The organism is Mesorhizobium australicum (assembly GCF_900177325.1).
GTDB lineage: Bacteria > Pseudomonadota > Alphaproteobacteria > Rhizobiales > Rhizobiaceae > Mesorhizobium_A > Mesorhizobium_A australicum_A.
On record NZ_FXBL01000004.1, the window covers coordinates 444,189 to 500,833 of the forward strand.

The following is a 56,645-nucleotide window of genomic DNA, read 5'->3' on the forward strand; positions in this document are numbered from 1 at the left end:
AGCCGTTGGGCATAGGCGAGATTGTGGACCGTCGTGGCGCCGGTGGCCGAGACGTAGAGGATGCGGGCGTTCGGCAAAGCGTGCTGCAGCCTGAGCCCGGCGCGGCCCTGCTGTGAAGCGGCGACATCGCCGCGCTCGCCTTTGGCGCCAGCGGCATTCTGCATGGCATGGCTCTCGTCGAACACGATCACGCCGTCGAAATCGGCGCCCAACCAATCGACGATCTGCCGGACCCGCGAAACCTTGTCGCCGCGGTCGTCGGAGCGCAGCGTCGCATAGGTGGTGAATAGGACGCCTTCGGGCAGCGTGATCGGCTTGCTCTGCGGGAAGCGCGAGAGCGGCGTGACCAGCAGCCGCTCCAGCCCGAGGGCGGACCAGTCGCGCTGCGCATCCTCGATCAGCTTGTCGGACTTCGAAATCCAGACGGCCTTGTGACGGCCCTGCAGCCAATGATCGAGAATGATGGCCGCCGATTCACGGCCCTTGCCGACGCCGGTGCCGTCACCGATCATGAAGCCTTGCCGGAAGCGGACGGCATTGGCGGCATCCTCCGCCGCGGCGCTGACGACATCGAAGGTGTCGTCCACCGCCCAGGCGCCGGCGAGGAATTCCGAATGGGCTTCGCCGGCATAGATCACCGTCTCGAGTTGGGCGTCGGAGAGCAGGTCGAGGACGGTGTGCGGCAGGCGCGGCCGGTAGCTCGGCCGGGGCGGCGTGACGCTTGCCATGGCCGCCGACTGCACGAGCTGCGTCGGGTGCGCCTGAGAGCCGGGAATACGGATCGCCTGAAGTCCGTATGCCTCATAGATGGCATCGCTGATGCCGGCGTCTTCGATGGGCGGCACCTCGATGGTGTCATAGGCGAGGTCGACGCCCTCAGGCACGGCGAGCGCGGCTCGCGGCGCGGCCCGCGCGGCACGGGCGACATAGCCGCGGACCGTCCGCGGCGCGGCAGGAGTCGAGGTGTTGGCCGACAGGGCCGGGAGCGTGACGGGCAGGCGCGCTGGCACCTGGGCGCCGACCCAAGCCAGCAGCGTCGCCGCATCGGGGGCGACGCCAGGCGCAGCGGGGAAGACACTGGGATCGTCGGCCGGGAACTTGTCGATGACGGTCAGGCGCGTGGGAAATGTTGTGCCGTGCCTGGCATAGACGGCGCCATCGATCGCGGCCGAGAAGACGACGCGGCCGCGCTCCTGCAGGCGCGCAAAGGCCGGCGCCCAGGCCGGATTGTCGGGCGCAAAGCTGGCGCCCGTGATGGTCACCAGCCGCCCGCCCGGCGCCAGGCGTGCCAGCGCCGAGGCGACATGGCGGACCACCGCGTCGGCGACGCGGCCCTCGACATTGGCCATCACCGAGAACGGCGGATTCATCAGCACGACGCTTGGGACGGCGCCGGCGTCGAGATGGTCGTCGATCTGGGCGGCATCGAAGCGGGTGACGGGCACGGCCGGAAAGAGGGAGGAGAGAAGACCGGCGCGTGTTTCGGCGAGTTCGTTGAGCAGCAGCGTGCCGCCAGCGATCTCGGCCAGGATGGCGAGCAGGCCGGTGCCAGCCGAAGGCTCGAGCACGCGATCCACTGGCGTGATGGCGGCTGCGGTCGCCGCGGCAAGGCCGAGCGGGATCGGCGTCGAGAATTGCTGGAGGGCCTGCGACTCTTCGGAGCGCCGCGTATGCGTCGGCAGCAGCCCCGCAATCGTGGAAAGCGCGGAAAGCCCTAGAGCCGGAGTGGCGGCTTTGCGGAAAAGCGCCTTTCCGTATTTGCGCAGGAAGAGGACTGTGGCCGCCTCGCAGGCCTCGTAGGCCTGCTTCCAGTCCCAGGCACCGGCAGCATCGGAGGCGCCGAAGGCCGCCTCCATGCTGGCGCGCAGGATCGGCGCATCGATGCGCTCGCCGCGCTCGAGATGGGGAAGGAGAAGGGTCGCGGCAGCGAACACCGCGGCGGCGGTGTTGGGCCTGGCGAGCGGGAGCGGCGCGGCGGCGATTGCCGCCGCCGATGCGGAGGTCGGGGTCATGATGGGATCCTCGGAGAGCAACAGGACATCGAGCCGCGCGCGGCGCTCTCTCTGGACCGGAGCGGCTCGAACCCGTCCCGGCCAGTCTCTCCCTCTCGGCCACCCCCCATGACCTGACATGAAACAAGCGCCCGGCCGAAGCACGGGCGCCTAACGAGGGTCAGGGCGCGATGGCTATTTCCTATTCGGCGCGCCGGCCGCGGGCAGGAAGCCGTCCGGGTCGGCCGGATCGGGCGGCCCATAGGCGTCGAAGGGATTGCCTTCGGCCAGATGCCCGAAGGGTGTGAACGTGTAGTCCGTGCCGTCGCGACCGACGGCGCAGATCACGTAGCGCGGTTGCGCCGTTTCGGCGTCGAGGCACTCCATCAGGGCCAGATTGCCATCACCGGCGGCGCGGAGCAGCGTCTGGAAATTGGCGCGGGCAAAGTCGGGGATGCTCATGAGACGTCTCGTGCGCTGCCCGGTTCGTCCGGCCCGCGCGCACCGCCGAGAATGGCCTCGGCGAGTTCTACCGCCCATCTCGCCTTGCCGGTCCATTCGGGGGCCGTCGTGCGAGCCGCTTCGGAATCGGCGAGGAGGATCTTGAGCAGGCCGAGCAGGACTTCGAAGTGCCGCCCCTTGCGCTGCAACGTTTCCTCAAAGTGCGGGGGCGACTTGTATTGCGCGACCACGGTGAGCGGCATCGGCGCCTTGCCAGATGCCGGTGACGAAGGTCTCGCCCGAAGATTCGCAATCTTCCTTCTGTTGCGACCAGTCCTCGTCCTCGATGGCGAGACGGCAGGCCGCTTCGGGCGTCTCGGCGGTATAGGTGCGGTGCCGGTAGACCGGCAGGTGATACGTCGTTTCAACGGTGAATTCGGGCATGATCGGCCCCCGCAAAGCGAACTGCCCGGCGCTCGTTCGGGAGCCCGGGCAGTTTCGCCTCGTTCGTGGGGATGATTGAGAGTGGCGGTCGTTCCGCCGTGAAAGGCAGTGGGCTCGCCGGTGTCAGGCTGCGGCGCGTCCCTCGACGGCATCCGCGCTGATTTCGTCGGCGGTCACCTCATCGATGCGGGCCTGGTGATGGCGGTTTCGCGCCAGCCACAGCTCGGCCGCCTCGCGGCTTTCGGCGAGATGCAGCAGTTCTTCACCGTCGCCGACGGATTGCAGCACGCGGACCCGGCCGATGCGGGGACGTTCGATGACGCGGAACCGAAGCTCGCTGTCGATCCCATAGGTGCGCATCAGCGAGACGAGGATGATGCCATTCTGGCCGAACGTCCCCTCATGCAGGGTGAAGTAGGGCGGGCACGTGTATGTGGGGGCGCTCGCGCGCCGGCTCCCTGCGGACCAGCCGGCCGGTGCCGTTGCGGCGTTCCCAGGCCGCGAGCTTCTGGGGAAGCGCGCCGGTGGTCGAGGCGCACCGTCCGAATAGGCGACCAGCGCGCCGAGCGGGGCGATGTCGAGATCAAAGAGGCAGACATTGCAATCTCTCCTGAAATGGAATGGCCCGGCAGATCGCCGGGCCATGAGGGATGAAGTGAGGGTGGCCCCGGCCGTGGGGGCTGCTATTCAGCAGGGATCAACTGCACCGGCTCGTCGGCATCGGCCCCGACGGGATCTTCCTCGCCGGCGAGGAAGGCCGGCAGCGCCGCGACATCGCCGTCATCCTCGTCGGGCTGAACGATGCCATGCTCGTCACCGATGAGGCGCAGCGGCTCGGGCAGCCAGCCGCTATCGGCAAGCAGCCGCTCCGCCTCCTTGGCCATCTCGCCCTTCTTCAGATGGTCGATCAGTTGCGCCGCACGCTCGCCGGCGCCCTCGCGCACCGCTTCGAGGATGCGGGACTTGGTGACGCGGCCGAGATAGTTGGCAACGGTCGGCCGCCAGCCGGCGTCGACCATGTCCAACCCGGTCACCCGGGCCAGCCGGTCCGCCTCGCGCAGGCGTTGCTCGAGCCCCTGCTGGCTGACACCGGCGCCGTAGGGATTGATGCGCTCGTAAAGCGCGTTGATCCCGAAACTGACGCAGTGCGCCAAAAGTGCCAGCCGGCTGGCCTCGTCGAGGGCATCGAGCCAGGTCCACAACGCCTCGTCGTCGTCGAAGGGAATGTCGGCCTTCCAGGCCTCCTGCCGATCGGCGACAGCCCTGGCGTCCGAACTGTCCTTGAGGTCGGCGTCCTGCGCGGTGAAGTAGACGTGGCGGACCGAGGCTTCGAGACAGCCGATCGAAGAGCGCTGACCGAAGGTGTCGAGCACCAGCCGATGGAGCAGTGCCGTCATCGCGATGTGCGGGTTGCCGGCGACGGCATTGCGCAGGGCCAGCGTGCGACGCGCGGTGAGGTCGATGATCAGCCGCTCCGGCAGCGGCTTGATGGTGTCGCTCTCATCCTCCTCGTCGGGCTCCGACGCCTGTGCACCGATGGTGATCGTGGTCCGCCGGACCGCGGGGTCGGCACCATCGCCCTCGGGCACGTCATCCGGCTGACCGGCGTCGCCGCCGACCGTTGCGGGAACCTCGTCCTCGGGCCGGACATAGCCGCGATCAACGACCAGATCGCCGTCCCGATCGATGCTGACGAAGGCGCCGGCGTGGGCAATCTCGGCCGGCTCGTAGACCATCGGACGGTTCTCGAACTGCGCGAGCGCCTGCTCGATCTCACCGAGCCGCTGATCGACCTCGTCGGGCAGTTCGTCGGCCTCGCCATACTGAGCCTCGATCTCGTCGTATTCGCTGCGCAGCGCTGTTCTGCTGGCCTGCTCCTCGTCGGTGAGATCGGCGAAGGTGCCGGTCAGGGAGCGCATGCCCTGCTCATGGCCATAGGGCAGATCGACATCGACGACGATCCACTTCCAGCCCTCGGCGGCGATATCGTCGGCGCTGGCGCGCAGCTTCTCACCGACCAGACGATCAAGCAGCGCCGGGTCCTGCAGCCAGCCGCCATTGTCTGCCTCGAACAGGTCGCGCAGCACGATCCCTCCGGCGGCGACATAGGCGTCGACCCCGACGAACAGCGCCCGGCGGTCACTGGCCCGGATCGCCGTCTCGGTTAGCATGCGCCGGATCTGATGCGGCTCCTGCGACCAGGAATTCTGGAGCGTCGCCCAGACCTGTTCCTGGCGCGCATGATCATCGGTCACGGTGAAGGCCATGAGTTGGTCGAGCTTCATGCCGTCCTGCTCATAGATGTCGAGCAGCTTGGGCGAGACCTTGGCGAGACGCAGCCGCTGCTGCACGAAGCTGGCCGACACGAAGAAGCGCGCCGCGATCTCCTCGTGCGTGGCGCCCCGGTCATGGAGCGTCTGGAAGGCTCGGAACATGTCGAGAGGATGCAGGTCCTCGCGCTGGAAATTCTCGGCGAGCGAGTCTTCCTCGATTGGCACGACGCTGTTGGCATCCGAGACGACGCAGGGGACCGTTTCGGTCCTGGTCATGCGCTTCTGCTTGACCAGAAGTTCGAGCGCGCGATAGCGGCGGCCGCCGGCGGGCACCTCGAACATGCCGGTCTCATTGCGCTCGCCGTCGAGCACGGGGCGGACATTGAGGCTCTGGAGGAGCCCGCGCCGGGCAATGGAGGCGGCGAGATCCTCGATCGACTGCCCGTTCTTGATGCGCCGGACATTGGCCTGGCTGAGCATCAGCTTGTTGAAGGGGATATCGCGCGAGGCGTTGAGGGTGATCTTCTGCTTGGCGGTCGCCATGATCGTGTCTCCGCGACGGGCGGCCGGGAACTCCTCTCGACCTCCAACCCGTCACGAAGAGCGGCGCCGCCCTCTCACTCTGAGGACGGCGCCGCGCACCCGGTCTGCGAGGAAGCGCAAGGCCTGAAACACGGATTTGCGGAATCGAGGTAGGCCGAGCCTCAAGGCTCTTTCGTCAGGATGCGCCCGGCTGCGTGCGGGGCATGACAGCGACAATGCGTTCGGCCGCGCGAATGCTGCCGGCTTGCCGAGCCGCTTCGGCCCAGGCCGAGATGGGCAAATCCGTCTGGAAGAGGATGTCGCGTTCGATGCCCATGCCGAAGGGCAGTCGAACCGAGGTCAGGTCCTCGAGCGAAAAACTGCCGAGTTCGGGATAGCCAAGGTCGGCGAGACCGCACAGAGTATCGCCGTCGGCGTCGAGTTCGGTGGCCAGCCAGACGCCCTCGCCCAGCGGATTGAAGAACTTCACAACCGGTACGTGGTCGGCATCGCGATCATGCCCGTTGGCAAGCAGGCGGTCGCGCAGATCGTCGGTCAGGAGGATCATGCCGCCCTCCTGTCGATCGCGGGCTCGCCCAGTTCGCCGCCGTCAATTGCCACACCGACATCGGGCAGGAACGCGAGGAGCCAGTCCGCCGCCTTGCTGGCCTGCGAGGCGGCGCGGACGATGGCGCGGTTGTCCTCGCGCAGCACCTCGAGCCAGGAGCCGAGATAGTCGGCGTGGCGCACAGTCGGCACGATGCCGAGCGCGGCGCAGCAGAAGGCCGCGTTCATCTCGGCGACCAGTTCCTCGAAGGCGTATTTCCTGGTCCCGAACGAGCCGCCGAGATCGCGGCCGAGCCGCGAGGCATGGCCCGTGGCATGGCCGAGTTCGTGCAGCGCCGTGCGGTGCCAGTTGATCGGCTCGAAATAGGCGGCCGGCGGCGGCACCATGACATAGTCATGCGCCGGCGCGTAGAAGGCGCCGTCGCCCCCATGCGGAAGTCGATGCCGGTGGCCTTGATCAGCGCCTTGACGGTCGGCTCGATCATGCCCGGCGGAGGCGGCGGCGCCGCGACGGCGATGTCCTCCGGCAGGCCCTCGCACTGGGCCACGTTGAACACGGTGAAGCGTTTGAGGAACGGGATGGCCTGGGCGTCTTCCCCCGTGTCGCGGGCGCGCTGTTTCTCGTCCTCCGGCACGAAACGGTCGGCATAGACCACGGTCGTGCCGTGTTCGCCCTTGCGGACATTGCCGCCCAGCGAGAGCGCCTGCCGGAAGGTGAGCCAGCCCTGACCTGGAAAGCCGTGCTGGACCACGGCACCCCACAGGATCAGGATGTTGATGCCGGAATAGGCGCGGCCGGTGCTGGCATTCCTGGGCAGGCCGAGCGGCGCCACAGCGGCCGATGTGCCCCATGGCTGCACCCAGGGGAAGCGACCGGCTTCGAGCTCGGCGATGATCTGGCCGGTGATCTCGTCATAGAGGCTCGCCCGATCGGCGCCGGCGCGCGCATTGCGGTGCGGTCTGGACATCGCGGTTCTCCGCGACGGGCGCCGGAAGCTCTCCTCCGGCTTTCAACCCGTCACGGCAAACCCGTCCGCACTCTCACTCTCTGGGGGGCGTTGCGGGGTCTCCCCGCAGAAGGGGTCGGCCGAGACCCTGGCTCGGCCGCAGGGGAAGGCGTTCCCCTTGCAGCAGCGAAAGCGGTAAAGCGGCTTTCAGGAATTGCGCCATTGCGGATGTCCGGATGCCGGTAGCAGGCCGGAGTCTCGAAATTCCAACAATCCCAGGCTAAGGTGCGGGCATGTGCAATGCCTATGAACAGCATGTGAAATGGGTCGAGTATGTGCGGATGATGCAGGCCATCGAGCTTGGCATCCCGACACAGCAATCCGAACTTGACCTGCCGGAGGCTGACGACATCCGCATCAACGACTTGGCGCCTGTCATGCGCGCCACGGCGAACGACAACGAGGTCGAACTGACGCCGATGAATTTCGGGCTGCCGTCGGATCAGCCCAAGCGCGGTCCGGTATTCAACTATCGCTCCGACGGGCGGAACTTCTCAAACAGCAGGCGCTGCCTCATTCCGGCATCTGGCTTCTTCGAGTTCACCGGCACGAAATATCCCAAGGCAAAGCATCGCTTCACGCTCAACGGTGCGCCGTTCCTGGCGATCGCCGGCATCTGGCGCGAGGCCCAGGGCAACCATGCCGCCTCGTTCGCCATGCTGACGACCGAACCCGGTCTCGACATTAAGCCCTATCACGACCGGCAGGTCGTCGTGTTGCGGCCGGACGACTGGAAGGAGTGGCTCCATCTCACGAAGCCCGAGGCGGAACTGCTGCGGCCCCTGTCGGCAGGGTCGCTCGCCGTCGAGACGGTTCGAGCGGGAAAAGAATAACCAGTCGCGTTGGTGCGAACTGATCCTCTATGGGATGCGCCGACCGCGACGGCCGGCAATGATTGCCAGCATGTTCACCACGGACCACGTTCCTTCGGCGCAGAGGGCGGCCGTTCGAAAGTCGGCAAGACGTTTGTGCTGTAGCGCGAGGGCCAGCCGCACGGCGGCCTTCGCGTGGGCCCGGGCCTCTTCGTTGCTCGAACCCTTGAGTTCCTCTTCGAAGATAGCCTCGAGCATGCGCTTGGCGTCGGTGTCGCTGGGTGTCTTGTCATCGATCGGAGCGTGACGGGAAGGGTCATAGACCTCCTGGGCCACCGAGATGAGCACTTCGCGACAGAGCAAGCCCACGGCCTGGTATTGCTCCTCGGTGTCGGCGGCGTCGAGCCGCGCGCGCATTTCCTGAAGCTGGCGGTCCACCTTTTGCCAACCGGTAGGCTCCTCGAAAACTGCCACGCGACGAGCCGACTGCGCGATATAGACAGGTTTGCCAGAAATGAGCCTGCTCGGCACAATTTGCCAGCCATCGGCCGCCAGCGCGGTATTGTAGACATCAAGGAGCGCTTGCACCTCTTCTCCGTCAGGCCGCACGACTGGATGCAGGGTTTCGCAGAGGAACTGCAGCAGCCTGGCGTCGGGCGCGTGCAGGAGGTTGAAACGACGATCGTAGAAAACCCAGCCTGAATCCCAGTCGCTGTTTCTCACCGTGTGTTGGTAGATATCGCCTGCCGCGTCCCTGTAGCGATGATCGAACGACGGCATCTTGGTAAGGTCGTACAAGCGCGCGAGGAACTCATCATCCTGCAGCCGGCCGGCCCAGCTCACCTGGGCCACGGCAAAGTGATCGATGATCGCGCGCCGCGTGACTTCTGAAATGGCCGTCTCGGATTCTTCCTGAAGGGCGTTCATGATTCTCGCCGTTGCGCTTTATAGGCGCTGGAAGCGACCGGGTTGATTGCCGCGATTGGAGCACAAGAACGTGTTGCTTGTGCGTTCGCTGAAAAGGATGACCGAGCCACGACGCGGCTGTAGTTCCGCTCGAATGGCATTCTTGAACGATTGCCACGACATCCCTGCCGGGCGTTCGATTATGAGCGCCGTCTTGTGGGCGATCCGGTTGGCTTGCAGGCCGCTTCTGCGCAAGCCTCTCTGGGTGATATGGATGCTGTCGCCGCGAGGCCGGTTGAATTCAGCAAAGTATCGCACTTACTCATCCTCTTCGTTGTCGGCCGCGAAAGAAATCTGGACGGAGGCGAGCCCATTGTTCGCGCTAAAGGCGATCAGGACACCCTCGCGCGTCAGCGCGCGCCTGATCGCGCGCAGTGTGTCGGACCTTGAATCGCGGCCTCGCTCCACATTTGAAATGGTGCCTGCCGAGAGACCGGCGGAGTGTGCGAGGGTTGCTTGATCGAGCCCTGCCATCATCCTGGCGGCCGCATAGGTTCGGCCCCGAGCTTCGGCGTTGGACAGATTGAGTGGCACCCGAACCTCCGTGTTGGTATTTGTGTGGCTTTAATTAGGGCGTAATTATGGCATAATGTGCCGGCGCGTTGAGGCAACCGCTTGGGTGAAGTAGGGGCGCTTGGGCGGGCCGCATTGGCGCAAGCTGTCAGGGGGAAAATTTGGAACTGCTTCTCAACGGGATCAACGGAAGTTACCTCCGCAACATCCTGCTCAACGCGGCAGATCACACCGAACGCGTCGATGCTGCAGTTGCGTATGTCACCGAGAACGATCTGCTCTTCGACTGGTGCTGGGACAACGAGATACCTTTGCGCTTCTGGGGGCGGTTCGATGAGCAGGTTCCCGTCGCGATCCCTGTCCTGCAACAGTTTCTCGCTCACCGGTCGGGTCGCTATGTCTGCAAGCTGGTCCGGAAGTTTCACCCCAAGGTCATTTGGTGGCGGGGCTATGGCGCCTACATCGGTTCGGCCAACATCACCCAGAGCGCTTGGTGGAACAATGTCGAGGCAGGCCTTTTCCTGACCGAGGCGGAACTCGTGGACGGTGGTCAGGATCTCGAGCTTGAGCACTTGTTTCGAGAAATCGACAAACACGCAGCTCCGCTGACGCAGGAACTCTTCGATTTGCTTGCCGCACGAAACGCGGAACTGACGCGCCGGAAGCATGCGAACAAGGACGCGGACAAGGCCTTCCTCGACACCCATCTCGTGCCGGGGTGGGAAGGTCTGGCGCGGATCAACCGGAAGTCTGCCAGCGACCAAAGACGACAGGACTTCCTGAAGGAGTGGAACGATACGCTTCAGACCATCAGGGATATCGCCGCCAAAATCTCGACGGACGAGAACCGGCCCTCTTGGGTCGGACCCACTGCGCCACTGGGAGCGCAAGCCGACCAGTTCCTGCATGCGCACTACTACAAGAACACATTCGACGGACGGCGGGCTGACTTCGAAACTCATTTTGCCAAGCACCACAAAGACCCGGACGCGGCTCTCGAAGAGGTCATCCGATGGTGGCGGAAATTACCGTTGTCGCCCAACGAGCATACCATGCTCAACAAGACGGCCCCGGCGCTGCGCCAGGCATTTGCCGAAGATATGCTCCCCAAGTTGACAGAGGATCAGTTCGTGGAGGCACTCGGCGGCATCCATGCAACGCGAGAGTATGCCCGCCGGGCGCCGAACCGGCTCATCGGCCTAGCCGCCGGCCGCACGTATGACATTCCCGAAAAGGTGGATGCGCTTGCCAGGCACATCTTTCGTGCCCCGGACCGAGGCGGTGTGTCCGTGATCGAGACGCTGCAGTTCGTGCTGTATGGCGGGAGAGCCGACGACCTTCCGCAGCGTCTTTGGGAAGCAATCGCGGACCGCAAGCGAAAGGTAGATCTGCTCGGTGTAAGCGCGATGGGGGAGATCGTCGGATGGGCGCACCCTGATCTGTTCCCTCCGAGGAACGGACGAACAAGCAAGGCCCTGCGCTCGCTGGGATATGACGTGACTGTTCACGTCGAATGAAAGCGGCGCCTAGCGAAAATCGCGTGTCTTCACCCTGATTGGATCGACCTTCAATGTGGGATCGACCATGTCGCGCGGCCGGAACCCTTTCGGCAGGCTGCGAGGATCTGCGCCCGGACCGCCATGGTGTGCCTCGTCGCCGCGCCCATGCGGCAGCGGAAACGGCGTATCGCGGTTGCCGACGCTGGCGAGGTCACCGGACAGGTCGGTGAGCTGGTTGGCGACGAGATGCACGACCTCGCCCTCGCGCTGAATCCTGCCACGAACCGCAAGCATCGAGGATGAGAGGAGCACGCGGCGGAATTTCTCGAAGACCTTGACCCAGACCACGACATTGGCGGCGCCGGTCTCGTCTTCCATGGTGAGGAACATGACGCCCTTGGCCGAACCGGGGCGCTGGCGCACCAGCACCAGACCTGCGGCCTCCAGCCAGCGCCCGTCGCGGGCCTGCATCGCCTCGCGGCAGGTCACGATGCGGCGCCGGACAAGGTCGGCGCGCAGGAACGACAGCGGATGACTGCGCAGGGTGAGCCCGACATGCCCATAATCCTCGACCACTTCCCGTCCGGCCGTCATCGCGCGCAGGGGCACGGCCGGTTCGTGAATCTCGGAGACGGTCTGCCGCTCACGTGCCGACGCGGCGGCAAAGAGCGGCAAGGGTTCGTCTCGCAGCCCCTTGAGGGCCCAGAGCGCCTCGCGACGCGCCAGGCCGAGATCGGTGCGGAAGGCGTCGGCTTCGGCGAGTTGCACGAGCGAGGCGGCGGGAACGCCTGCGCGATGCCAGAGGTCGTCGATGGAGGCGAAGGGGTCATCCGCCCTTGCGGCGACAATCGCGGCAGCGTCGGCATTGGCGAGGCCCTTCACCAGGCGGAGACCCAGACGGACGGCGAACCGGCCATCCTCTCCGTCCGGTTCCAGCGTGCAGTCCCAGCGGCTGGCATTGATGCAGACGGGTCGGATATCGACACCATGATCGCGAGCATCGCGCACGATCTGGGCCGGCAGATAGAAGCCCATCGGCTGGGCGTTGAGCAGCGCGCAGCAGAAGACGTCGGGATGGTGGCACTTCATCCAGGATGAGGCGTAGGCGATGAGCGCGAAGCTGGCGGCATGGCTTTCGGGGAAGCCGTAGCTGCCGAAGCCTTCCAACTGCTTGAACGTGTTGGCCGCGAAATCCGGCGTATAGCCGTTGGCGATCATGCCGCCGATCAGCTTGTCCTTGAACTTGCTGACGCCGCCGGTGTGCTTGAACGTCGCCATGGCACGGCGCAACTGGTCGGCCTCGCCGGCGGAAAAGCCGGCGCAGACCATGGCGACCTGCATGGCCTGCTCCTGGAATAGCGGTACACCCAGCGTCTTGCCGAGCACGCGCTCCAGTTCGGGCGTCGGGAATTCGACCGGCTCCTTGCCCTCGCGGCGGCGAAGATAGGGATGGACCATGTCGCCCTGGATGGGACCGGGACGAACGATGGCGACCTCGACGACCAGATCATAGAAGGTGCGGGGCTTGATGCGCGGCAGCATCGACATCTGGGCCCGGCTTTCGATCTGGAAGACGCCGATCGTGTCGGCCTTGCGGATCATCGCATAGGTCGCCGGGTCCTCGGCCGGGATAGTCGCAAGGTCGAGGGTGACACCCTTGTGCTCGGCCAGGAGGTCGAAGGAGCGCTTCATGCAGGTGAGCATACCGAGGGCGAGAACGTCGACCTTCATGAATTTGAGGATGTCGATATCGTCCTTGTCCCATTCGATGACCTGGCGGTCGACCATGCGGGCCGGCTCGATCGGCGCCAGGTCGTCGAGCCTGTCATTGGTCAGAACGAAACCGCCCGGATGCTGCGACAGGTGCCGGGGCGTGCCCTCCAGTTGCTGCGCCAGTTCCAGCGTCAGCCGCAGCCGGCGATCGGCGACGTTGAGATTGAGCTCTCGGGCGCGCGTCTCGTCGATGCCCTCGCCGTGACCCCAGACCTGCGAGGAGAGCAGCTTGGTGACGTCCTCGGGCAGGCCGAGCGCCTTGCCGATGTCGCGGACGGCGCCCTTGGTGTGATAGCGCACGACGGTCGAGCAGAGCGCGCTGTGGTCGCGGCCATAAGTCTCGTAGACCCACTGCATGACGATCTCGCGCCGCTCGTGCTCGAAATCGACGTCGATGTCGGGCGGCTCCTTGCGCTCCTGACTGACGAAGCGCTCGAACAGCAGATTGTTGCGCTCGGGATCAATGCTGGTGATGCCCAGCACGTAGCAGACGGCCGAATTGGCGGCCGAGCCTCTGCCCTGGCACAGGATGTCCCGGCTGCGCGCGAACTGCACGATGGCGTTTACGGTCAGGAAGTAGGGAGCATATTGCAGCGTCTCGATCAGCCGCAATTCATGTTTGATGAGGGCGATGACCTTGTCCGGGACGCCTTCGGGATAGCGCCGGTCGGCGCCTTCCCAGGTGAGTTTCTCAAGCGCCTGCTGCGCCGTCAGTCCGGGCATCATCTTCTCTTCCGGATATTGATAGGCCAGTTCGTCGAGCGAGAAGCGGCACTGGCGGGCAATCTCGTGCGTGCGCGCCAGAGCTTCGGGATAGCGCGAGAACAGCCGGGCCATTTCCTCGGGTGGCTTGAGATAGCGGTCGGCATGGCGCTCGCGCCTGAAGCCCAACTGGTCGATCGTGATGTTGTGGCGAATGGCCGTCACCGCATCCTGCAGGATGCGCCGGCCGGGCTCGTGGAACAGAACGTCGTTCGTCACCACCGTCGGCACCCGCATCTGGGTGGCGAGGTTGGACAATTCGTGGAGGCGAAGCTGATCGTTGGGCCGGCGCCGCAGGGTCAGGGCGAGAAAGGCGCGGTCCTTGAAGGCTTCGCGCAGGCGCCGGAGTTGCATCGCGCAGGTCTCATCCGCCTGATCGGGGACGAGGACCGCGATGAGACCCTCGGCGTAGGTGGCGACGTCGTCCCACTCGAGGTGGCACTTTGCCTTGCCGCCGCGCTTCTTTCCCAGGGTGAGTAGCCGGCACAGCCGGGAATAGGCGGCGCGATCGGTCGGATAGACCAGCACCGACATGCCATCGACCAGATCGAGGCGGCAGCCGACGATGAGCCGGATGCCGGTGTCCTTGGCGGCCTGATGGGCACGCACAATGCCGGCCAGCGAATTGCGGTCGACAACCGCCAGGGCCTCGATACCGAGCGCGGCGGCCTGGGCGAAAAGCTCGTCGCAACTGCTCGCACCGCGCAGAAACGAGAAGTGGCTGGTGACCTGCAATTCGGCATAGCGCGGCCCACTCATGCGAAGACCCCATGCAGAAACCACTTGTGTGAGCCGGTCTCGGGATCCTCGCCGTCGCCGGCGCGGTAGATCCAGAAGCGCTCCCCGGACGCGTCCTCCACCTGGAAATAGTCGCGAACCGCGATCAGTTCGGCATCGCGCTGCCACCATTCGCCGAACACCCGCTCCGGGCCGTCTGCCCGGGCGACGCGATGCCGGATGCCGCGCCAACTGAACCAGACCGGCGGATGGTCGGGCAGCAGCGCCATGGTCTCGATGGGTTCGGGATGCGCCAGCAGACGCGGCGGGCGCGGCCAGTCGCCTGGCCAACTCGTCCCGTCATCGGGCGCGGTCGGCGCAACGCGCTGGATCGAGCGTTCCGGCACGTCGCTCTCGACCGGGGCAAAGCGATAGAGCCGCTGTTCGCCGATGCGGTTGCTGAGCGTGTCGATGAGATCGGTGATGTCGGGCTCCGGTTCCTCGACCAGCGACGAGATGGTCTGTTTGGCTCCGAAGGGCTCGGCGAGGGTTGCGGCCAGCGTCATGACCTCGATGCCGAAGCCGGGGTCTACGGTTTCGATCAGGTCGGTGAGGAGCCGGGTCAGCCGCTTGACGTCGCGCACGGGCACGGCGGTCCCGGCGCGGATGGCTTCGATCCGGTTGTCGACGCGGTGAAAGACGAGGTCGAGCCGGCGGGCGCCGAGCCCCCTGGCCTCAAGCGCGTCGCAGAGCGCCGTGACGAGCTTGCCCATGTAGCGGGCGATGGTCTCGGCGGCGCTGATCGGTTCGCCGAAAGCGCGGCGGACTTCGATGATTTCGGGCGAGCGGACGGGCTCGAACGGCTCGCCACGCCGGCCCAGGGCCTGGTCGAGGCGGCGGCCGAGCTCGGGCCCGAAGCGTAGGGTCAGAGAGGCGCGCGGCGCCGCTTCGAGGTCGTCCACGCGCTCGAAGCCGAGCGTGAGCAGGCCGGAGACGATCTCGTGGGGAAGCCGCAAGGCGCCAATCGGAAGGCCGCGCACGATCGCCGGAGCTTGCCCCGTGGGGGCGATGAAGGTCGGGCGGGCGAGGAAGCGCGCGCAGGCATGGGCGGCGCCCCAGGTGTCCGCCACTGCGACCCGAGCGTCGATCCCGGAGGCCGCCATGCGCGACACCAGCCCCTCGAGCATCGCCGCTTCCCCGCCATGCAGATGATCGGCGCCCGTGGTGTCGATGATGAGGCCATCGGGCGGATCTGCGGCGACGATCGGCGCGTAGCGCAGGCACCAGAGCGCCATTCTATCGAGCGCCGCGGCATCGCCCGCCGCGTCGAGGTCGAAGCTCTGGAGGTTGGGCACCAGAACCTGGGCCTTGCTCGCCGGCATGCCGACGCGCAGGCCGGCTGCGCGCGCCGCCGCATCGGCGGCCAGCACCAGCCGCCGGTTTCCCTGCCGGCCGAGCATGACGATCGGGGTTTCAGCCGAGGGCGCGGATGCGCCCATCGCGCGCCGCAGGCGATCGGTCGGCCAGGTCGGAAAATAGAGCGAGACGACCCTTGTCATCGCAGGCTTCCACTTCAAAATCGGCACTTTCCCCCGCCCGCACCCGGATGAGTTCGAGCAGCCAGCGAGCACGACCGACGCCGGGGACCGGCAAGGGGCGGGAAGGAAGCGCGGAGACGCGCCAGCGGGTGACCGCGGCGGTCGGTTGTCCAAAATCGGTCGCCTCGGTTTGTCGACGCCAGCGGCGGATGGCGATACCGATGGCGCCGGAGGTTTCGGCGGCCAGTTGCAGGCGACGGGAGGCGGTCATGGAGAGCCGGGCCAACTCGGCAACGACGGCGCCTAGCCCGCCATGGCGAAGCCCTTCCTCGAAGCAAGCGAGCACCGAGGCTTCGTCACCGGCCTCGACATAGACGACGCGGCCGGGAAGTAGGCCCGCCTGCGCCAAGGCGGGGGCGAAAAGATCCTGCCGGCTGACACACCAGAGAACTTTGCCTTTGGTACGCGATGCAATGCCGGCGGCAAAGAGGGCTGCCGCGGCACCATCAATCGCGCCATTGCGACCGCCAGCGACCTCATGCAGCGCCCCGAGTGCCAGCCCCCCTCCCGGCAGAACCTTGTCGATAGCGGCGACGCCGAATGGCAGTGTCGCGCGGTTGCGCGCCGCTCCGCCTTCGAGGCGCGCGATCCGCTCGCGGAGCGCAGCGATAGCAGGGCTGGCGGCCGGCTGACCCATGAGCGAAACACTCTCAAACTGTCTTCCCAATGGATTTCGGGGTTGATATGTTCCTTATTTGTTCTCTTTGGTGTCCGAGAGTCAATCGGACTCGTTGCGCTGCTCCAAAGTTGATCCCAGACTGCCCTTGATCAAGATGCGGTCTATCTTTGTATGCGCTGGTGTGGAGGCAGGACGGCGAAGTGGACGAGCGACGCGACAGGGACGAGGAAGGTGAGGCGCCGAGGGAAGGCACGGCCATGCTTCGCAAGATCATCCATGTCGACATGGATGCCTTCTTCGCCTCGGTCGAACAGCGCGACAATCCGGATCTGCGGGGCAAGCCGGTGGCGGTCGGCGGCTCGGCCGCGCGCGGCGTAGTGGCCGCTGCGAGCTACGAAGCGAGGAAATTCGGGGTGCGATCGGCCATGCCGTCGATCACGGCCAAGCGCAAATGCCCCGAACTCATCTTCGTACCCCCGCGCTTTGAAGCCTACCGCGCCGTTTCCCAGCAGATCCACGCAATCTTTGCCGAGCATACGCCACTTATCGAACCGCTTTCGCTCGACGAGGCCTATCTCGATGTCACTGACAATCTGCAGGGCATTCCGGTCGCCACGGCAATCGCCGAAATGATCCGCGCAAAGATCAAGGCCGAAACCGGCCTGACCGCTTCGGCTGGCGTCAGCTACAACAAGTTTCTGGCCAAGCTCGCCTCCGGCCAGAACAAGCCGGACGGACTATTTGTTATTACCCCAAAGCTGGGTCCGGCCTTTGTCGAGGGTCTGCCGGTGCGGAAATTCCACGGTGTCGGTCCAGCGACCGCCGACAAGATGGCGCGGCTGGGGATCGAGACCGGTGCCGACCTGCGGGAGCAGAGCCTGGCGTTCCTCGAGGAGAAGTTCGGGAAGGCGGGCCCCTACTACTACTGGATCGCTCGCGGCATCGACGAACGCCCAGTGCGCGCCAATCGCGAACGCAAGTCGGTGGGAGCTGAGGACACCTTCGCGAGCGACCTGTTCAACCTGGAAAGTGCTCTAAAGGAACTGGCGCCGCTGGTCGGCAAGGTCTGGAGCTATTGCGAGGAGCGATCGATCCAATGCCGTACCGTGACACTCAAGGTTAAGTTCGCCGACTTTCAGCAGATCACACGTAGCCGCACGATCGGTGGCGTCATCGAGGCGCAGACGGACCTCGCAACCCTGGCCGGCACGCTGCTCGAACAGGTATTTCCCGTCAGCAAGGGAATACGCCTGCTCGGCGTGACACTTTCAAATCTGAGTGGAAGGGCCGCCGAGGCAGACCGCCAGATGTCGCTAACAATCTAGGGAATGCGCTATCGGATCGCTTTGCGAATTCTCTCCGTCAGAACCTGCTCGACGTCGAAATAGCCCTTCCATGGATCCGGCTCTTGGGCGCGCGCGGCAGCGGCAAAGACGTCGAACGCGTTCGCGCTTTTGAAAGTCGGCAACTCGTCCCAAGCGACTGGCACCGCGCACGATGCGCCCGAGCGGGCCCGGGTTGACCATGGGCATATCGCTGTGGCGCCCTGACCGTTGCGGAGGTAGTCGAGGAACATGCGGCCCTTTCGCTTCGCCTTGCTCATGTTCGCGATGAAGCGGGACGGGTCGGTGCGAGCGAGCAGTTCGGCCAAGTCCTGGCAGAAGCTCTTGGCCGCTTCCCAGTCGGCCTCGGGGACGAGTGGGACGATCACGTGAACGCCCTTGCCTCCGGACAGGAGTGGCCAGGATTGAAGGCCCAGCGCCTCCAGCACACCCCGTATGTCGAGAGCCGCCTGCTTGACGTCGTCGAAACCCAGACCCTCGTCCGGGTCGATGTCGAAGACTATCCGGTGCGGCAGGTCCGGCTGCTGGCGGAGGCTACCCCAGACATGGAATTCGAGGACGTTCATTTGGACGCCCGCGATGAGGCCCGCCAGGTCATCGACCCACAGAACGCGGCTTTCCTTGCCGGACATTTTCTCCAGCCGGCCGTCATGGATGGCCTTGGGCATGCCTGGCAGCTTGTGCTTTTGAAAGAAGGTCTTTTGCAGGTCCCCGTCGGTGTCGCGCACTAGGGAGAGAGGCCGGTCTTCGATATGAGGCAGCATCTTCTCGGCGACAGCAACGTAGTATGCGGCGAGCGTTGCCTTGGTCACCCTGGTGTCCGGATACATGACCTTGTCGGGATGCGTGAGGGTCACGCCGACGGCGCCTGCGATCTCCTTGCCCATGCCAGGATCGAGATTGGCCGTAGCGGGCATTGCCGGCGCTTTGGCGACCTCCATCACCACCTGGTCGGCTCGCTTGTCTTCACGCATCCCCTCAAAACTGGGGTGACGCAGGCTGCCGTCGGGAGTCACCTCCGAATATGTCACTTCGGCCACGAGCTCGGGCTTTACCCAGCGGGCGCGGCGGGCAATGTCGCGCGGCACGGACGCGAAGGCGGGTTTGTCGAGGCGCCTTCTCTCGAGCTGCGCCAGTATTTTATTCCGCATTGCCTCGGTGAACCCGGTGCCCACGCGGCCCCTGTAGATCAGCTTTCCATTCTCATAAGTGCCGAGGATCAGAGAGGCCATGCCGCCGCCAGTTTCGCTGGGCCGATAGCCCCCGACCACGAATTCCTGCCGCTTCGTGCATTTGATCTTGAGCCAAGCCGGAGTCCGGTCACCGACGTACCGGCTGTCGGCGCGCTTGGCGATGACTCCCTCGTGGCCGCCTGCGCACATCGTATCGAAGATCGTTTTGCCATTGTCGGCGATATGGCTGGAGAACTGCAGGACATCGTCCGGATCCCTATCACCCAACAGTTCAGCGAGCCGTTCCTTGCGCTCGATCAACGGCCGGCTGGACAGATCCAGGCCGTTCAACTCAAGGAGGTCGAAGGCGTAGAACTTGAGTGGCAGGCCGGCGGCGATGCCGGTCTTCAGCATGGAGAAGTTGGTGCGGCCTTGACTGTCGATGGCGACAATCTCGCCGTCGATGAGGGCCGACCCCTTCGTCAGCGATCGCAATGTCGGCAGGATCACCTTGAACTGGCGGGTCCAGTCATGGCCGTTTCGAGTGTAAACTACAACATCAGAACCGGAGATTGCGGTTTGTGCCCGATAGCCATCGAACTTCATTTCGAAGAGCCAGTTTGCGCCCACGGGAAGGTCTTCCGTCAGCGTGCAAAGCTGAAACGGTCGAAAGTTCGGGAGTGCGTAACCGGAGATAGATTCTGAGTCCCTGCGCCGTGTGCGCTTTTTGCTGAGAGCGGCCTCTATGGCCGGCATAGGGAACTCGGATACATGGCCAGATTCAATACTCTGCCCTGGGACTTTGTTCCACAAGATGCGTCCAAGGATTGAACCCAAAGAGTCCGACGACGTTGTTGGGTACCGGAAAGCAATCTTGGAGGAACGAAGATGGCTACTACTCAAACAACCCGTGGGCGCAGCCAGGACCGCGCGAAGGTCGCCGGAGGGCAGGATCACGAAGTGAAATACGAGGCGGGCAAGACCGGGACCTCGAAGGCCGAGGTCAAGTCGGCTGTGAAATCGGTCGGCAACAGTCGCAAGAAGGTCGAAGACAAGCTCGGCAAGAAGTGAGTGCGAACGCTGCCGACAATGGTTCGCATCGCCACCTTTAACGTGAACGGGGTCAATAGTCGGCTGCCGGTGCTCCTCAAGTGGCTGGCGGCCACCAACTACGACATCGTTTGCCTCCAGGAGTTGAAGACCTCAGACGAGAAGTTTCCGATCGAGGCTATTCGCGAGGTCGGGTACGGAGCGATCTGGCATGGCCAGAAATCGTACAACGGAGTGGCTATCCTCACGCGGGGGATGGACCCGGTCGAACGCCGGCGCGGCTTGCCAGGCGATCCCGATGATACCCATAGCCGCTATATTGAGGCTGACGTCGACGGGCTGGTCGTGGGCTGCCTCTATCTGCCGAATGGGAATCCGGCCCCTGGTCCCAAGTTCGACTATAAGCTGGCCTGGTTCGCCCGTCTGATCAGCTACGGTCGGCAACTGCTTGAGGCAGGAGCGCCGACGGTGCTGTGCGGGGACTATAATGTCGTTCCGACTCCTATCGACGCGGTTGCGCCACGGCGCTGGCTTGGGGATGCGGTTTACTTCCCCGAGAGCCGGCAAGCCTATGCCGAGATGCTTGACGATGGTTGGGCGGATGCGGTTCGGCGGATCCATCCGGAAAAGGGCCTCTATACCTATTGGAACCACTCTTATGGAGGCGGTTACGACAGAAGCTCTGGTCTACGGATGGACCATTTGCTGATAAGCCCGTCCATGGCAGCGCAACTGCGAGATGCTGGGGTGGATATTGAGACGAGAGCATTGGAAAAGCCAAGCGACCACGCGCCGCGTGGATAAGACTCGAGCGATAGAAGCCGATGCTGGTCTACTTTGCCGAGGGCTGGCCGGCGTCGGCGGAGTGATCGTCGAAACCGAGGCCTACACCACCGACGATGCCGCATCGCATAGCTTCCGCGGTATGACACCTCGCAACGCGGCTATGTTCGAAGCTCCTGGGACTGCCTATGTGTATCGTTCCTATGGACTCCACTGGTGCCTCAATGCTGTATGCCTTCCCGGCAGCGCTGTCCTCCTCCGGGCCCTTGCGCCCACCGCAGGATTGGAATTGATGGCGGCACGGCGCAGGACAGACGCGCCGCGATTGTTCGCCACCGGACCTGGCCGGCTCTGCGCGGCCCTCGGCATCGACATCACACATAACGGCCAATCCATGCTGGATCCGCCATTCTGCCTTCGCGTCCCCAGTGACACCTCGGAAGTTGTCACGGGCGTCCGTATCGGCATTTCCCGCGACGTCGATCGTCCGTGGCGGTTCGGGCTGAGCGGGTCGCCGTTCCTAAGCCGGAAATTTACCTGATCCCAAGTCGTCAAAACGCTGGATCCTTCGAGCCAGCACCTTCGGCACCGAAAGCAAGCTATTTCGAACGCGCTTCGGAACGGCGGTGCACATCCTTCGTTGAAGGAGTGTTCACGCCCACGTGAGCGTGTGCCTCCACAAAAAATCTGCGAAAGGGACATGAAAATGGCCAAGGAAAAGACACTGGAAGACCTCTTCCACGATACGCTGAAGGACATCTACTACGCCGAGCGGAAAATCCTAAAGGCGCTGCCCAAGATGAAGCGCGCCGCACAGTCTGAAGAGCTGAAAGCCGCCTTCGACAAGCACAAGGACGAGACCGAAGGTCATGTCGAGCGCCTGCAGCAGGTGTTCGAGATCATCGGCAAGCGCGCCCAGGGCAAGACCTGTGATGCAATCGAAGGCATCATCGCCGAAGGCGAAGAAATCATGGACGAGTTCAAGGACACGGTCGCACTCGATGCCGGCCTGATCTCCGCTGCTCAGGCTGTCGAGCACTACGAAATCACCCGCTACGGCACGCTGAAGCGCTGGGCGACCGAGTTGGGCATGGCGGATGCCGCGAAGCTCCTCGATGCGACGCTGCAGGAAGAATCGAAGACCGACAGCGATCTAACCAAGCTCGCCGACGCGTCGGCCAACGAACGGGCGAAAGCGAGAAAGGCAGCCTGATCCGTGAGCGGCCCGGGAGTTGAACTCCCGTGCCGCTCTGCTTCCAGGATTTGCCAGGTCTTCGAACCGGAGACTGCATCAGTTCACGAGGATACATCGATGGCCCGCACCCCAGCCGCAAAAGGCAAGGCAGCCAGCATTCACGATCAGAAGCTCGTTCGCGGCAACGGCGGCGAACTGCACCAAACCGGAGAAGGCGACACCGAGATTCTGACGACATCGCAGGGCGCTCCTGTCTCAGATGATCAGAACACGTTGAAGATCGGCGAGCGCGGCCCGGCGCTGATCGAGGATTTTCACTTCCGCGAGAAGATCTTCCACTTCGACCATGAGCGCATTCCGGAGCGCGTGGTGCATGCCCGCGGCTATGGTGCGCATGGCTATTTCGAGACTTACGAATCCTTGGCGAAATACACCCGCGCCGACATCTTCCAGCGCGCAGGAGAGAAAACGCCCGCCTTTGTCCGCTTCTCGACCGTAGCGGGGGCGAAGGGCTCCTTCGACCTCGCCCGCGACGTGCGCGGCTTCGCGGTCAAGCTCTACACGCAGGAGGGCAATTGGGACATCGTCGGCAACAACATCCCCGTGTTCTTCATCCAGGACGCGATCAAGTTTCCGGATCTCGTCCATGCCGTGAAAGAGGAGCCTGACCGCGCATTCCCCCAGGCCCAGTCGGCACACGACAATTTCTGGGACTTTATCTCGCTCACTCCGGAATCCATGCACATGATCATGTGGATTATGTCCGATCGGGCGATCCCGCGCTCCTTCCGCTTCATGGAAGGCTTCGGCGTCCACACGTTCCGCTTCCTGAACGCGAAGGACGAGTCGACCTTCGTCAAGTTCATCTGGAAGCCGAAGCTCGGCCTTCAGTCGGTCATTTGGAACGAGGCGGTGAAGATCAACGGTGCCGATCCGGACTTCCACCGCCGTGACCTCTGGGACGCGATACAGGCGGGCGACTTTCCCGAGTGGGAGCTCTGCGTGCAACTCTTCGACCAGGAGTTCGCCGACTCGTTCGATTTCGACATACTCGACCCGACCAAGATCATTCCTGAAGAGATCGTCGAACCGATCCCGGTGGGCCGGCTCGTGCTCGACCGCATGCCCGACAATTTTTTCGCCGAGACCGAGCAGGTCGCGTTCATGACCCAGAACGTGCCGCCGGGCGTGGATTTCTCGAACGACCCGCTGCTGCAGGGGAGAAACTTCTCTTATCTCGACACGCAGCTGAAGCGGCTTGGCGGACCCAACTTCACCCACATCCCGATCAACGCGCCGAAGTGCCCGATGCATCACTTCCAGCAGGACGGGCACATGGCGATGCGCAATCCCGTCGGCCGGGCGAACTATCAGCCGAACTCCTGGGGCTTGGGGCCGCGCGAGCATCCGCAAAAGGGCTTCCGCTCGTTCGCGGATGCCGAGGATGGACAGAAGGTCCGTCTTCGCGCGGAAAGCTTCGCCGACCACTACAGTCAGGCGCGCCAGTTCTTCGTCAGCCAGACCGTGACGGAGCAAAAGCACATCGCCATGGCGCTCACCTTCGAACTGTCGAAAGTCGAGACCGTCACCATTCGCGAGCGGATGGTGTCGCATCTGCTGAACATCGACGAGGGGCTGGGCGAAACGGTCGCCGAGAAGCTCGGGATAAAGACGCTGCCGAAGAAAGCCGATGCAGCAATCGCGCCGCGCGACGATTTGCCGGCCTCCGACGCGCTTTCGATTGTCAGGAATGGGCCCGGCAGTTTCAAGGGCAGGAAGGTCGGTGTGCTGGTCACTGACGGGTGTGACGGCGCGCTGTTGAAGAAGCTGGAGGCAGCGCTGAAGAAGGAAGGCGCCAAGATGGAAATCGTCGCGCCGAAGGTCGGCGGCGTGGAGGCGACCGACGGATCGATGATCGAAGGCAAGCAAATGATCGATGGCGGGCCGTCAGTCCTCTATGACGCCGTCGCGATCATCGTCAGTCCGGAAGGCACCGAGCAACTGGTCAAGGAAGCGGCGGTGCGCGACTTCATCGCCGACGCGTTCGCTCACTGCAAGTTCATCGCGCATGTCGAAGCGGCGAAGCCGCTGCTAGACAAGACCGGTGTCGAGCCGGACGAGGGCGTGATACCGCTCGGTTCGGCAGCCGACATCGCAGCGTTCATCGACAGTTGCCGCAAGCTCCGGCTATGGGCACGCGAGGCGAAGGTGAAGCTGTAGCCGGACAATGGCCAGCAAGGGACTGATCCACGGACCTCTCGGCGAAAACTGCCTGCATCTGTGCGTAGACATGCAGGCAGTTTTCCTGCCCGGATCGCCGTGGTCAAATCCATGGATGGGGAGGGTCCTTCCAGCGATCGAAGAAATCGCTGGGCGGCACGTGAACCAGACAGTGTTCACTCGCTTCATCCCCGCACCCAGGGCTGAGGTCGCGCCTGGAATGTGGAAGCGCTACTACCGCAAGTGGGAATCCCTGACACTCGACCGCGTCGATCCGCATGCGATCGAGCTAGTGCCTTCGCTCGCGCGTTTTGTGCCTCCGGCAACCATCCTCGACAAGCTGGTCTATTCACCGTGGACGGAAGGCCGTCTTGACGCAATGCTGAAGCGCGGCAGCACCCACACTCTCGTGGTCACAGGGGGAGAGACGGATGTCTGTGTCCTGGCGACAGTGCTCGGCGCGATCGACCGGGGTTTTCGAACAGTGATCGTCGCCGACGCCATATGCGGCTCCGCGGACGAGACCCACGACGCCGCAATGACGCTCTATTCGTCTCGATTCAGCGAGCAGGTCGAGATCGTCACTACCGAAGAAATCGTGGCCGCTTGGCCATGACCGACTTCTGTCTCGTCTACGTCTGAGATTCGGTCCCGAGGGGCCGTCGCCGGTCGGGATTAGGTTGACCGCGGACAGTACCTCATCCGCACCGGATAGACACGCTCTCAACAGTATCATGCATAAGGCGGAAGATTGCGCCTGAGGAAACACGCACCGGCGTATCGATGCGTCGCTCTCAGCTATCGATCCACGATGTCCGTACCTTCGCCTCCAGTGTGGATCGTGTGCGGCTTGGACAACAGCTGCCGCAGGGCAGGATCAGGGCCGTGTTCGGTCTGCCAGGGATCGATCCACATATCCGGCAAAGCTGCCGTCAACGTCTAATATCCGAGCTAGTATTGACGTGGATATGGTCACGCTCCGTCCGGTACGATCTCGTACACAACGCCCTCTGGATCAAAGGTGATGTGTGCCTTGGCTCCGAAAGCTGCCGCAACGTGACGCTGAATCAAGCGGGAGCCGAAGCCTGATCTCAGTGGGGGCATTACTCTAGGTCCCCCGCGCTCTCTCCACACCAGATGAAGGCCTTTGTTGTCGACGACTTGCCATGAAATTGCGACCTGTCCTTCTCCGTTTGAGAGGGAGCCGTACTTGATCGCATTGGTCACCAGTTCGTTGAGCGCGAGGGAAAGGGCGAGCGCCTTCTCTTCCGACAGCTTGAGGTTGGGACCTTCTGCGAGAACCCGGCCTTCCTCGATGGCATGCGGGGCAAGCGCGGTGGAGATGATTCCGTGGATTTCCGCTTCGGTCGTGACGCCGGAGCGGAGGACATTCTGGACGTCTGCCAGGGCCTGAAGGCGTCGGCTCAACGTCCTCTCGATATCGTTGCGATCTTCGGAGGCGCGCACAGTCTGCGATGCAATCGAACTGACGAGGGTGAGGATGTTGCGGATGCGGTGGGAAAGCTCTGCATTGAGAACGTCCGAGCGTCGCTGGGCGAGGACGGTCTCGGTCGTCTCGACGACGGTGTCCATGAAGCCTTGCACCTGTCCATCGGCATCGACGACTGGGCTGTAGCAGAAAGTGAAGTAGGCCTGTTCGGGGTCGCCCGTCCGGTTGATGACAAGCGGGAAGTTCTCGATGAACGTTGCGTCACCAGCGAGCGCCTTCAGGGCGATCGGCCCGATGTCGTCCCAGGCTTCCGCCCACACCTTGTCGAACGGTACGCCGATCGCAGCAGGCTTGCCGCCGAGGATCGGCAGGAAAGCGTCGTTGTGAAAGGTGATCATCTCGGTTCCCCAGACCAGCGCTTTTGGGAATGCTGACCGCAGCATCAAACCGATCGTTGATCGCAGGACCGGCCGCCAGGTTTCAATCGGTCCGAGATGCGACGTCGACCAATCATGCTCGGCGATCACTCGAGCAGACGCACTGTCGACGTCAAGAAATGGGTACCGAGAAACAGCCACTGAAAAAACCCCAATGCCACCCGCTGCGGGGCTAACAGAGCGTAATCGATACATTATCTCGATGGACACGCAACCTCGCGAAAAACCTTCGGATAAATGATAAAGCACGCGGCGACCGCATATCTGCAGGAGGGGCGCGCCAAGCTTATCGCTGTGTCCGAAGGAACCGTCGCCTCGTTCAATGGTTTTGAACCCCATGAACGAGGAGAATTGTCATGGACCATTCCAAGCACGTCCGCCTCTCAGCTGACGAACTCACCCCGACGATAATCGAGGGCGCGACCATCTACGGCGCCGACGACCACAAGGTGGGCTCGGTGTCCCACCTGCACGGCACAGGCGCAGACAGCCAGGTCGTCATCGACGTGGGCGGCTTTCTCGGCATAGGAGCCAAGCCGGTCGCCGTCAACGCGCGCGATCTCGATTTCATGCGCGACGAAGATGGCGATGTTCACGCGGTGACGACGTGGACGAAGGATCAGCTCAAGGCGATGCCTGAACACCATCATTGAGGTTCCATCGCCCGGTCCAGCCGGGCGCGTTGTTCTGAGGAGGATGCCATGCCGCGTGGAGACAAGTCCAAGTATACCGACAAGCAGGAGCGTAAGGCTGACCACATCGCTGAGGGCTACGAGAAGCGTGGTGTTTCGGAGAAGGAAGCCGAACGCCGCGCCTGGGCCACCGTGAACAAGGACGACGGCGGCGGCAAGAAGCCTGGCGGCTCGGGCCGCGGCAAGCACACCGGCAACCCTGCCGCGCATAAGGGGGGTGAACAAGGCGGGAAGGCGTCAGCGTCCCGTACGGCTGCCGAACCCTCCGCGTCGGCGAAGAAAGCGGCTGCGACCAGAAAGCGAAATGCCGCACACGCAGCCCGCACCTGAACTCGTCGCCTAAAGGGATTGATGGCCGTGGCGAAAGCAGAGGTTCGAAAACAGCGCAGCATCCAGAAGAAGGTGGACGCGGATGATCGCCGCAAGGTGCCCACCAAGCCAAGTCCTATGCAGGCTGGCGCACGCAAGTATCCTGCTCCGCCGTTTCCGAAGCAGCATCACCCCAAGCCAGGTATGGAGCACGCCATCGACCCGGCTCCGCTTTACGATGCACCCTTCTACAAGGGATCTGGCAAACTGGAAGGCAAGGTCGCGCTGATCACCGGCGGAGATTCGGGCATCGGCCGCGCGGTCGCGGTCCTGTTCGCCCGCGAGGGCGCCGACGTGGCGATCTGTCACCTTGCAGAGAAGGCCGATGCCGAGGCGACTAAAGCGGCAGTCGAGGCGGAAGGTCGCAGAGCCATTATAATCGCGGGCGACGTGTCCAAAAGAGCGTTCTGCGACAAGGCAGTGGCACAAACCGTCAAGCAACTGGGCGGTCTCGATATCCTGGTCAACAACGCTGCATTCCAGATCCATTCGGCGGACTTCGCTGACCTGACGGAAATGCATTTTGACACCACGCTGAAGACCAATCTCTACGGCTATTTCCATATGGCGCAGGCGGCATTGCTGCACCTGAAGCCAGGATCGGCGATCATCAACACCGGCTCGGTGACCGGCATCGACGGATCGAAGGAACTGGTCGACTACTCGATGACCAAGGGCGGCATCCACGCCTTCACCCGCGCGCTCGCGGGAAACCTTGTCGGAAAGGGCATAAGGGTCAACTGCGTCGCTCCGGGTCCGGTGTGGACCCCCCTCAACCCCTCCGAAAAGGAGGCTGAGGACGTTTCGCAGTTCGGAGCGAAAACCCCGATGAAGCGGCCCGCGCAGCCGGAAGAGATCGCGCCAGCCTATGTCTTCCTCGCCTCACCGCAGACGTCGAGCTACATCACGGGCGAGATATTGCCGATCGTCGGGGGCTATTGAGGCAAGGGGCGGCCAACGGAGAAGCCACGCCCGAGCGTTGTTCACGGAACAAATCCGGAAGCTATGCGTATGAGATTGTATCTCACCACGCGAGCGGGGCGACTTCATGCAGGATCGGGATGTTCTTTATCCACCTCTCTGGTCTCTGAGCCAGATCTACCGCGCCCTGGTCGCCTTCCCGATCGCCACCTTCACCCTCACCGTCGTCACCGATCTCGCCTATCTGCAGACGTCCAATCTTCTCTGGCTGCACTTCTCCGAATGGCTGCTGTTTGCCGGGCTGGTCATCGGCATTGTCGCGGCGATCTATCTCGGCATCCTCTGCCTCGTGCGGCGCAGCAGGCCATCACGGCTGCATGCTCTTTTCGGCGTCGTCGCGCTGATCCTGGCGGCGCTGAACAGCTTCATCCACACCGCCGACGGCTGGACGGCCGTGATGCCATATGGACTGGCGACGTCGATCGCGACCGTCATCGCAATGCTTCTTGCGAGCTGGTTCGGCAGCTGGAGGCACCGCCATAACTAAAGGTCTCGTCTATCGCGCTTCCGCTCTCGCACTCGTCGCCGCCCTTGCTGCGGGCTGCAGCGGCGACGACGATTTCGACGTGTCGCAACAGATCGGCCCCGAGCCCGTCCTTCCCGAGCCGTCATCGAGCCTCCTTCCCGATCTCAAGGTGGCGGAGGTCGTCGGCTGGTCGGAGGGGCGGACGCCTACGGTGTCCGACGGGTTGACGGTTTCAGCCTATGCGACCGACCTCGCCAATCCCCGCACGGTCCACACGCTGCCGAACGGCGACGTGCTCGTTGTCCAGTCCAAGGCGCCGCCCGGCAAGCCGCTCAACCGGCCCAAGGACATCATCCGCGGGTTCATCATGTCGATGGCTGCGGGCGAAGCAGGCGGCGACAAGGAGACGAACCTCGTCACGCTGCTGCGGGATACGGATCGCGACGGTACGGTGGACGAGCGCAGCGACCTGTTGACCGGGCTGACCTCGCCATTCGGTATCGCCTGGCACGAGGACACACTCTACGTGGCAGCGGCTGATGCGATCCTCGCCTATCCCTATGAGCTCGGGCAGCAGGAAATCACCGCCGAGCCGCGGATCCTGACACCCCTGCCCGGCGGGCCGATCAACCACCACTGGACGAAGGATCTGGCGCTGAGCCCCGACGGGCGCTTCCTCTACGCCTCGGTCGGATCGAACTCGAACGCAGGCGAGCGCGGCATGGAGGCCGAAAAGGGGCGCGCAGCAGTCTGGCAGGTGGACATCGAGACAGGCGCGTCCCGCGTTTTCGCGTCCGGCCTGCGCAACCCGAACGGGCTGAACCTCCATCCGGAAACCGGCGAGCTCTGGACCGTCGTCAACGAGCGCGACGAACTCGGCCCGAACCTCGTGCCGGATTACATGACCTCCGTGCAGGACGGCGGTTTCTACGGCTGGCCCTGGAGCTATTACGGCCAGCATGTCGATGAACGCGTTCACCCGCCGCGTCCCGATCTGGTCGAGAAGGCGATCTCCCCCGACTATGCGCTGTCGAGCCATGTCGCAGCCCTTGGTCTCGCCTTCACCAACAACTCGGCGATGCCGGAGGCCTACCGAAACGGAGCTTTCGTAGGCAACCGAGGCAGTTGGAACCGCAATGCGTTCAACGGGTACAAGGTGATCTACGTGCCGTTTACCGATGGCAGGCCTTCGGGACAGGCACAGGATGTCGTGACCGGTTTCCTGGACGGCGACGAGGCCCGTGGCCGTCCGGTCGGCCTCGCGATCGACGGGACTGGCGCGCTCCTGATCGCCGACGACGCGGGCAACACGGTCTGGCGTGTTTCATCCGCCGACGGCACCGTCACGCCCGAGCCGATCCCGACGGACCGTGTCACCGCTGCCCCCGCAGGACCGGAAGAGACGGCACAGCCACCGGCGCCCGCCGAGCCAGGCGGTGCTGCGCCATCGCAAACCGATGTCGCACCCGCCGTATCTCCAGAGGACGGCGCACCCGCGCCGCAGACGGAGTGACGCGGCGGAGAAACGCCCGGCGCTATTCGCTCCGGGCGTGCGACACCGCAGCGGGATCATCCGGATCAGGTCTCAGCATGCGCATCAGGATATCGGTCCGACGGATGAAGTGCTGGAAGAGCGCGCCCGCCACGTGAAGCACGATCGCAGCAAGGAGAGCGTTCTGCAGGAGGACGTGGATTGCGCCGGCGGCAGGAACGGCAAGGAACCACGCAACCAGGCCGCTGACCGGCAGCAGGAGCAGGAGGGCGTAGATAGCGACGTGAACGACTTCGGACAGAAGTTGCAGCAGCCGGGGCTCGTCCGCTGGCGGGGGCGGCGCGCCGCGCGTCAAGCGCAGGCCGATGCGCGTCAGCGCGAGCAGGAGCACGAGAATACCGGCGCCTATGTGAAGATAGGTCAATGCCGCAGTGTCGGTCGGCGGTACCTCGTTGCGCCGAAGCGCGCGCCATGCCGCCTCCATACCGCTGTGCGCAACATACTGGAAGGCGACGAGGACAACCACGGCCCAATGCAGCCCGATCTGGAGCGAGGAATATCCCGTCACGGGTTTCTGCATGGCACCGCCTCCTGTTTTCCAGCGAACGCGGTTCCCGCCTGCGCGTTCCCAGCCGCAGCTTGGGTCGACGTCAAAGTCTGATGCCAACCGCTTAGTGATCTGTATGCTGCTTTAAACGCCTGTTGTCTGCCCAGAGAAAGCCGAGAAGGTAGCCGACCTGACCGAGAACGCGCAACCAGCAGCCAAAACGCGTATCTCGCCGCCCGGCCGGGTCGTCGCCCTGTCGTTCGCCTGTTTGCCGCTCGTCTCCTGCAGCGGCATCCAGTCGGCCCTCGACCCTGCCGGCGAGGAAGCAGGCCAGGTGGCCATGCTGTTCTGGGCGATGGTGATCGGCGGCCTCGTCATATGGGCGTTCATGGTGGCGCTATCGCTCTACGCATCGCGCTGGAAGCGCCATCCCATTTCGGAGGAGGCCGCAGGCAGGGTGATCCTGTGGGGCGGCGTCGCCTTCCCGGTAACAGTGCTGACGGCACTTCTCGCCTACGCGCTGTGGCTGATGCCGTCGCTGCGCCCTTTCGCGGATCAGGAACAGGCGGAACTGCGGATCGAAGTCGTCGGCAGCCAGTTCTGGTGGCACGTAGTATATCATCGGCCGGAAGGCCCGCCGGTCGTCTCCGCCAATGAAGTCAGGTTGCCCGTGGGCAAGCGCGTCGAGTTCTCGCTGACAAGCGCGGACATGATCCACTCCTTCTGGATACCCGCACTCGGGGGCAAGATGGATCTGATCCCGGGCAGGACAAACAGGATTTCGCTGCTTGCCAACCGCGAGGGCACCTATCGGGGCCAGTGCGCGGAGTTCTGCGGCACGTCCCATGCGCTGATGGCCTTTCCGGCGATCGCGATGGCGCAGTCCGACTTCGACGCGTGGCTGGACGCGCGCATCGGTCCTTCGACAGGAGTGGAGGCCGGAGGGGACGGGCAGGTGCTGTTCCTCGGCGAGGGATGCGGCGACTGTCACCGCGTCGACGGCACGCCGGCGCAGGGGACATCCGGCCCCGACCTTTCGCACATGGGGTCGCGCCTGACGATCGGCGCGGCGGCGCTGGACAACGATGCCGAGATGCTGGCGCGCTTCATCGCGCATTCGGCCTCCGTGAAGCCCGGCAGCCAGATGCCCTCCTACCCCGACCTTTCGGTGGACGACCTGAACGCAATCGCCGCCTGGCTGAAGGGGCTGCAATGAGCGAAGCGCCGATGCCCGAACGCGACAGGGACGCCGAGGAGAAGCAGCTTCGCGCCGTCTGGGCGAATCCTTCCGGCTGGCGCTACTGGACGTCGGTCAACAACACGCAGATCGGGCTCTGGTACGGTTCGGCGGCGTTCAGCTTCATGCTGTTTGCGGGCCTGCTCGGTCTCCTGATCCGCGCCCAACTCGCCGTGCCGGAGAACGACCTGCTCTCAGCCGAGACCTACAACCAGGTCTACACGCTGCACGGGACGGTGATGATGTTCCTGTTCGCCGTGCCGATCTTCGAGGCAGTGGCGATCTTCCTGCTGCCGCCGATGCTAGGGGCACGCGAACTGCCCTTTCCCCGTCTCGGCGCCTTCGGCTTCTGGAGCTTCCTGATCGGCGGCGTCTTCGTGTGCGGCTCGATCTTCTTCGGTGCCGCGCCCAACAGCGGCTGGTTCATGTATCCGCCGCTGGCGACCAGCGAGCAGGCGGGCATCGGCGCCGACATATGGCTGCTCGGTCTCTCCTTCATCGAGGTCGCCTCGCTCGCAGCCGCGGTCGAGTTGATCGTCGGTATCATGAAGTGCCGTGCGCCGGGCATGCGGGTCAATTTAATGCCGCTGTTCGCCTGGTACCTGCTGATCGTGGCGGGCATGATCCTGTTCGCCTTCCCACCGCTCATCGCCGGCGACCTGCTGTTCGAGATGCAGCGCATGTTCGACTGGCCGTTCTTCGATCCGGAGCGCGGCGGCGACCCGCTCCTGTGGCAGCACCTGTTCTGGATCTTCGGCCACCCGGAGGTCTACATCATCTTCCTGCCGGCGATCGCCCTGCTGGCGATGATCGTGCCGACCTTCGCGGGGCGGCCGATCGTCGGCTACTCCTGGATCGTGCTCGCCGCCGTCGGCACCGGCTTCCTGTCGTTCGGACTGTGGGTGCACCACATGTTCGCGACCGGCTTGCCGCAGATATCGCTCGCCTTTTTTTCCGCGGCGTCCGGCGCCGTCGCCATCCCGACCGGCGTGCAGATCTTCGTCTTCATCGCCACGATGCTGGCGGGACGGGTCATCTTCTCGATCCCGATGCTGTTTGCCATCGGTGGCCTGGCGATCTTCGTAATGGGCGGACTGACCGGCGTGATGGTGGCGCTGGTGCCGTTCGACTGGCAAGCGCACGACAGCTACTTCATTGTCGCCCACCTGCACTACGTGCTGATCGGCGGCATGCTGTTTCCGATCTTTGCCGGGCTCTACTACTATTACCCGCTGATCGACGGGAAGCGCATGTCCGACAAGGTCGGCCGCTTCGCCTTCTGGATGATGTTCACCGGCTTCAACATTGCGTTCCTGCCGATGCACTTCACCGGCCTGCGCGGCATGCCCCGCCGCGTCCACACCTATCCGGCCAACATCGGCTGGGACTGGCTAAACCTAGTCTCGACCGTTGGCGCCATCGTGCTTGGCATCGGCATGTTTGCGGTGGTGGTCGATGTCACCCTGCACCGCCGCAGGCAACCGAAAGGCGAGGTAAACCCCTGGAACGCCGGTACGCTGGAATGGGTCAGCGAGCCGGAGGAAAACTGGGGCGTGCGTTCGATCCCCCGCATCGAAAGCCGCTATCCCCTGTGGGAGCAGGAAAATCTGGCCCAGCAGGTGAAGGCCGGCGACTGGTATCTCCCCGACGCAAAGGAGGGGCGCCGCGAGACGCTCATCACATCCGTCCTCGACGCCGAGCCGGAGCAGGTGTTGCGTGTCGGCGGCACATCCTACGTATCAATCTTCTGTGCGGTTACGCTCGGCGCCGTCTTCATCGCGCTCACCTTCAAGTTCTGGATCATTTCACTCCTCGCCGGGATCACCTTTATCGCGGGCGTGATCTACTGGTTATGGACCGGCACCGGCGAGATACCGGAGAAGGAGGAAAAGGACATCGGCCATGGAATCAGCCTTCCGCTTTACGCCTCGGGCGTGAAGTCGGCCGGCTGGTGGGCGATGTTCATCACCATGACGGGGGACGGCACGGCATTCGCGAGCCTCCTGTTCGGTTACTTCTTCTTCTGGACGATCAATGAGGACTTCACCGGCGGCGCGGCCGGACCGGGTGTCTTCTGGCCGATGATGGCGCTGGCCCTCTTCACGCTGGCGTGGGCAGTCACGCTCGCCTCGCGGCAGACGAACCGCTACGGCATGGTCACTGCGGCTCGCTTGCTGCTTGCCGCCGGCGCCCTGCTGTCGACGGCGGGCTGTGCCGCGGCCCTTGCAGGTCCGTGGACGACCGGGCTCGACCCGACCGCCCATGTCTATCCCGCGATCGTCAGGGTTCTCGCCATCTGGGCGGCCGTTCACGGCGCAGTCGGCATCCTGATGCAGCTCTACTGCCTCGCCCGCAGCCTGGCCGGCTACTTGACGCCGCGCCACGACATGGAACTGCACAATGTCGCGCTCTACTGGCACTTCATGCTGGTGACGGCCGTCATCACCTTCGGCGTGATCGGCCTATTCCCGGAGGCGCTCTGATGCGGCACCTGCTGCCGAGACAGGTCGAGACGCTGTGGACGCTCTTCACCGCGCCGGTGGTCTGGGCGCTGCATTTCCTCGCCTGCTATGTCGGAGCGGCGATCTTCTGCGAGAAGCCGGGCTTTCTTGGCAACGACTTCGACAATCTCCGCATCGCCATCGGCGTCGTCACCGCGCTTTCGCTGGGCATGATCGCGCTGTCCGCCGCGCTGGCGTGGCGGCAGTGGGGCTTCGGCACCGGCGACCCGCCGCACGACGATCCGACCAGGCGGGACCGGCTGCTCTTCCAGGGTTACGCGACATTGCTGCTTTCCGGCCTGAGCTTCGTCGCCGTGGTGTTCACGGCGCTGCCGGCGCTCTTCATCACGGAATGCATCCGATGAGGCGGCTGGCGCTGGCCGCCGGAAGCGCCGTTCTGGCAACGGTCTGGCTCGGTCCTTTCCTCACCGAATGGCGCGGATCTTTCGCTTCCGGAATGGTCGCCCACATGGCCGTCGTGGCCATCGCCTCGCCGCTCATCGCGGTCGGCCTCCCCGATCGCCTGCGTCCCGGACCCGGAATGCCGGCCGCGCTGCCGGTGCTTGCCTCGCTATTCGAATTGCTGGTCGTCTGGGGCTGGCATGCCCCTGCGGCGCGTGAGTTGGTTGAGAGCTGGTCTGCCATCACCGTTCTGGAGCAGACCAGCTTCCTGGCCGCCGGGCTCCTGCTCTGGTCAACAAGCTTCGCCGGACGCGAAAGGATTCACGCCGCGACAGGCGCGGGCGCACTGCTGCTGACCTCGATCCATATGACCCTCCTCGGTGCCCTTCTCGCCCTCAGTCCGCGCCCGCTCTACGGCGCAGGAGAGATCACCTGTTTCGGCGTCGTTCTCGATGCCGGGCAGGACCAACAACTGGGTGGCGTAATCATGCTTGCTGTCGGAGCAGTGGTGTATCTCCTCGGCGGGCTCCGACTGGCAGGTAGGTTGCTTAGTCATGAAGGCAAGCCAGCGGCAACCTAGATTCCTGTTGAGCGTGCGGTAGGACTGGGGCCGGCTGCTGACTGTCCGGTTTTCGGCGAAAAGTTGAGAGAAGTTGCCGTTCTGTAGCCGACCCCAAGTCCCGCATTGACGCGATGCTACTTACGCTGCTTCCCACACTTGGTTCAGGATCCGTGCAGCGAGAGCCGCCTTATCCTGCGGCAGGAAGCGGCCGTAGTGATGAGCGACCATATCAGGCGTATCCTGGATCGCGTAGCTCGCCTGCTCATAAGAGCCGGTCTGCTTAAGGATATGAGTTGCCAGCACGTCGCGCACGTTGTGTGGGCCGTGCGGCAGAAGGCCGGGGATGGCGCCGCGCCCCGTGTACGGATTGTAGATGCCGTAACGCTGGATCGTGAGACGCCATGCCTCGTAGAACGTGGTCTGGTCGTATGAGGCGTCCTTGCTCGTTGTCTTGGCCGTCTTGATGAAGAAGGTGCCGGGATCGTCAGTGCCGTTGAGGAGAACACCTCGATGCCGCTCGATGTAGGCCTCGATGTGATCGTACAAGCCACCGAGGTTGGGCAGGACCAGACGAAACGGTTTGCTCCCGAAATATGAAGAGTTGGCATTCTTGAATGCAACTGAGGGGATCAGCACCTCCCAGCCTTTGTCCCGCTCGCTCCAACGCAGTTCGCCACGCTTCATGTCTTGGAGCTGGCGCTCGGATCGTGGCAACCTGCCCCGCTCGCAGACCATCAACTGACGTAGGTTCTTCTGCCGCAGCCCGAGGTGGAGCCCAAAGCGCAGCATCAGGAACGAGCGCACGGCTTCGGCGGCGGGACGACGATAGAGCCGCTCGTCCGGCATGAGGCGGATGATTTCCTCGGTGATCTTGCGATACTCGCCGACCGGGCTGTCGGCTTCGAGCACCGGCATGATGGGTTCGAACGGATCGCGATGGACGCGGACGACACGCTGGATCTCTTTCACGCGCGACGTTGCGTGCTTGAAATAGACATCGCAGGCGTCATCCCAGTCGGCGCGGGCGCGATCGATGTCCGCTTGAGAAACCAAACCCTGGACCGGCCGCAATCGCTTCACCAGATGAGGATGTTGCCGCAGCCAGCCAGTCTCCTTGCGAGTGAGGGCGAGCGAGATGCGCAGCATGTCCACTTCCCATGCAGTGTAGAAGCCGCGTCGCCTTTCACGCCATTGCACATACCAGTCCCAGATCGACGGAAACACGAACAGGCCGAAGGTCAGGTGCTGGGGCGGCACGCCATAGCCGCGTACCAGCCCACGCGGATTTGCAGCCAAAGCGCCGAGCATAAGCCCAAGATGCTCTATCTTCTGCGATGCCGTCTCTTCGCCCCAGACACCGTTACGCTGCAGGCCGAACGCCGTGAGCGTTGCGGTCTTGAAGCGGATCAGCTCGGCCATCTCCATAGCCAGAAGAGGCGGAGCATCGATGACGCCGGACCTCAGATCGGGGTCGGTGAGCGATATGCTATAGTGCTGGTATTCGTCGAACTGATCGCTAGGTCCGTCATTCATAGCTTCGGACCGACCGTATGCGATGCCCGGAAAGCGGATCGCGTAGCGTTGCTTCGTGGCCGCCGCCTGGAACCGCCGGTAGTCGGTGGAGCCGCTGATGATGACGCGGCGGACCCATTCCAGGATCTCTTCCTGCTCCTCGCGCGGCCGCATATTGAAATCGTCTGGCAAATGCCATGCAAGTCGCCGTCGCTCTGCGGAGCCGATATCATCGAGGATGTGTCCGGAGGCGGAGCGCGTTCGATGCGGCAGCTTTGCCTTGAAATATCCTGCCGGAAGACGATAGCGGCGCTCGATGCGAGCTAGCACCTCCATACTCGCTACGCTGCGTGGCGCCTTTGATCCCTGCAGCCAATGACGAATTGTCGAGTGATCAAGGCTCTCGTCATCGCGAACAACGGCGCGGTGAAGATGCCAATAGCTGTCGCCATGGCGGCGCATGTGAAGCTCGAGTGCCTCGTGAAAGTTCGTCGGTTCAGACCAGTCCTCGAAAAGCGGCGCTGGGAACTCATCAATGGCACGTGGCTTGGTACCGGGTTTCTGTGGTCTGGCCCGAGCCTCGCGCTCGCTTCCGTCGAGCGCTCTCTCGCGATTTGCTGTGGTTTCGTTTCCTGAAACCGCCCGCGGCGGTCGACCTCGCCGAGGTCGCGATCCCGAATCGGAATCGCGGCCGACGGTGACGGAGGACTGCGATGAGCTTTTCAGATTCCGGACGATCGCATCCAGAGCAGGCTCGATTGCCTTCCGGGCGATCCGCAGGCCTTCTTTGTCGAGGCCACATCGAACAGCTATCTCTTGCCAATCATATCCCGTCGGCATCAGGGGCGGCTGTTGGGAGTGGATGATAAGGCCGACCAGGAAATGCCGGATCCTCGTGCTTTCATGCTGAGGGAAAAGCGGGTCGACTCGAAGGCGGCAGAAATCGGAAATCTTACGGACGAGCAGTTTGGTATGCGAAGTTTCGGGCATGCGATGATCGTTCGGTTCTGCGGTTTCTAGGAGGGCGCCGCATACCCGATTCTTGACGCTTACCCATTTGGGCCTTGCGTCGATGTCCCAATCATCAACAGGAAGGTCCCCGGTCCCTTCCCCTCCACAGCGAGCGCCATCCGCCAACCCGTGTGAGAAAATGATCTTCTGCGGACGCTACGGGGCCGTGTCCGGACTGTCCGGTTCTGGAGGATAGGCTGCGGAAAGCTGTCCTTCCGGGTCGACTCGTGCTCAGCAGCTCGGCGCCATAGACTATTGGGCAACTAGAGCCCCCACGCCTCGAACGCGGCCCTAGCCACCTTCTTGTCTCGTCGTGGACGTGAATCCTTGAAGAGTGGCCCGCGCCCCGTCGGAGCGCGGGCCAGAGTCAACCGTCAGAAGTCCATGCCGCCGGCGGGCATGGCAGGCGCCGCTTCCTTCTTCGACTTCTCGGCGATCATCGCCTCCGTGGTGACCAGCAGGCCGGCGACTGAAGCCGCGTCCTGCAGCGCGGTGCGTACGACCTTGGCGGGATCGATCACGCCCTGACCGTAGAGGTCGCCGAACTCGTTGGTCTGGGCGTTCCAACCCCAGCCGAAGTCGGACTCCTCACGCAACTTGCCGACGATGATCGATCCTTCGGCACCGGCATTCTCGGCGATCTGACGCACCGGAGCCTCGATCGCCCGGCGCACGATGTCGATGCCGGTCTTCTGGTCGGGGTTGTCCGCCGCAACGCCGTCCAGCGCCCTGGCCGCGCGCAGCAGAGCCACGCCACCGCCGGGCAGGATGCCTTCCTCGACCGCCGCACGGGTGGCATGCAGCGCATCGTCGACTCGATCCTTCTTCTCCTTGACCTCGACTTCCGTGGCGCCACCGACGCGGATCACAGCAACGCCGCCCGCGAGCTTCGCCAGACGCTCCTGCAGCTTCTCGCGGTCGTAGTCGGAGGTGGTCTCCTCGATCTGCGCCTTGATCTGCTTGACGCGCCCGTCGATCTCGGCCTTCGAGCCGGCGCCATCGACGACCGTCGTGTTCTCCTTCTCGATGACCACTTTCTTGGCGCGGCCGAGCATGGCGAGAGTCACGTTCTCCAGCTTGACGCCGAGATCCTCGCTGATCGCCGTGCCGCCGGTGAGGATCGCAATGTCTTCGAGCATGGCCTTGCGACGGTCGCCGAAGCCGGGAGCCTTGACGGCGGCGACCTTCAGCCCACCGCGCAGCTTGTTGACGACCAACGTTGCAAGCGCCTCGCCCTCGACGTCCTCGGCGATGATCAGCAGCGGCTTGCCCGACTGCACCACCGCTTCGAGCACCGGCAGCATGGCCTGCAGATTGCCGAGCTTCTTCTCGTGGATCAGCACATAGGGCTCATCGAGCTCGACGCGCATCTTGTCCTGGTTGGTGATGAAGTAGGGCGAGAGGTAGCCGCGGTCGAACTGCATGCCTTCGACGACTTCGAGCTCCGTGTCTGCGGTCTTGGCCTCCTCGACCGTGATGACGCCCTCATTGCCGACCTTCTGCATCGCCTCGGCCAGGAAGCGGCCGATCTCGGCATCGCCGTTCGCGGAGATGGTGCCGACCTGCGCGATCTCGTCGTTCTTCGAGATCTTGCGCGCATTGGCCTTGAGCTCGGCGACGACCGCGTCTACCGCCTTGTCGATGCCGCGTTTCAGGTCCATCGGGTTCATGCCCGACGCGACGGCTTTGGCGCCTTCCTTCACGATAGCCTGGGCGAGCACAGTGGCGGTGGTCGTGCCGTCGCCGGCGAGATCGTTCGTCTTCGACGCGACCTCGCGCACCATCTGCGCGCCCATGTTCTCGAACTTGTCCTCAAGCTCGATTTCCTTGGCCACGGTCACGCCGTCCTTGGTGATGCGCGGAGCGCCGAACGACTTGTCGATGACGACGTTGCGTCCCTTCGGGCCGAGCGTCACCTTCACGGCGTTGGCGAGGATATCGACGCCGCGCAGCATCTTCTCGCGCGCGTCGGAATGGAACTTCACTTCCTTGGCAGCCATTGGATCACTCCTTCTGTAGGCAGCTTTCGTTGACTGGTTGGTGGGACGAGGGCGCCGTCAGGCCGCCTTCTTGAAGGCCACGGCCTGCTCGATGACACCCATCACGTCGCTTTCCTTCATGATGAGCAGGTCCTCGCCGTCGAGCCTGATCTCCGTGCCGGACCACTTGCCGAACAGAATGCGGTCGCCGACCTTCACATCGAGATCGACGAGCTTTCCGGCTTCGTCGCGGGCGCCGGGTCCGACGGCGATCACTTCGCCCTCGCTCGGCTTTTCTTTCGCGGTGTCGGGAATGATGATGCCGCCCGCGGTCTTCTCCTCGGCCTCGATGCGCCGGACCAGGATGCGGTCGTGCAATGGACGGAACTTCATATCGTTCTCCTTCTGGACAAACAGATTGTGAGAGGTTCCACCGCACCGGTCCGGAGACCGGAGCGGGGCGCGCGACCCGTTGCCGGCGTCGCGCGCCATCGAGCTAGTTTCGCGATTTTCGTGTTTCAAGACCGAGACGGAAAATTTTCCGCACACGTGGGAAAGTCCGCTAGGACGCTGGATTCGTGACGCTAATCGCGGCGATGACGACTTGAAATTTTGATCCGATCTGCCAAAATCGCCGGCACCGTGACTGGAACGTCAGCGTGACGGCGGCACGACCTGAAGGAGAAAGTTCAGCAGACGGAGGTCTAACCATGACGCGAAAATTCCCGGCGATCATTCCTTCCTTTGCTCCTGAAACGGACGACATGGCTCTCGACCGCCTGCTCGCTCCCGCTCGCTTCTTCGACCATCCTGTCGACGTTCTCGGGGCGCCCAACCTCAATGTCCCGGAAAAGCGTGCCATCCTGGCAGCATGGGCTTCCGACGCCTGCGCTGTCGAATCCATACCCGCCTTGCGAAAGCCGCCCGGTGCGAAGCGCTCCGTCGCCTTCGACGAGATCATGGAAGCGCTGCGTCTGCTCGATTCACAGGCGGTACAGGGTCGACCAGTCAACGCCCGCGTCGCGACGCTTCAACTCGACGCATGAGCCGCTACGATCCAGAGAGGAGACGCGCATGGTCAGCAAGGAATTCCGGCTCCAGATGGAAGGCTACGGCCTCACGACAGCGGAGATCCATTACCACCTTCCCGATCACCCAAGCCTGCTTCAGCTTTATGTCTGGCAGGATTACGATCTGGCGCCGCAGTTTCCAGAACTGCGCGGCTTCCTCAACTACTGGACGGAAACGCTGGAAGGCGCGCTGCACTCGGTCAGGGTCGCGCACCACCGGCTCATACAACCGTCCGAATGGCGGGCGGTGGACGGCATCATCTCGGTTCACTGAATTCGCCAGCTCTTGGCCGAACGCGAGCAGAACAACGTCTGCCGTTGGGGCGCAAAAGGGGGCCGTCTTCCGACGGTCGGTTCTGGCGGAACAACTCTGTAAGCCGACGTTCGGCCAACGACCCCTTTGTCGTCGTTCCCGCTTCTTCGATTATTGTCCGAAACCTGCCGTTCATTCGGCAGTCCTGGCAAATGCCTTCCTTCTACGTCGCTGCCTTGCCGATGATCGCGCGACCCGTCGCGAGCAGTGCGATAAAGGTGATGACGGCATTCACCGCGTGGCCGTACTCCCAGTTCCGCCGAAGGTCCTCCCAGTTGCCGGGGATCGACGTCCAGTTGGATGTCGCCTGGTTGCCGGGGAATACCCAGATGAAAAAAACCACGAGCGTCAGGCAGATCAGAAGGGCCGAGGCCAGAGCTGACCGTGCCGCCACTCTATCCTTCCTGCGAAGCGTCCATGATAGGAAGCCGTTCGCGGCGATCGCGGCGAAGATCGCGACCCCAAAGAGCGCCCAGCCAGCGTAGATGGACTGAGCCGTGAAATATTCGGCCTCTGTCATTCCAATCTTGGCCGGGAGTTCGAACAGGTGAGCGCCACCGGGAATGACGGTCAGGGTGGTCAATGCCAAGGTCAGGAGTTTCAGGATCACGCTGCCCTCCTCTGGTTCGTGGGATTTGCCCTGCAAATGCGCTAGCGCATTTGGCGGTTCCGAAACGCCGTGGCATGCCTCCATGCACCATCGACTTCAGAAGACGCTGTTGCGGAAAGGAAATCGTCCGTCGAACGTGATCGGCACGCCCGCATTCGTCTCGGGATCAACGGCATGGATGTGCAGATGTGGCTCGGTCGTATTGCCGGAGTTTCCAACCCGGCCGATCGGATCGCCGGCACTGACCTGCTGACCGGCCTCCACGCTGACGCTGCCCTCCTGCAGATGTGCGAGTTCGACCTGCAGCCCATCGCACAGAAGCACCACGAGGTTTCCGGCCAGGTTGTCCGGGTCCGCATTCGGCGGCGTCAGGTCCGGAAGTCCTGTCACGACGCGGGTGACGCTTCCAGCGCAAGGACTTACCACCGGCTTGCCGAAGATCTCGTAGCGATCGAGATCGTCCGGAAGGATTCCTGATGCACGGAACCCCGCTTGCCCGATCGCGGTGATGTCGGCGGCGAAACGCTGCGCGTCATGGCTGGCATGCTTGTTGAGCAGCGTGACGCCGCCGCCCTGGCCGACAACGAAACGCCCGTCGCGGAGCGGGAAGGCAAGGTCCCTGGCCTGGTTGGGCGGCACTGTGCCGCTGACAACATACACAATGGCAGCCCCGAAGGCAGCCAGTGACACAACCGTGGGAATGCGCTGCCGAAAGAACGCTCGTCTATCACTTGGCGCAAAGGGACGCCGGACATGGACGATCAGGGAAGCGAGGATCGAAACCGCAAGAACGGCCAACAGCACGAACTGCAGATAGTAGCCCGCTATGTCCCAGCGACCGACGAGGATGATGAGCGCGACGAACACGCACGCGTCGACAACGACGAGCAGCCAGCCGAGAATCGAAGGCTCGTCCAGGCGCCAGATGCGCCAGGCGTAGAACAGCGGAAGTCCGATGCAGACGACCAGCAGGATGACCACAACGAAGAACATGCGAGACCACCGGACTCAGCCTGCCGCGGCACCACGGACGCAGGCCTCGATGTTGTTGCCGTCCGGATCGAGAACGAATGCTCCGTAGTAGTCACCGGCGCCTTCTCGCGGACCGGGTGCGCCATTGTCGCGGCCGCCTGCCGCGATCGCAGCGCTATGAAATGCGTCCACGGCCTCCTTGCTCGGCGCAACGAAGGCGATGTGCATCTGGTTCAGGCCGGCCCGCGACCCTTCGGCCCAATAGGATGGACGGGTCGTCCCGATCCAGAGATAGGGAATCGGCTCCTCGGCGCTACGACCGAACAGGAACGATTCCGGGCTGTTGCTTTTGGTGGCCAGGCCAAGCGTGTCGGCTATCGCGTCATAGAAGAGGCGCGCCTTTGCGAGGTCGGAGACCACTATGCCTGTGTGATCGAGCATGCTGCGAGAACGGTTGCCCGACCCTCAGGTTCCGCATGCGTCGCCACGGCGAAGAGCGAGGCGAAAGATCGCCGGACCTCACATGGCGCCGGCATGCCCGTCTCCTTCGATCCTGCTTCCGCTCGCGTCGGCGTCTGCCTTAGCGTGTTCTGACGGACCAGCGGGATAGCCATGTCGCGTGTTCTGTTCAGTCACAGGAAATTTACTCCTGCCTGGTCGATAACCACCACGTAGTTCCTGACGGATCTACGATCCCACCACGCAAATCAGGATCGTCTTTTCTCACCGGCTCCTGCACGGGCTTGCCCCCGGCCTGTCGGGCAAGCTCAAAGCTAGTCCGAACATCGGGAACATAAACATGGATATGAGCGACGCTGCCGCTCCCTTTCCACTGACCCACCATTAGGATCGTGTCGTCAATTCGTATTTCGGCATGGGCTATGGCATCACCTTCTGCGCGGTGGATGAGCTCCGGCTCGGTGTCGAAAACTGCCTTGATAAAGTCGAGCGTTGCCTGGGCATCGTCGACGATCAGATACGGCGAAAGGCTATTGTGACCTTCTGGTTTGAACATGGTGTCCTCCTTGCAACTACCGGTAAACGCACGAGAGGCTCATTAGATCGAACTGCTTTGACAGCGTGGACTAACACGAACCGCCAGGAGGCTCGTCGCAGTGACCATCTGTAGCGCAGTCTGCTATCACCACCGAATTGCTTCACCTTCCGCCCGGCGGGATGGCCGGCGTTTTGGACGTTCTTGACGCTCACTTTCCGCCATCCCTCCCTGCCGTTGCTTCGTCCTCGTTCATTCGCGCGCTGAGCGGATATCTCCGGTTGAGCGCGCGCATATTGATAATCGCGAAGGCGATCGGAAAGAAGATCAACCCGCATGTCATGACCGAAAGGCTGCTCATCTGGATGCGCACGTCGAAGAAGACGGCAGCGGAAAACGCCAGAAGCGCGAGCAGCAAGAAGCCGTTATAGACCCACAGGGATCTCGACCCTTTGTTTTCCAACACACGCTCCCCCCGGCAACGGCATGCAGAAGCGCTTCAAAGCTCCCATGCCATCGGCGCATCTAGGGTGGTGACGGAGGGGAGCCAGTGGCCCGCCGTAGCTAATGGCTGAGCCATTGTGACGCGGGGCATTCCGCATTGGCAGTGCGGCCAAGGTCCAACCGGCGCGCGGTGTCCAGAGGGGGCAGCGTCGGGGGCGGACCGATCAAGGAACACGAGCTTCGCGTTCGTCGATACGGACATCTATTGCCAGCTCCGCTCCGCTGCGGTCGCTAGCCGGAACCCTATTAAGTTCCAGAGAGTTACAGGCAGCCAACCCGCGGGTGCCTTGAATGGACGAGACCAAACGACTGAGCCTTCTCAAGCGGTACGACATCCTCGACACTCCACCGGAGGCCGCGTTCGACCACATCGTCGACATCGTCGCCCGAATTCTGGACATGCCGTTCTCGCTCGTATCGTTCGTCGATGAGGCCAGGGTCTGGTTCAAGGCGCGTCATGGCATGCAGGATAACGAGATCGTGCGACTGCCTGGCTTCTGCGCGTCCGCGATCGAACAGGACGGTCCCTGGTTCATTAACGATGCAGCGACCGATCCTGTTTGCGCGAGGCACCCTTGGGTCACAGGCGACGCGCAGGTTCGTTCCTACGCAGGTATCCCCCTCAAAGTGCCGGAGGGGCCTTGTCTCGGCATGCTCTGCGCCATGGACACGAAGCCGAGATGCCTCGCAGCACGCGAGCGTGAGATGCTCAGCGAACTGGCCGCACTCGTTGTCGACAAGCTGATCTCGCGGTCGGCTTCGAAGGCTGCGCTCTGGGAGAAGGACGTGGCGGTTGGCGTTGCAGGAGAGTTGGCAGACCAGAGCAGGCTGCTCACGGCCATGGTTCAATCCTCACAGGACGCGATCATCACCAAGGATCTGGCAGGCAGGATCACGTCCTGGAATACTGCCGCTGAGCGCATGTTCGGCTTCGCCGAGGCCGAGATGATGGGTCAATCGGGTCTTCGCATTATCCCGTCCGACCGTCACGCCGAGGAGGCCTTCGTGTTGTCTTCGATTGCCGACGGGCAGTCCGTCAATCATTATGAGACCGTTCGACAGCACCGGAGCGGTCGGCAGATCCCGATTTCGATCACCGTTTCGCCGATTAGGGACGACCAGGACCGGGTAATCGGCGCTTCAAAGATAATCCGAGACATCACGGATCAAAAGGACAGCCAGAGCCGGATCAAAGCGCTCATGAAAGAGGTCAACCATCGGGTCAAGAACCAGTACGCCATCATCCTGTCCATGCTTCGTCAGACCGGCAGGACGACGCAGAATCAAGCTGAGTTTGAAGGCAGGATCCGTGAACGCATCATGGCGCTCTCGCGCTCGCACGACCTGTTGGTGAATACAGACTGGCGAGGCACGACGATCGAAGAACTCGTCGCGTCACAGATCGAACCTTTCGCTAACCGGGAGCGGGTTTCTTCCGGAGGGCCCCCGGTCCTCCTGTCACCGTCGGCGGCCCAGTATCTGGGCATGGCCTTGCACGAGCTCTCCATCCACTCGGCAGAACACGGAGCGATGGCGCAGGGCGATGGACTGGTGGACATCCGCTGGTCGATTGATGAACGCGACGATGGGCCTTGGCTTCGTCTGTCATGGGACGAGTTGGACGGGCCGGACGTGAGTCATATTGTTGAAGGCGGATTTGCGCAGACTATCCTTCAACGGATGGCCCCCGACGCCGTAAGCGGGCGAGGCCGCATTGACTCTGCTGACGGTCATCTGACCTGGACGATCGACGCCCCGCTCAACAGCCTATCCTAAACGTGAAGCCGGAACGCCGCATTACGCGATTCATGCCCGGCGCTTTCTCGTCGATAAACCAACGCGCGGAGGGACATCTGAACGGGTGGTACGGTTCTTATCTGACTCGAACGCCAGATAGGCGGGAATTTCCGCCGCCGACATTGGGCGTGCGATGAAATATCCCTGCACTTGGTCGCAGTTCTCAGCGATCCATTCGAACTGCTCGGCCGTTTCTACACCTTCGGCGGTTACGTGCATCCCGAGCGTTCGCGCGAGATCAACAACGGTCCGGACTATCGCTTTACTCTTGGCGTCCGCCGGAACGCTCCTGATGAAGGAGCGGTCGATCTTCAATTTGCTGAACTGGAAACGCTGTAGATAGCTGAGCGAGGAATAGCCGGTACCGAAATCATCCAGTGCGATGCCTACGCCCAGATGGTTGATTTCCGTCAGAATCGGGAGGTTTGTCTCACTGAGCAGCGCCGACTCTGTGACCTCCAGTTCCAGTCGACGATGATCGATGCATGTATCCATCAAAGCGGTAATGATCGTGTCCAGGAACTGTGCGTGGGCAAGCTGGCGCGTAGAGATGTTGACCGCGACGGATAACTCTTCGGGCCACTTTGCTGCTTCCGCAAGGGCCGCTCGTAGTGCCCATTCGCCGATGGCAATTATCAGTCCGCTTTCCTCCGCCAGGGGAATGAATTCGTCAGGGCGAATCATGCCGCGGCTCGGGTGTCGCCATCTAAGCAGCGCCTCGAACCCCCCTGTCCGACGCGACGCAGTGTCCAGCAGAGGCTGATATGCAAGCTCCAGCTCTCCGTTCTCGGCTGCGTGGGCTAGGTCGGCCATCAACGCCCAACGGTCCCGGATGCGCGCTTCCATGCTGGGTTCGAACAGCATGACGCGGCCCCGGCCAGCGGCCTTGGCATCGTAGAGCGCAATATCGGCTTTGATGAACAGGTCGGCGCGCCCGGCACCTGCATGCGTGGAGGCGATGCCAACGCTCGCGCCTACTGTCAGGGAGTGACCCAGTTCAACGATCGGTCTCGACAACGTTTCGACGACTTGAATGCCCAACCGAACCAATTCGCGGGGAAGCCAGTTTTCCAGCACAATGGCGAACTCGTCGCCGCCGAGACGCGCGACGAGAGTATGTTGGGGCACGCAATTCCGCACCCGCTTTGCAACCTCTACCAGAACGGCGTCTCCGACCGCGTGTCCTTTCGTGTCGTTGATCTCCTTAAAGAAGTCGAGGTCAATCACAAGAACGGCGCGGCTGTCGTTCGCCCCAAGTTCTTCCTCTATTCTCCGATTGAATACGCTCCGACTGAATAGTCCTGTCAGGAAATCGTGCTGGGCAAGATGCTCGTTCTCCTCCCGGATACGCCTCTGCTCTGTGATATCGCGGAAAAACAAGGAGATTCCGTTCCCTGTAGGGAATGCGCGCAGATCGAGCCACATCTGACGAGCAGGGCTGAAGACCTCCACCTCCCACGGCTCGCCGGTGGCCAGAACACGCTCAAGCGACGGTTCAAATATTTCACGCTCGTCGCGCCTGAATAGGTTCCAGTACCGACTCCCAACTCCGAACTCAGCCAACTCCGGCACGAGTTCGAGTGCTCGGCGATTGAAGAACCTGATAGTCCAGTCGAGATCGAGAACCAGGACGCTATCACTCGTTGATTCCAGCACGGATGTGAGCTGATCTTCGCTTTCGGAGAGCTTAAAGAGACGTTCTTCGGCTATGCTATGAAGATCCCTGCGTGTCTTGATCACCCAGAGTTCACGAAGCCCGACCGTTAGCGTGAGAACGATTGTCAGACACGCTGCGAAGTACTGGTATAGGCCGCGCCCGAAAGCGCCCGAGATTGTGCCTGTTATGAGGATCAGAAACAGGATCAGCGCGGGGACAGCCGCCTGTCCGAGCAGGCGGGGCTTCTCCTGCTTCCCGTCGTCAAATTCGATTTCGGGTGCACGCGCAAGAAGGATGTGCTCGATCGCCGCCCAAGCGACGGTCAACGCGGAGATCATCCAAAGAAGGTGCGCCCACCCCCCGACCTGAAAAACGTCGCGCATGAGCTGGGAGGCATAGATCAGATCGGCAGCAGCCTCCACGAGCACTGCTACGCAGAGCAGTGCAATTGGCAAGCGGCGGGCACCACTCGGGTAGAGGACCAAGCGGATAACCGCCAAGGCAGCTACACTTCCCCACAATGCCGGATAAAGGAATGCCACCATGGTGGCGAACTCGTTCAGCAACGAGTCCTTTATTTCGTAGTGCAGAAGAAATCGCACTCCGAATATGACAGCGCCATACAATAGAATGAAATTGCATGCGGTGATCATCAGCGGCAGGGACTGCCGACGACCATATATCATGATACCCGCTGCAAAAAGCAGCGCCATCAGAAAGAAGGCCAAGTCAGGAAGCGTTGGAAATGCTTTGACGTCCCCGCTAAGGGCGGCCAGAATATAGGCTATGTTCCCGACCAAGTAAAAAAGAGAACCTGCAGCAAGAAGCTGCCACGCGGTTCTGTCGCGCCCCTTGCTAGCCAAAGCGGCCAGGCAGCCGAGAACAAAGGCCGCAAGTGGCCCAGCTAACTGTAGCGCCGCGAGCCAAGTCGTGGAAATGTCCTCATTCCAAGACGCCCAGCGCGGCAGGTTCCACAGCGCGGCGAGGCTGCCCGCGGCAACCGCCCCGAGGCACACCCTCGATAGAACTGCTCTTCGCGCCAGCTTCATACGAATGATTGGGCACAAAATCGTAGTCATATTGCTAATGAGTTCGGACCAAGGCGGGACATCTAGTCCTTTGGGCTTCCCTTCGTCATATGCAGGCGGAGCGGTCGACGGAACAGCCGGCCGCACCACACCGCTCCTCCATATGCTAAAACTTTAGGGGCTTACTCCCTAAACCTTTAGTCGTTGAGGCATAGGATGTGCTGCTTAAAGAGGTGGCCTTGTGATCGACTTCTCGCCAACGAGCGTAACGCGTGTCTACATACTCACGGCTGGGCACCCTCGCCTGTATTCTTGCCGCGCTGGTACTGGACGGCTTTCTGCAGGAATCTGGGCGCTGGGAACTCGGCGACCGTTGGATCAACAACGTGCTGATTCCGCTGGTCGTGGCGCCGCCGTTCTTTGGATTTCTTCTGAGCAAGCTACGGGAACTTTCGCTCGCACACGCCGCGCTTTCCCGCGTCGCCTCGCGCGATCCATTGACGGACTGTCTGAACCGCAGAGCATTTTCCTCCCTCATTGAGGCCTACCTTGAGCGCTTCGACGCCAACAGGGGAAGATCGGTCGGGGCGCTGCTTATACTCGACGTGGACAACTTCAAGTCGGTGAATGACAGCTTTGGCCATGACGAGGGGGATGAGGCGCTTCGACTGATTGCCCGCGTTGTCCAATCGAACGTGCGCGAGCTAGATCTTGTGGCGCGACTTGGCGGGGAAGAGTTTGGCGTGTTTTTGCCTAGCACTGATCCAAAGGTAGCTCACTCTGTAGCGGAGCGTATTCGCACGGCTGTTGAGGATGCACCTTTCTTTCCATCCGGCAAGCGACACGCGCTGTCCCTCAGCGTCGGCGGAACCACGTTCTCGACCCGTGCAACCTATCTGCAGCTTTATCGCCATGCAGATCGCCGGCTGTATCTCGCGAAAAACGCGGGGCGGAATCGTGTTTGCATCGCAGACTACTTCGACGGCTCATCTGAGAATCAACAACTGTTGGGCGTTGCGTAGTTTAATTTGACAAAACGTCTTCTCTCCGGTTGGCGAGCCCAATTCGGTGACGAGTGCCGTGGAATATTCTACGGGTTGCACACCTGCCGTTTACTCAGATTTGACACTCTGCGATTGTGCTCGGTGCAAGTGTGGTATTGTTCTGCATGACACGCTTGTACGAGGTCATATTCGTCCAGCACGATTTCCGCTTCATTGCGTTGGCAGTGTGTATTTGTGCGCTGGGTTCCCTGACCAGCATTGCTGTCGCCCAGCACGCTTTGAAGCACGAAACCCGCATCGTTCGCATGAAGTGGCTGGCGTTCGCTGGCTTGGTGACAGGATTGGGCGTTTGGGCCACGCATTTTACCGCGATGCTGGGATATCGGGACGATCTCGAAATACACTACGATCTTTCCGCTGCACTTGTCTCGATCGCATTAGCGGCGGGCCTGGCGAGTTCAGGGTGGCTGATCGGCTTTTCACGGCGCGAACATGGAATGCTTGCAGGCCTATTGTTTGGCGCTGCCATCGCCGCTGCGCACTTCATCGACCTGCATGCAATCCGAGTTGCCGGAACCGTCCACCATGACCCTCTATGGGTCTCGGCATCGCTCACGCTTGGACTCAGCCTCGGCGCTTTGTCTGGCTGGTTATTCGCCAAGGATAAAGATGAAGTCTTGGCTTGGTCCGCCGCGCTGGCATTCTTCTGTGCAATCGTCTCGCTTCATTTCGTTGCCATGGCCGGGGTCACTATCGTGCCGGGCGGTGATCTGGATTTGACAGGTTGGACCGGCACATCTGACGAATTGGCAGCAATGGTCGTAGGTAGCTTCCTGCTCCTTCTCGTAGCAGCCGTGACCGTCACATGGCAGTCAGCGAGCGCGGCACGGATCACCGCCCGCCAGCAGGCAGACCTACTCCAAGCGCTCGATACCTTACGCCGCAGCGAAGCGCATCACCGTGCATATGTGGAACTCAACCCACAGATCGCATGGGTGGCCAACCCCAGTGGACAAATCACCGAGATCGCACCCCTGTGGCGAGATTTGGTGGGCGTCTCTCTTGAAGAAAGCTACGGCGACGGCTGGAAGCGCGTCTTGCACCCCGACGACCTGCCACCGATTGTGGCCATGTGGGATGAAGCAGTTCGGACGGGTGACGAAGATCGGGTAGACGCTCGATATCGCGTGCGCTTGGTGGACGGCTCGTATCGGTGGTTCCGGGTCCGCGCACGGCCAAGGCGTGAGGTCGATGGGACCATCGTTGCCTGGTATGGAAGTCTTGAGGACATCCATGATCAAGTGCTTGCGGAAGAGGCGCTGCGGTTGAGCGAGGAACGTTACCGGCTAGCGTCTCGTGCCACGAATGATGTCATCTGGGACTGGTCATTCGAGGATCAGCGCGCCACATGGGCTGGGGCGCACAAGAAGGTTCTGGGTTACCCCCAGTTGCAGGGGCACACCGACCTCAGCTTCTGGCTTGATCGCATCCACCCTGACGATCTTCCACGCGTCCTTGCGAGCCAGTCGAGAGCCTTGGAAACGGGCGCGGACTACTGGCACGAAGAGTATAGATTTCTCACGGCCTCCGGCGAATGGATCGACACGAGATCACGCTGCATCATCGTGCGCGATGCGAACGGCCAGTCTGTCCGCCTCGTTGGCTCGATGCTCGACATTACGCAACAGAAGAAGGCTGAGGCAGAGCTCATGTGGGCCGCCTTCCACGACCCCCTGACGAAATTGCCAAATCGGTCACTCTATCGAGTGAGACTTCGTACCGCAGTCGAAATTGCCGGGCAAAACGACAATTACGTTGCTCTCATCGTCCTCGACATGAACGGTTTCAAGGAGCTGAATGATACGCTGGGGCATTCGGCCGGCGATAAGGTCCTGGTGGAGATGGCAGCCCGACTCTCCGAGAACCTCCCCGTAGGCGCTACGGTCGCGCGCTTGGGCGGAGATGAGTTCGCCGTTATCCTCCCTGACCTTCCATCTGTCACGTCCCAAGCGAGCGTGGTTGACCGAATCTCGCACATCCTTATCGACACTGTGGAGTACACTGGCCTCTCCATCCCGGTCAGCTTCTGCGGAGGAGTGGCGCTGTGGCCTCGGGATGCCCGCGAACCTGACGAGTTGCTGATTGCCGCGGACTTGGCCCTCTACGATGCCAAGACCAAGATGCCGGGAACCATTACGGAGTTCACACCCAGTCTCCGCATGGTCGCAGAGGAGCGGGCATTGATGCTGGGAAGGGCGCGTGCCGCTCTGACCAGTGATCGAGTCGTCCCCTTCTATCAGCCGAAGATCGATCTCCACTCTGGAAAGATCATGGGATGGGAGGCGCTGCTACGCATCACGGGCGAAGATGGAGAAGTCCACCCACCGTCGCGTATCGCTGCAGCCTTCTCCGACCCCGAAATCACCGTCAAACTGACTGACCGGATGCTCTCGCGCATGTTCTCTGATCTCGCGAAATGGCGAGCAATGGGGGTCGAGGTAGGACGTCTGGCTGTGAATGTCTCCGCTGGCGATTTCCGCCAGCAGACCCTCGCAGAACGCATCTTGGCCCACGCGCAAGAACACGGGCAGACACTGGCCGAAATTGACATCGAGGTGACGGAAGGTGTCCTCATCGGGCAACTCGGACCCGAGGTGTCGCGGATGCTGGAGGAGCTTCGGTCCATGGGGGTCATGGTTGCGCTCGATGACTTCGGCACCGGCTACGCCTCTCTCACCCATCTCCAGAAATTTCCCGTCGATGTCATCAAGATCGACAAGACGTTTATCGACCAGCTCGACTACCAAGATGCCAAGGCAACCGCTGTCACCGATGCAATACTTCAGATGGCCAAGCGCCTGGATATGCAGACCGTCGCCGAAGGCGTCGAGACGGTTGAGCAAGCCCGCTATCTGAAGGCGAGAGGATGCAACATCGGGCAAGGCTATCTGTTCAGCCGCCCCCTCCCGGCGTCAGAGGTGCCAGCATTCATGTCAGCTCCGGCGTTTCAGACCTGGGAGTTCGGATCGGCGCTGTCGCCAGCGCGTTAGTTAATGCGTCGCGGCACATCGAGCGGGACACTCTCTACAGAACGTGGTGACTTACGTCAGCCACCCTCGATTGCCCTCTTGCACCGGGGCAAGCGCGGTGTCGTGCCTTGCCCAAAGACGTGGCCCGAAATGTAGGGGCCGGCTGACCCTGGCATGAGCCTGCCGAGTTTTCACACGGCTTGACTTTGCATCCCCGGCATCCCACGTTCTGCGGCATGTTGATCGATCTTTGCACCCTCCCGCTTGAACGGGCGTTCCCCATCGCGGGCACCTAACCCCCGGCTCGGTCGCGTCGCGCCCCGGCCGCGGGGCATAGGGCTACACGCGCTGCGAAATGCGGCGATGTAGGAACGGCGACAAACCAATTCACACAGACAGTCCTTCAGCCGTTGCGCCCGTTGTCGCGCCCGCGGTTCGATCATTTGAAAGAGTTTTGAAATGGCCACCACCACGGGCAGGCGCAAGCCCGCCATCACCATGACCCGCTCCGACCATCAGAGCCTGTCGCGCCTTGCCGAGTCCCGGGCCGCAAGGGATCCGGATTTGTCCGACCAGCTCCTCGCCGAACTCGACCGCGCCCGCGTGGTGGAGGACAGGCGCATCGCGGCCGACGTCGTCCGCATGGGCTCGACGCTGCGGTTCACCACCGACGCGGGCGAGGACCGTACGGTCACGCTCGTATTCCCCGGAGAGGCTGACATCGCGATGGGAAAAGTGTCGGTCCTGACGCCTATCGGCGCGGCCCTGATCGGCCTGTCAGCCTCCCAGTCGATCGACTGGACGTCGCGCGACGGCCGCGTCCACAGGCTGACCGTCGAGCATGTCGGACAGAACGATGTCGCACGGCCGCCACGGCCGCAGCCCGAACTGCGGACGGCATGACCATGTCAATGCCTCTCAGCCGCCTCTCGCTTTACGGAGGATGCCTCATCGCAGGATCGTAGCCCCCTGTGCCGCACCCATGCGGCCAGGGGTTCTCCACCTCGTCCCGACTTACCGCTCCCAGGCGGAGCAATGGAGAACTACGATGTCAAAAGAAACCTGCATCCTCACCACGAAGGACTTCACTATCGTCGAGGTCATGCGCGACCGCTGCCTCGGCCAGGACGATCCGCTCGCGCCGATCCTCAAGCGCAAGATCGAATCCGCCATCGTCATGTTCCGCGACGACGTTCCGGACGATGTCGCCACCATGAGCAGCCGCGTCACGTTCAGCGTGAACGGGCGCGATCCCGATACCAGGATCATCTCGCACGACAGGATGACGTCGACGGTCGGCATGTTCCTGCCCGTCACCACCTTGCGCGGGCTGGCGCTTCTCGGCTTGGCCGAGGGCGAGCGGTTCGCGTTCACGAACCGCGACGGCGTCGAGGAGCGCATCCTGCTCAAGAAGGTGGACTACCAGCCGGAAGCGGCCAGGCGGGAAAAGGACGCTCTGGAGAGACACTCGATGGGACAAGCTTCCGTCAAGCCTTCGCTGAGACTGATCCGCGGAGCCTTCTACGACCGGGCGCCGATGGTCGCCGTCTCCCCTGACGGGTTCGACGATCCCGGTCCGTCGGCTGCGTGACGGTCGCGCAGTGATCGCAAAAGGCACACGATGACCGCGTATCTGCTGCTGGCCGTCGCGGCCTTTTTCGCGGAGAATACTCAACACGGTGGCGGGCGGAGGCACGTTCCTGACCTTCCCCGCCCTCGTCTACACGGGGGTGCGTCTGGTGGCCGCCAATGCGACAAGCGCCGTCGCCGTCTTTCCGGGGTATCTCGGCGGGGCGGCAGACTTTCGCGGGGAGATCAGGGCACTCGACCGGGGCATGCGACTGCGGGCCACTGCAGCCACGGCCGCAGGAGGACTTGTAGGATCGCTGCTGCTTCTCGTGTCGTCCAACGAAGCTTTCGAGGTCGTGGTCCCTTTCCTTTTGGCGCTAGCCACACTCATCTTCGCGTTCGGCGACCGCCTCAGGAATGTGATGGAGAAGCATGCCGCCGGAGCGGGTGCCGCCGGACACGTCGGGACGATCGTCGTCGCGGTCTACGGAGGCGACTTCAACGGCGGTCTCGGGATCATTCTCCTTGCGCCGTTTTCGCCGTGGGGAATGCGTGACCTCAACCAGATGAACGGTCTGTCCTTCATCGTGTCGGCGATCTCGGTCGCCACCTTCGCGGCCGCCGGCTTGGTGGCCTGGCGGCCTCAAGCTTGAACTCGCGGCTGAACTTCCTTCGTTGATTTCTTACTCTCCAGTTCCGTCAAACACCTTATCTCGGTGTCCACCAAACCGGCAGCAGGCTAGAAGGATTGGCAGCGCCAGCGTGAAGGGCGGAACTGTCGTCGCAAGATAACCGCTGCACTGCTCCGGTAGCGACCATGTCCTGCCTTGGCCGAGCATCCGGTCTGGGTTTGACAGTCTTCGAGCCGACATCGAATGGCTGTGTGCTGAATGTCACCCATGGCGCGACGCTCTGCTGCAACGTCTGCTAGGCCACCTCTTCCACGCGCGCTCGCTTCTCAACGATCATTGCGACCTCTGAGGTGTGACGGGTTCCCCATTCGCATAGCGGTGCGAGCAATTCGGCCAGGCTTCGACCAAAGTCCGTCAGCTCGTATTCGACGTGCGGCGGGACCGTCTGGAAGTCGATACGGCGAACGACCCGATCGTCCGCCAGTTCCTTCAGGTGCTGGATCAGCATCTTCTCGCTGACTTTGGTGACGAGCCTGCGGAGCTGTCCTGTCCGCTTAGAGCCGCTGGCGAGGTGATAGACGATCAGCGGCTTCCACTTGCCGCCAAGGATGGCCAGAACCGCTTCCAAGCCACATCGAAAGGTCGTCTCGGTCATTTTGATCTGCCGATTCTGATACTTACAAAATGGTGGGTACTGGAACAGGCGTCTGCGTCGTCTTAACTGGATCCGACAGCGTTGTCGACGCGCATCGCGTTCGCCGATCGCCACGCGAGCGCTGCGCGATTCAGATTTGCAGGAGGCGTCTATGAGGTTCGGATTTTTTGGAGCAGGTGTTGTCGCAAAGACGATCGCGCGTCACCTCCTGCCATTCGGGCACGAAGTCCTGCTCAGCAAGATCGTGATCGTCGCCTGATCCTTCATCCTCCGCCCGGATCAACTCGGATCGCTGCGCGACTGCGCTGCATGAACCCGTAAACTGAAGGGAATGCTATGACCAAGATCCTCGTCACAGGCGCAACCGGCAATATCGGCCGCCAAACCCTGAAACATCTACTGAAGCGCTGGCCCACCAGCGAGCTCGTCGGCCTCGCCCGCGATCCCGCCAAGGCAGCAGATCTTGCCGCCCACGGGATCGAGGTACGCCAAGGCGACTACCTCGACTATGAGGGGCTGGTGCGCGCCTTCGAGGGCATCGAGAAGGTCATGCTCGTGTCCGCCACGGCCTTTACCGATCGCAACACCCAGCATCAGAATGTCATTGATGCAGCCAAGCAGGCGGGCGTCCAGCACATCGTGTTCATGCCGATTATTCGCAAGCCTGACTCTGTCTTCATACTGCCGCAAGTCACCGAGGAAGATCTCTTCGTCGAGGGAAGGCTCAAGGCCTCTGGCCTGAAATACACGCTGGTCCGTCATCCGCCATTTCTTGACAGTGTCGAACTCTACGTTGGTGGCAATATGCTGGAGACCGGCGTTCACATGCCTGCGGGTGCGGGCAAGGCGGCCTATGCCAGCCGTGACGATCTTGCCGAAGCGCATGCGGTCGTGCTGAGCGAACCG

Annotated in this window: 52 protein-coding genes and 1 pseudogene (2 of these 53 cut by a window edge); 27 read left to right on the plus strand and 26 right to left on the minus strand. The window is 62.8% G+C overall.

Features of this window, described 5'->3' with window-relative positions; genetic code table 11:
* From B9Z03_RS04535 to B9Z03_RS04565, 8 genes and pseudogenes are all read right to left on the minus strand, one after another.
* A protein-coding gene (locus tag B9Z03_RS04535) for a strawberry notch family protein (RefSeq protein WP_085463096.1) crosses the window boundary here: on the minus strand, nt 1-2,012 show its 5' portion. It extends 2,335 nt beyond the left edge of the window; the window shows 2,012 of its 4,347 coding nt (coding positions 1-2,012); the start codon lies at nt 2,010-2,012; its stop codon lies beyond the left edge, outside the window.
* Between the two features lie 174 nt (nt 2,013-2,186).
* Nucleotides 2,187-2,453, minus strand: a complete 267-nt coding sequence (locus B9Z03_RS04540; protein WP_085463097.1) for a DUF6117 family protein — start codon at nt 2,451-2,453, stop codon at nt 2,187-2,189.
* Nucleotides 2,450-2,695 (minus strand): hypothetical protein, encoded by a 246-nt coding sequence (locus B9Z03_RS30470; protein WP_348528997.1) that lies wholly within the window; start codon nt 2,693-2,695, stop codon nt 2,450-2,452. The genes B9Z03_RS04540 and B9Z03_RS30470 overlap by 4 nt, the downstream gene beginning before the upstream one ends.
* Nucleotides 2,649-2,876, minus strand: coding sequence for a hypothetical protein (locus tag B9Z03_RS30475; protein ID WP_348528998.1), 228 nt, complete (start codon nt 2,874-2,876; stop codon nt 2,649-2,651). The genes B9Z03_RS30470 and B9Z03_RS30475 overlap by 47 nt, the downstream gene beginning before the upstream one ends.
* Before the next feature lie 123 nt (nt 2,877-2,999).
* The gene (locus tag B9Z03_RS04550) at nt 3,000-3,521 is read right to left on the minus strand and encodes a hypothetical protein (protein ID WP_348528999.1); all 522 of its coding nucleotides are present in this window, start codon (nt 3,519-3,521) and stop codon (nt 3,000-3,002) included.
* A gap of 38 nt (nt 3,522-3,559) precedes the next feature.
* Nucleotides 3,560-5,692, minus strand: a complete 2,133-nt coding sequence (locus tag B9Z03_RS04555; RefSeq protein ID WP_085463098.1) for a ParB/RepB/Spo0J family partition protein — start codon at nt 5,690-5,692, stop codon at nt 3,560-3,562.
* Nucleotides 5,693-5,867: 175 nt separating this feature from the next.
* Nucleotides 5,868-6,239, minus strand: coding sequence for a DUF2958 domain-containing protein (locus tag B9Z03_RS04560; RefSeq protein WP_085463099.1), 372 nt, complete (start codon nt 6,237-6,239; stop codon nt 5,868-5,870).
* Nucleotides 6,236-7,206, minus strand: a pseudogene (locus B9Z03_RS04565) (ArdC family protein). Before B9Z03_RS04565 ends, B9Z03_RS04560 begins: the two are co-directional and overlap by 4 nt.
* A gap of 272 nt (nt 7,207-7,478) precedes the next feature.
* Here B9Z03_RS04565 and B9Z03_RS04570 point away from each other — a divergent pair.
* Nucleotides 7,479-8,078 (plus strand): SOS response-associated peptidase, encoded by a 600-nt coding sequence (locus tag B9Z03_RS04570; RefSeq protein WP_085463100.1) that lies wholly within the window; start codon nt 7,479-7,481, stop codon nt 8,076-8,078.
* Between the two features lie 27 nt (nt 8,079-8,105).
* Here the strand turns inward: B9Z03_RS04570 and B9Z03_RS04575 are convergent, their stop codons facing one another.
* Both B9Z03_RS04575 and B9Z03_RS30605 read right to left on the minus strand, forming a co-directional pair.
* On the minus strand, nt 8,106-8,984 hold the full coding sequence (locus B9Z03_RS04575; RefSeq protein ID WP_085463101.1) for an AbiJ-related protein: 879 nt from the start codon (nt 8,982-8,984) through the stop codon (nt 8,106-8,108).
* Nucleotides 8,985-9,281: 297 nt separating this feature from the next.
* Nucleotides 9,282-9,500, minus strand: a complete 219-nt coding sequence (locus B9Z03_RS30605; RefSeq protein WP_139832159.1) for a helix-turn-helix domain-containing protein — start codon at nt 9,498-9,500, stop codon at nt 9,282-9,284.
* Between the two features lie 197 nt (nt 9,501-9,697).
* Between B9Z03_RS30605 and B9Z03_RS04585 the strand changes: the two genes are divergently transcribed.
* The gene (locus B9Z03_RS04585; protein ID WP_085463103.1) at nt 9,698-11,053 is read left to right on the plus strand and encodes a phospholipase D family protein; all 1,356 of its coding nucleotides are present in this window, start codon (nt 9,698-9,700) and stop codon (nt 11,051-11,053) included.
* Nucleotides 11,054-11,062: 9 nt separating this feature from the next.
* On the opposite strand, the gene B9Z03_RS04590 is transcribed toward B9Z03_RS04585, so the two are convergent.
* Genes B9Z03_RS04590 through B9Z03_RS04600 form a run of 3 tightly spaced genes read right to left on the minus strand, consistent with a single transcriptional unit; the run spans nt 11,063 to nt 16,522 of the window.
* The gene (locus B9Z03_RS04590) at nt 11,063-14,329 is read right to left on the minus strand and encodes an error-prone DNA polymerase (RefSeq protein WP_085463104.1); all 3,267 of its coding nucleotides are present in this window, start codon (nt 14,327-14,329) and stop codon (nt 11,063-11,065) included.
* On the minus strand, nt 14,326-15,846 hold the full coding sequence (locus tag B9Z03_RS04595) for a Y-family DNA polymerase (RefSeq protein WP_085463105.1): 1,521 nt from the start codon (nt 15,844-15,846) through the stop codon (nt 14,326-14,328). The genes B9Z03_RS04590 and B9Z03_RS04595 overlap by 4 nt, the downstream gene beginning before the upstream one ends.
* Nucleotides 15,761-16,522, minus strand: coding sequence for an ImuA family protein (locus B9Z03_RS04600; RefSeq protein WP_085463106.1), 762 nt, complete (start codon nt 16,520-16,522; stop codon nt 15,761-15,763). Before B9Z03_RS04600 ends, B9Z03_RS04595 begins: the two co-directional genes overlap by 86 nt.
* Nucleotides 16,523-16,761: 239 nt before the next feature.
* Here B9Z03_RS04600 and dinB point away from each other — a divergent pair, with 239 nt between their 5' ends.
* Nucleotides 16,762-17,829 carry a DNA polymerase IV gene (dinB, locus tag B9Z03_RS04605; protein WP_085467496.1) on the plus strand — a complete coding sequence of 356 codons (1,068 nt, stop codon included), beginning with the start codon at nt 16,762-16,764 and terminating at the stop codon, nt 17,827-17,829.
* Nucleotides 17,830-17,837: 8 nt separating this feature from the next.
* Here dinB and ligD read toward each other — a convergent pair whose 3' ends face one another.
* Nucleotides 17,838-19,775 (minus strand): DNA ligase D, encoded by a 1,938-nt coding sequence (gene ligD, locus B9Z03_RS04610; RefSeq protein ID WP_085463107.1) that lies wholly within the window; start codon nt 19,773-19,775, stop codon nt 17,838-17,840.
* A 132-nt stretch (nt 19,776-19,907) separates the two neighbouring features.
* Between ligD and B9Z03_RS04615 the strand changes: the two genes are divergently transcribed.
* The 6 genes from B9Z03_RS04615 to B9Z03_RS04640 all read left to right on the plus strand — a co-directional run bounded on the left by B9Z03_RS04615 (nt 19,908) and on the right by B9Z03_RS04640 (nt 24,883).
* Nucleotides 19,908-20,090: a DUF3606 domain-containing protein gene (locus B9Z03_RS04615; protein WP_085463108.1), complete on the plus strand. Its 183-nt coding sequence runs from the start codon at nt 19,908-19,910 to the stop codon at nt 20,088-20,090.
* Nucleotides 20,091-20,108: 18 nt separating this feature from the next.
* A complete protein-coding gene (gene xth, locus B9Z03_RS04620) occupies nt 20,109-20,873 on the plus strand; it encodes an exodeoxyribonuclease III (protein WP_085463109.1) in 765 nt (254 codons plus the stop codon).
* Entirely contained in the window at nt 20,866-21,393 is a 528-nt protein-coding gene (locus B9Z03_RS04625; protein WP_432416987.1) for a DNA-3-methyladenine glycosylase, read from the plus strand. Before xth ends, B9Z03_RS04625 begins: the two co-directional genes overlap by 8 nt.
* A gap of 165 nt (nt 21,394-21,558) precedes the next feature.
* Nucleotides 21,559-22,065 (plus strand): YciE/YciF ferroxidase family protein, encoded by a 507-nt coding sequence (locus B9Z03_RS04630; protein ID WP_085467498.1) that lies wholly within the window; start codon nt 21,559-21,561, stop codon nt 22,063-22,065.
* Between the two features lie 99 nt (nt 22,066-22,164).
* Nucleotides 22,165-24,267 carry a catalase gene (locus B9Z03_RS04635; protein WP_085463110.1) on the plus strand — a complete coding sequence of 701 codons (2,103 nt, stop codon included), beginning with the start codon at nt 22,165-22,167 and terminating at the stop codon, nt 24,265-24,267.
* A 7-nt stretch (nt 24,268-24,274) separates the two neighbouring features.
* Nucleotides 24,275-24,883, plus strand: coding sequence for a cysteine hydrolase family protein (locus tag B9Z03_RS04640; RefSeq protein WP_085463111.1), 609 nt, complete (start codon nt 24,275-24,277; stop codon nt 24,881-24,883).
* 356 nt (nt 24,884-25,239) lie between these two features.
* On the opposite strand, the gene B9Z03_RS04645 is transcribed toward B9Z03_RS04640, so the two are convergent.
* Nucleotides 25,240-26,115, minus strand: coding sequence for a sensor histidine kinase (locus tag B9Z03_RS04645; protein ID WP_210191342.1), 876 nt, complete (start codon nt 26,113-26,115; stop codon nt 25,240-25,242).
* Nucleotides 26,116-26,510: 395 nt separating this feature from the next.
* Here B9Z03_RS04645 and B9Z03_RS04650 point away from each other — a divergent pair, with 395 nt between their 5' ends.
* From B9Z03_RS04650 to B9Z03_RS04670, 5 genes are all read left to right on the plus strand, one after another.
* Nucleotides 26,511-26,807 carry a PRC-barrel domain-containing protein gene (locus B9Z03_RS04650; protein ID WP_085463112.1) on the plus strand — a complete coding sequence of 99 codons (297 nt, stop codon included), beginning with the start codon at nt 26,511-26,513 and terminating at the stop codon, nt 26,805-26,807.
* Between the two features lie 48 nt (nt 26,808-26,855).
* Nucleotides 26,856-27,176, plus strand: coding sequence for a plasmid stabilization protein (locus B9Z03_RS04655; protein ID WP_085463113.1), 321 nt, complete (start codon nt 26,856-26,858; stop codon nt 27,174-27,176).
* Nucleotides 27,177-27,203: 27 nt separating this feature from the next.
* Nucleotides 27,204-28,157 carry an SDR family oxidoreductase gene (locus B9Z03_RS04660; RefSeq protein WP_244561661.1) on the plus strand — a complete coding sequence of 318 codons (954 nt, stop codon included), beginning with the start codon at nt 27,204-27,206 and terminating at the stop codon, nt 28,155-28,157.
* A gap of 106 nt (nt 28,158-28,263) precedes the next feature.
* Nucleotides 28,264-28,683, plus strand: coding sequence for a DUF2231 domain-containing protein (locus tag B9Z03_RS04665; protein ID WP_085467500.1), 420 nt, complete (start codon nt 28,264-28,266; stop codon nt 28,681-28,683).
* Nucleotides 28,601-30,175 carry a PQQ-dependent sugar dehydrogenase gene (locus tag B9Z03_RS04670; protein ID WP_085463115.1) on the plus strand — a complete coding sequence of 525 codons (1,575 nt, stop codon included), beginning with the start codon at nt 28,601-28,603 and terminating at the stop codon, nt 30,173-30,175. The genes B9Z03_RS04665 and B9Z03_RS04670 overlap by 83 nt, the downstream gene beginning before the upstream one ends.
* Before the next feature lie 22 nt (nt 30,176-30,197).
* On the opposite strand, the gene B9Z03_RS04675 is transcribed toward B9Z03_RS04670, so the two are convergent.
* The gene (locus tag B9Z03_RS04675; protein WP_085463116.1) at nt 30,198-30,734 is read right to left on the minus strand and encodes a cytochrome b; all 537 of its coding nucleotides are present in this window, start codon (nt 30,732-30,734) and stop codon (nt 30,198-30,200) included.
* Nucleotides 30,735-30,969: 235 nt separating this feature from the next.
* Between B9Z03_RS04675 and coxB the strand changes: the two genes are divergently transcribed.
* Genes coxB through B9Z03_RS04695 form a run of 4 tightly spaced genes read left to right on the plus strand, consistent with a single transcriptional unit; the run spans nt 30,970 to nt 35,421 of the window.
* Nucleotides 30,970-31,917: a cytochrome c oxidase subunit II gene (coxB, locus tag B9Z03_RS04680; RefSeq protein ID WP_244561663.1), complete on the plus strand. Its 948-nt coding sequence runs from the start codon at nt 30,970-30,972 to the stop codon at nt 31,915-31,917.
* Nucleotides 31,914-34,421 carry a cytochrome c oxidase subunit I gene (gene ctaD, locus B9Z03_RS04685; RefSeq protein ID WP_085463117.1) on the plus strand — a complete coding sequence of 836 codons (2,508 nt, stop codon included), beginning with the start codon at nt 31,914-31,916 and terminating at the stop codon, nt 34,419-34,421. The genes coxB and ctaD overlap by 4 nt, the downstream gene beginning before the upstream one ends.
* Complete coding sequence (locus B9Z03_RS04690) at nt 34,421-34,804, plus strand: hypothetical protein (RefSeq protein ID WP_085463118.1); 384 nt, start codon at nt 34,421-34,423, stop codon at nt 34,802-34,804. Before ctaD ends, B9Z03_RS04690 begins: the two co-directional genes overlap by 1 nt.
* Nucleotides 34,801-35,421, plus strand: a complete 621-nt coding sequence (locus tag B9Z03_RS04695; RefSeq protein WP_176247422.1) for a cytochrome c oxidase assembly protein — start codon at nt 34,801-34,803, stop codon at nt 35,419-35,421. The genes B9Z03_RS04690 and B9Z03_RS04695 overlap by 4 nt, the downstream gene beginning before the upstream one ends.
* Before the next feature lie 120 nt (nt 35,422-35,541).
* Here B9Z03_RS04695 and B9Z03_RS04700 read toward each other — a convergent pair whose 3' ends face one another.
* From B9Z03_RS04700 to B9Z03_RS04710, 3 genes are all read right to left on the minus strand, one after another.
* Nucleotides 35,542-37,905, minus strand: a complete 2,364-nt coding sequence (locus B9Z03_RS04700) for a hypothetical protein (protein WP_085463120.1) — start codon at nt 37,903-37,905, stop codon at nt 35,542-35,544.
* A gap of 395 nt (nt 37,906-38,300) precedes the next feature.
* Nucleotides 38,301-39,926, minus strand: coding sequence for a chaperonin GroEL (groL, locus tag B9Z03_RS04705; RefSeq protein WP_085463121.1), 1,626 nt, complete (start codon nt 39,924-39,926; stop codon nt 38,301-38,303).
* A 57-nt stretch (nt 39,927-39,983) separates the two neighbouring features.
* On the minus strand, nt 39,984-40,298 hold the full coding sequence (locus B9Z03_RS04710; protein WP_085463122.1) for a co-chaperone GroES: 315 nt from the start codon (nt 40,296-40,298) through the stop codon (nt 39,984-39,986).
* Nucleotides 40,299-40,615: 317 nt separating this feature from the next.
* Between B9Z03_RS04710 and B9Z03_RS04715 the strand changes: the two genes are divergently transcribed.
* A complete protein-coding gene (locus tag B9Z03_RS04715; protein ID WP_085463123.1) occupies nt 40,616-40,951 on the plus strand; it encodes a hypothetical protein in 336 nt (111 codons plus the stop codon).
* Between the two features lie 28 nt (nt 40,952-40,979).
* A complete protein-coding gene (locus B9Z03_RS04720; RefSeq protein WP_085463124.1) occupies nt 40,980-41,249 on the plus strand; it encodes an usg protein in 270 nt (89 codons plus the stop codon).
* Between the two features lie 202 nt (nt 41,250-41,451).
* Here B9Z03_RS04720 and B9Z03_RS04725 read toward each other — a convergent pair whose 3' ends face one another.
* From B9Z03_RS04725 to B9Z03_RS04745, 5 genes are all read right to left on the minus strand, one after another.
* Nucleotides 41,452-41,898, minus strand: coding sequence for a hypothetical protein (locus B9Z03_RS04725; protein ID WP_085463125.1), 447 nt, complete (start codon nt 41,896-41,898; stop codon nt 41,452-41,454).
* A gap of 96 nt (nt 41,899-41,994) precedes the next feature.
* A complete protein-coding gene (locus tag B9Z03_RS04730; protein ID WP_085463126.1) occupies nt 41,995-42,891 on the minus strand; it encodes a M23 family metallopeptidase in 897 nt (298 codons plus the stop codon).
* Nucleotides 42,892-42,906: 15 nt separating this feature from the next.
* Nucleotides 42,907-43,311 carry a VOC family protein gene (locus tag B9Z03_RS04735; RefSeq protein WP_085463127.1) on the minus strand — a complete coding sequence of 135 codons (405 nt, stop codon included), beginning with the start codon at nt 43,309-43,311 and terminating at the stop codon, nt 42,907-42,909.
* A gap of 202 nt (nt 43,312-43,513) precedes the next feature.
* Nucleotides 43,514-43,885: a VOC family protein gene (locus B9Z03_RS04740; RefSeq protein ID WP_085463128.1), complete on the minus strand. Its 372-nt coding sequence runs from the start codon at nt 43,883-43,885 to the stop codon at nt 43,514-43,516.
* 190 nt (nt 43,886-44,075) lie between these two features.
* On the minus strand, nt 44,076-44,327 hold the full coding sequence (locus B9Z03_RS04745) for a hypothetical protein (RefSeq protein WP_085463129.1): 252 nt from the start codon (nt 44,325-44,327) through the stop codon (nt 44,076-44,078).
* A 332-nt stretch (nt 44,328-44,659) separates the two neighbouring features.
* On the opposite strand from B9Z03_RS04745, the gene B9Z03_RS04750 reads away from it, so the two are divergent.
* Nucleotides 44,660-46,144, plus strand: coding sequence for a PAS domain S-box protein (locus B9Z03_RS04750; protein ID WP_085463130.1), 1,485 nt, complete (start codon nt 44,660-44,662; stop codon nt 46,142-46,144).
* Nucleotides 46,145-46,174: 30 nt separating this feature from the next.
* On the opposite strand, the gene B9Z03_RS04755 is transcribed toward B9Z03_RS04750, so the two are convergent.
* Entirely contained in the window at nt 46,175-48,871 is a 2,697-nt protein-coding gene (locus B9Z03_RS04755) for a putative bifunctional diguanylate cyclase/phosphodiesterase (protein ID WP_176247423.1), read from the minus strand.
* A gap of 251 nt (nt 48,872-49,122) precedes the next feature.
* On the opposite strand from B9Z03_RS04755, the gene B9Z03_RS04760 reads away from it, so the two are divergent.
* The 5 genes from B9Z03_RS04760 to B9Z03_RS04780 all read left to right on the plus strand — a co-directional run bounded on the left by B9Z03_RS04760 (nt 49,123) and on the right by B9Z03_RS04780 (nt 55,105).
* Nucleotides 49,123-49,872: a GGDEF domain-containing protein gene (locus B9Z03_RS04760; RefSeq protein ID WP_139832161.1), complete on the plus strand. Its 750-nt coding sequence runs from the start codon at nt 49,123-49,125 to the stop codon at nt 49,870-49,872.
* Nucleotides 49,873-50,018: 146 nt separating this feature from the next.
* On the plus strand, nt 50,019-52,904 hold the full coding sequence (locus B9Z03_RS04765) for a bifunctional diguanylate cyclase/phosphodiesterase (protein ID WP_139832162.1): 2,886 nt from the start codon (nt 50,019-50,021) through the stop codon (nt 52,902-52,904).
* Between the two features lie 438 nt (nt 52,905-53,342).
* Nucleotides 53,343-53,786 carry a nucleoside diphosphate kinase regulator gene (gene rnk / locus B9Z03_RS04770; RefSeq protein ID WP_085463133.1) on the plus strand — a complete coding sequence of 148 codons (444 nt, stop codon included), beginning with the start codon at nt 53,343-53,345 and terminating at the stop codon, nt 53,784-53,786.
* 145 nt (nt 53,787-53,931) lie between these two features.
* Nucleotides 53,932-54,474, plus strand: coding sequence for a hypothetical protein (locus tag B9Z03_RS04775; RefSeq protein ID WP_085463134.1), 543 nt, complete (start codon nt 53,932-53,934; stop codon nt 54,472-54,474).
* Between the two features lie 88 nt (nt 54,475-54,562).
* The gene (locus B9Z03_RS04780) at nt 54,563-55,105 is read left to right on the plus strand and encodes a TSUP family transporter (RefSeq protein ID WP_244561664.1); all 543 of its coding nucleotides are present in this window, start codon (nt 54,563-54,565) and stop codon (nt 55,103-55,105) included.
* A 274-nt stretch (nt 55,106-55,379) separates the two neighbouring features.
* On the opposite strand, the gene B9Z03_RS04785 is transcribed toward B9Z03_RS04780, so the two are convergent.
* A complete protein-coding gene (locus B9Z03_RS04785; RefSeq protein ID WP_085463135.1) occupies nt 55,380-55,739 on the minus strand; it encodes a winged helix-turn-helix transcriptional regulator in 360 nt (119 codons plus the stop codon).
* A gap of 336 nt (nt 55,740-56,075) precedes the next feature.
* On the opposite strand from B9Z03_RS04785, the gene B9Z03_RS04790 reads away from it, so the two are divergent.
* On the plus strand, nt 56,076-56,645 hold the 5' portion of the coding sequence (locus B9Z03_RS04790) for an SDR family oxidoreductase (protein WP_085463136.1). 309 nt of this gene lie beyond the right edge of the window; 570 of the gene's 879 nt are visible here — the first part of the coding sequence; it begins with the start codon at nt 56,076-56,078; its stop codon lies off the right edge, out of view.

Excerpts from the sequence above, each read along its gene's own strand:
- B9Z03_RS04750 (WP_085463130.1), top strand. The coding sequence starts at position 44,660 with ATGGACGAGACCAAACGACTGAGCCTTCTCAAGCGGTACGACATCCTC.
- rnk (WP_085463133.1), top strand. The coding sequence starts at position 53,343 with ATGGCCACCACCACGGGCAGGCGCAAGCCCGCCATCACCATGACCCGC.
- B9Z03_RS04710 (WP_085463122.1), bottom strand. The coding sequence starts at position 40,298 with ATGAAGTTCCGTCCATTGCACGACCGCATCCTGGTCCGGCGCATCGAG.
- B9Z03_RS04650 (WP_085463112.1), top strand. The coding sequence starts at position 26,511 with ATGGACCATTCCAAGCACGTCCGCCTCTCAGCTGACGAACTCACCCCG.
- B9Z03_RS30475 (WP_348528998.1), bottom strand. The coding sequence starts at position 2,876 with ATGCCCGAATTCACCGTTGAAACGACGTATCACCTGCCGGTCTACCGG.
- B9Z03_RS04645 (WP_210191342.1), bottom strand. The coding sequence starts at position 26,115 with ATGATCACCTTTCACAACGACGCTTTCCTGCCGATCCTCGGCGGCAAG.
- B9Z03_RS04695 (WP_176247422.1), top strand. The coding sequence starts at position 34,801 with ATGAGGCGGCTGGCGCTGGCCGCCGGAAGCGCCGTTCTGGCAACGGTC.
- B9Z03_RS04575 (WP_085463101.1), bottom strand. The coding sequence starts at position 8,984 with ATGAACGCCCTTCAGGAAGAATCCGAGACGGCCATTTCAGAAGTCACG.
- xth (WP_085463109.1), top strand. The coding sequence starts at position 20,109 with ATGGTTCGCATCGCCACCTTTAACGTGAACGGGGTCAATAGTCGGCTG.
- B9Z03_RS04700 (WP_085463120.1), bottom strand. The coding sequence starts at position 37,905 with ATGCCCGAAACTTCGCATACCAAACTGCTCGTCCGTAAGATTTCCGAT.
- B9Z03_RS04675 (WP_085463116.1), bottom strand. The coding sequence starts at position 30,734 with ATGCAGAAACCCGTGACGGGATATTCCTCGCTCCAGATCGGGCTGCAT.
- B9Z03_RS04640 (WP_085463111.1), top strand. The coding sequence starts at position 24,275 with ATGGCCAGCAAGGGACTGATCCACGGACCTCTCGGCGAAAACTGCCTG.
- B9Z03_RS04600 (WP_085463106.1), bottom strand. The coding sequence starts at position 16,522 with ATGGGTCAGCCGGCCGCCAGCCCTGCTATCGCTGCGCTCCGCGAGCGG.
- B9Z03_RS04715 (WP_085463123.1), top strand. The coding sequence starts at position 40,616 with ATGACGCGAAAATTCCCGGCGATCATTCCTTCCTTTGCTCCTGAAACG.
- B9Z03_RS04560 (WP_085463099.1), bottom strand. The coding sequence starts at position 6,239 with ATGATCCTCCTGACCGACGATCTGCGCGACCGCCTGCTTGCCAACGGG.
- B9Z03_RS04690 (WP_085463118.1), top strand. The coding sequence starts at position 34,421 with ATGCGGCACCTGCTGCCGAGACAGGTCGAGACGCTGTGGACGCTCTTC.
- B9Z03_RS04740 (WP_085463128.1), bottom strand. The coding sequence starts at position 43,885 with ATGTTCAAACCAGAAGGTCACAATAGCCTTTCGCCGTATCTGATCGTC.
- B9Z03_RS04665 (WP_085467500.1), top strand. The coding sequence starts at position 28,264 with ATGCAGGATCGGGATGTTCTTTATCCACCTCTCTGGTCTCTGAGCCAG.
- B9Z03_RS30470 (WP_348528997.1), bottom strand. The coding sequence starts at position 2,695 with ATGCCGCTCACCGTGGTCGCGCAATACAAGTCGCCCCCGCACTTTGAG.
- B9Z03_RS04655 (WP_085463113.1), top strand. The coding sequence starts at position 26,856 with ATGCCGCGTGGAGACAAGTCCAAGTATACCGACAAGCAGGAGCGTAAG.
- B9Z03_RS04735 (WP_085463127.1), bottom strand. The coding sequence starts at position 43,311 with ATGCTCGATCACACAGGCATAGTGGTCTCCGACCTCGCAAAGGCGCGC.
- B9Z03_RS04755 (WP_176247423.1), bottom strand. The coding sequence starts at position 48,871 with ATGAAGCTGGCGCGAAGAGCAGTTCTATCGAGGGTGTGCCTCGGGGCG.
- B9Z03_RS04570 (WP_085463100.1), top strand. The coding sequence starts at position 7,479 with ATGTGCAATGCCTATGAACAGCATGTGAAATGGGTCGAGTATGTGCGG.
- B9Z03_RS04635 (WP_085463110.1), top strand. The coding sequence starts at position 22,165 with ATGGCCCGCACCCCAGCCGCAAAAGGCAAGGCAGCCAGCATTCACGAT.
- B9Z03_RS04720 (WP_085463124.1), top strand. The coding sequence starts at position 40,980 with ATGGTCAGCAAGGAATTCCGGCTCCAGATGGAAGGCTACGGCCTCACG.
- ligD (WP_085463107.1), bottom strand. The coding sequence starts at position 19,775 with ATGCCGGCCATAGAGGCCGCTCTCAGCAAAAAGCGCACACGGCGCAGG.
- B9Z03_RS30605 (WP_139832159.1), bottom strand. The coding sequence starts at position 9,500 with ATGATGGCAGGGCTCGATCAAGCAACCCTCGCACACTCCGCCGGTCTC.
- B9Z03_RS04630 (WP_085467498.1), top strand. The coding sequence starts at position 21,559 with ATGGCCAAGGAAAAGACACTGGAAGACCTCTTCCACGATACGCTGAAG.
- B9Z03_RS04615 (WP_085463108.1), top strand. The coding sequence starts at position 19,908 with ATGGCTACTACTCAAACAACCCGTGGGCGCAGCCAGGACCGCGCGAAG.
- B9Z03_RS04595 (WP_085463105.1), bottom strand. The coding sequence starts at position 15,846 with ATGACAAGGGTCGTCTCGCTCTATTTTCCGACCTGGCCGACCGATCGC.
- B9Z03_RS04765 (WP_139832162.1), top strand. The coding sequence starts at position 50,019 with ATGACACGCTTGTACGAGGTCATATTCGTCCAGCACGATTTCCGCTTC.
- B9Z03_RS04540 (WP_085463097.1), bottom strand. The coding sequence starts at position 2,453 with ATGAGCATCCCCGACTTTGCCCGCGCCAATTTCCAGACGCTGCTCCGC.
- dinB (WP_085467496.1), top strand. The coding sequence starts at position 16,762 with ATGCTTCGCAAGATCATCCATGTCGACATGGATGCCTTCTTCGCCTCG.
- B9Z03_RS04785 (WP_085463135.1), bottom strand. The coding sequence starts at position 55,739 with ATGACCGAGACGACCTTTCGATGTGGCTTGGAAGCGGTTCTGGCCATC.
- groL (WP_085463121.1), bottom strand. The coding sequence starts at position 39,926 with ATGGCTGCCAAGGAAGTGAAGTTCCATTCCGACGCGCGCGAGAAGATG.
- B9Z03_RS04555 (WP_085463098.1), bottom strand. The coding sequence starts at position 5,692 with ATGGCGACCGCCAAGCAGAAGATCACCCTCAACGCCTCGCGCGATATC.
- B9Z03_RS04670 (WP_085463115.1), top strand. The coding sequence starts at position 28,601 with ATGGACTGGCGACGTCGATCGCGACCGTCATCGCAATGCTTCTTGCGA.
- B9Z03_RS04590 (WP_085463104.1), bottom strand. The coding sequence starts at position 14,329 with ATGAGTGGGCCGCGCTATGCCGAATTGCAGGTCACCAGCCACTTCTCG.
- ctaD (WP_085463117.1), top strand. The coding sequence starts at position 31,914 with ATGAGCGAAGCGCCGATGCCCGAACGCGACAGGGACGCCGAGGAGAAG.
- B9Z03_RS04775 (WP_085463134.1), top strand. The coding sequence starts at position 53,932 with ATGTCAAAAGAAACCTGCATCCTCACCACGAAGGACTTCACTATCGTC.
- B9Z03_RS04550 (WP_348528999.1), bottom strand. The coding sequence starts at position 3,521 with ATGGCCCGGCGATCTGCCGGGCCATTCCATTTCAGGAGAGATTGCAAT.
- B9Z03_RS04730 (WP_085463126.1), bottom strand. The coding sequence starts at position 42,891 with ATGTTCTTCGTTGTGGTCATCCTGCTGGTCGTCTGCATCGGACTTCCG.